The organism is Streptomyces sp. NPDC005803, assembly GCF_040630435.1.
GTDB lineage: Bacteria > Actinomycetota > Actinomycetes > Streptomycetales > Streptomycetaceae > Streptomyces.
The window spans coordinates 57014-114072 of record NZ_JBEXXO010000007.1 but is presented as its reverse complement, the minus strand read 5'-3'; the positions used below and the strand labels follow the sequence as shown (position 1 = coordinate 114072).

Here is a 57059-nt window from a genome sequence, read left to right as displayed (position 1 = left end):
GTTGGAGAGCTCGAAGTCGTCGATGTCGTAGAGCGCGCCTTCGCCGCCCTTGAAGACCAGGAAGAGTTCGGTGGCCTTCTTCGGGACACCGCGCAGGGGGACGTCGATGTCCTGGAAGGTCTCCCAGCCGCCGGTCACCGGCACCGGTGCGGAGCCGAGGATCTTCCCGGTCGCCGAGCCCGACCGCACCTCGAGGAAGCCGCCCGCGCCGCCGGAGGAGATCCGGGCGGTGAGCTTGGTGGAGTCGCCGAGGATGTAGGGCTTGAAGGAGATCCAGTCGTCGTTGTCGATGTCGCCGACGGTCTTGCCGCCCTCGGCGTTCGCCTTGTCGTACGTCTTGATGCCGGACGAGGCGTTGAAGTGCTCGGCCTGGCGGTGCCGCGGCTGGAGCTGCGACTGGTCGTGACCGCTGAGCGCGGCCTGGCCGCCACCGCCGCCGTCGGTGTACGAGGCGTCGATGACCCCGAAGATGTTGGCGTTGGGGTCGTGCCCGCCGTCCATCTCGGTCTTGATGGTGCCCGTGCAGCCGTGCGCCGAGGTGATGGGGTGGCCGTGGCTGTCGTGGCCGAGGACGAAGCGGACTTCGACCTTGGAGCAGTCGATGGCGCCGTCCTCGGGATCGGTCACGGTCACCTTGAACGGGATGTCGTCACCGAAGGTGAAGAGCTGCCCGTCGCCCGGGAGTTCCAGCTTCACCGTGGGCGCCGTGTTGCCGACCGTGACGTGCACGCTGGCCGATCCGGTGCGCCCGGAGGGGTCCTTCGCGGTGACGGTGGCCGTGTAGGTGCCGTTCTTCTTGTACGTGTACGTGGGGTTCGCGGCGGTGGAGGTTCCGCCGTCACCGAAGTCCCAGGCGTACGTGAGGGCGTCGCCGTCGCCGTCGGTGGTGCCGGCGGAGGAGAACTGCACCCTCAGCGGCGCGACGCCCGAGGTCTTGTTCGACGACGCCTCGGCGATCGGGGAGCGGCCGCCGGTGGCGTTCTCGATGCGGTAGAGCGCGGAGTTCTCGTCGCCGCCGAACCAGGAGAGGCCGTAGTCCAGGACGTACAGCGCCCCGTCGGGGCCGAAGGCCATGTCCATGATCTGGGTACCGGACCACGGGATGTCGTTGATGGACTGCACGGCGCCGTCGGCGTCCTGCTCGATGCGCTTGATCCACTGCCGGCCGAACTCGCCGGCGAAGAAGTCGCCGTCGTAGGCCTCGGGGAACTTCACGGGCGAGTCGAGAGCCGCGTCGTAGTGGTAGACCGGTCCGCCCATCGGGGACTCCGAGCCGGTGCCGAACTCCGGGACGGACGCGCCGTCGTACGGGATCCAGGCGGCCTGGGCCGGGGGCAGGTCGACGAGGCCGGTGTTGTGCGGCGAGGTGTTCTTCGGGGCCGCGCAGTCGAAGGCGGCGCCGGAGGTCTTGGTGGCGAAGTCGTAGTCGATGTAAGGATCGTTGGCGCCGGTGCAGTACGGCCAGCCGAAGTTGCCGGCCTTGGTGACCCGGGCGAACTCGACCTGTCCGGCCGGTCCGCGCTTGGGGTCGGCCGCGCCGGCGTCGGGCCCGTAGTCGCCCACGTAGACGATGCCGGTGGCCTTGTCGACGGAGAAGCGGAAGGGATTGCGGAAGCCCATCGCGTAGATCTCGGGGCGTGTCTTGTCCGTCCCCGGCGCGAAGAGGTTGCCGTCCGGCACGGTGTACGAACCGTCGTCGGCGACCTTGATCCGGAGGATCTTGCCGCGCAGGTCGTTGCTGTTGCCGGCGGAGCGGCGGGCGTCGAACGCCGGGTTGCGGTCGGGGCGCTCGTCGATGGGGGTGAAGCCGTCGGAGGCGAAGGGGTTGGTGTCGTCGCCCGTCGAGAGGTACAGGTTGCCGTCGGCGTCGAAGTCGATGTCACCGCCGACGTGGCAGCACATGCCGCGGGACGTCTGGACGTCGAGGACCTTCTTCTCGCTGCCGAGGTCGAGCGTGCCGTCCTCGTTGAGGACGAAGCGGGAGAGCCGGTTGACCCCGTCGAACGGGGCGAAGTCGGCGGCGGTGCCGGTCTCGGGGGCGTCGCCCGCCGGCGTGTCCAGCGGGGGTGCGTAGTAGAGGTAGATCGCCCGGTTCTCACTGAACTTCGGGTCGACCCCGATGCCCTGGAGGCCTTCCTCGTCGTGCGAGTAGACGGGGAGGACTCCGGAGATCCGGGTGTTGCCGGCGCTGTCGGTGATGCGCAGCTCGCCGCTGCGGGAGGTGTGCAGCACGCTGCGGTCGGGGAGCACGGCCAGCGACATGGGCTCGCCGGTCTCGGCGGCGCCCTTGGCGAGGGTCACCTGCTGGAAGTCCTCGGCGACCGGGGCCGGCGCGGGTTCCTCGTGGGCGGCGGCCGTGCCCGAGGCGGCGCTCAGGCTGAGAGTGGCGGCGGCGAGGAGGCCGCCGGTGAACAGGGCGAGGGATTTGCGGACGCGGAGCCCTGTTCGGGTCCGGGTTCCGGTCCTGCTTCGGGTTCTGTGCACGAGTGTCCTCCGGAGAGTGCCGGTGGTACGGGCGGGTGCTGCCGTGCCGTTCCGCGCGGGGACTGCCGCGCAGGTCAACCGGGGCCTGTGCGGCGCCGGTGACGAGAGTTATGTCATGTACACGCTTTGGACGGTAGACCTGTTCGTCCGGGACGGAAAGCCCTTGTGCGGCGTTGTCGTAGAACTTTTTCCCTGGTCAGGACAAAGGGGAGCGAGGGCAGGGGGGACCGGCCCGGCGGCGTACGCGGGTGCCGCCGGGCACGGTCGAGCCCCTCAGGAGGAGCGGGGTTCCGGGGGCGTCCGGAGCCCCCGGAACGCGCTCAGCCGTTACCGCCGAACGCCGCGTCGAACGACGCGCTCGGCGGGTCGAAGTCGAACCGCTTCAGCGACGTCAGCGCCTCCGGCGCCCCCGCCAGCCGGTCCATCCCCGCGTCCTCCCACTCCACCGACACCGGCCCCTCGTACCCGATGGACCGCAGCATCCGGAACACGTCCTCCCAGGGAACGTCCCCGTGCCCCGCCGAGACGAAGTCCCAGCCGCGCCGCGGATCGCCCCACGGCAGGTGGGAGCCGAGCCGGCCGTTGCGGCCGTCCAGGCGCTTGCGGGCCTCCTTGCAGTCCACGTGGTAGATCCGGTCCCGGAAGTCGTACAGGAAACCCACCGGGTCCAGGTCCTGCCAGACGAAGTGGCTCGGGTCGAAGTTCAGCCCGAACGCGGGCCGGTGGTCCACCGCCTCCAGCGCGCGGTGCGTCGTCCAGTAGTCGTACGCGATCTCGCTGGGGTGCACCTCGTGGGCGAACCGCACGCCCTCCGCGTCGAAGACGTCCAGGACCGGGTTCCAGCGCTCCGCGAAGTCCTCGTACCCCCGCTCGATCATGTGCGGCGGGACCGGCGGGAACATCGCGACCAGGTGCCAGATCGACGAGCCCGTGAAGCCGATGACCGTGTCCACGCCGAAGGCCGCAGCCGCCCGCGCGGTGTCCTTGATCTCCTCCGCGGCGCGGCGGCGCACGCCCTCGGGCTCCCCGTCGCCCCAGATCCGGGCGGGCAGGATGCCCTGGTGGCGCTCGTCGATCGGGTTGTCGCAGACGGCCTGGCCGACCAGGTGGTTGGAGATCGCCCAGCACTTCAGCCCGTACTTGTCGAGCAGTTGGTGACGGCTCTCCAGATAGCCGGGGTCGGCCAGGGCCTTGTCCACCTCGAAGTGGTCTCCCCAACACGCCAGTTCGAGGCCGTCGTAGCCGAAGTCACGGGCGTGCCGGCAGACCTCTTCCAGGGGAAGATCGGCCCACTGGCCGGTGAAGAGGGTGAAGGGACGGGGCATGCGCAGGACCTCCTAGGACTGTACGGGGGTGAGGACGGAGTTCTTCGCGGCGCTCTCCTCCACCGCCGCCAGCACCCGCTGCACCTGCAGCCCGTCGGCGAACGACGGCACGGGGGGCGTTCCCTCGGCGATCGTCCGCACCGCGTCACGGGCCTGGTGGACGAACGTGTGCTCGTAACCGAGTGCGTGCCCCGGCGGCCACCAGGCCTCCAGGTAGGGGTGTTCGGGCTCGGTGACCAGGATGCGCCGGAAACCGGCCGTGGTGGCGGACTCGGTGTGGTCGTGGAAGGACAGCTCGTTGAGGCGTTCCAGATCGAAGGCGAGCGAGCCGAGCTCGCCGTTGATCTCCAGGCGCAGCGCGTTCTTGCGCCCCGCCGCCACCCGGCTCGCCTCGAAGGAGGCCAGGGCCCCGGAGGCCAGCCGGCCGGTGAACAGCGCCGCGTCGTCCACCGTCACCGCGCCGGACTCCCCCGCGGCCGCGACCCCGCCCAGGCCCCCCGAGGGGCCGGCGGGCAGCGGCCGTTCACGGACGAAGGTCTCACTCATCGCCGAGACCGCCACCAACGGCTCCCCCGCCAGGTACTGCGCGAGGTCCACGATGTGCGCGCCCAGGTCCCCGAGCGCGCCGGAGCCCGCCTGCTCCTTCTTCAGCCGCCAGGTGAGCGGGGAGGCGGGGTCGACGAGCCAGTCCTGGAGGTAGGTGGCCCGGACGTGCCGCAGGGTGCCGAGCCGGCCCTCGGCGATGAGTGTGCGGGCGTAGGTGAGGGCGGGCACCTTGCGGTAGTTGAAGCCGGCGATCGCGACCTGCCCGCGGGCCGCGGCCCGTCGCGCCGCCTCGGCCATCGCCTCCGCCTCCGCGACCGTGTTGGCGAGCGGCTTCTCGCACAGCACGTGCTTGCCCGCCTCCAGGGCCGCGATGGCGATCTCCGCATGGCTGTCGCCGGGGGTGCAGATATCGACGAGCTGGACGTCCTCCCGGGCGATCAGCGCCCGCCAGTCGGTCTCCGCCGCCGCCCACCCGTGCCGGTCGGCGGCGGCCTCGACCGCCGTCCGGTCGCGACCGCAGACCGCGGCGAGCACCGGCCTCATCGGCAGCTCGAAGACATGGCCCGCGGTGCGCCACCCCTGTGAGTGGGCGGCGCCCATGAACGCGTACCCGACCATGCCGACCCCGAGCGTCGGTGCGCTCGCCATCGGCCGGTACGTCGGCGGCGCGGCCGCCTCCTGCTCCGTCTCTTCCCTACGGGCCATCCGGGCTTCCTCCTCGTCGGTGTTCCGGTGAGTGCGGCGGGAGGGTCAGCACCCTCCCGCGGGACGGCTCAGTTGAAGCCCGTCGGCAGGTACTGGTCGATGTTGTCCTTGGTGACCACGGCCGAGTACAGGGTGAGGTTGGTCGGGATCTCCAGCTCCGCGAGACCGGCCACCCCCTTGGCCTGGCCGAGCGCCCGGGCCAGGTCGATGGCCGAGGCCGCCATGGTCGGCGGGTAGAGGACGGTGGCCTTGAGCACGCTGTTGCCGGCCTTGATGGCGTCCATGGCGGACTTGGCCCCGGCTCCGCCGACCATCAGGAACTCGTCGCGGCCGGCCTGCTGGATGGCGCGGAGCGCGCCGACGCCCTGGTCGTCGTCGTGGTTCCACAGGGCGTCGAACTGCTTCTGCGCCTGGAGGAGCTGGGACATCTTCGCCTGGCCGGACTCGACGGTGAAGTCGGCCGCCTGACGGGCCACCAGCTCGATGTTGGAGTAGTTCTTCAGCGCGTCGGCGAAGCCCTGGCTGCGCTGCTTGGTGAGTTCCAGGTTGTCGATGCCGGCGAGCTCGACGACCTTGGCGTTCGGCTTGTCCTTGAGCTGCTCGCCGATGTACGTACCGGCGTTGAGGCCCATGCCGTAGTTGTCGCCGCCCACCCAGCAGCGGTAGGCCTGCGGCGAGGCGAAGACCCGGTCCAGGTTGATAACGGGGATGCCCGCCCGCATGGCCTCCAGGCCGACCTGGGTGAGCGCCTTGCCGTCGGCCGGGAGGATGACGAGGACGTCGACCTTCTTGTTGATGAGGGTCTTGACCTGGCCGATCTGGGCGGCGGTGTCGTTGGAGCCCTCGGTGGTCTCCAGGGTGACCTCGGAGTACTTCTTCGCCCGCGACCTGGCGTTCTCGTTGATGGCGTTGAGCCAGCCGTGGTCGGCCTGCGGTCCCGCGAAGCCGATGGTGACGGGCTTGCCCGGCTTGTCGTCCGCGGCGGGCGCGTTGCTCTGCGCGGCGGTGTTCTTCTCCTTGGGCTCGTTGCTGGTGCAGGCGGTCAGCAGGGCGCCCGCGGAGACGGCTGCGGTACCGAAGAGCAGTCCTCTGCGGCTGGTTTCTGGCATGGCTGTCAAACCCTTCATCCATTGCGGCGTGGGGATGCGGAACATGCGGGATCGAGCGGGAGGAGACGGGGGTCAGGTCTCTCCGTGGGCCGACGTCCGGCGCTGGACGAGGACGGCGGCGACGATGATCGCGCCCTTGGCGATCTGCTGGACATCGCTCTGCAGGTTGTTGAGCGCGAAGATGTTGGTGATCGTGGTGAAGACGAGGACACCCAGGACGGAGCCGACGATGGTGCCGCGGCCTCCGCTGAGCAGGGTGCCGCCGATGATCGCGGCGGCGATGGCGTCCAGCTCGTACAGATTGCCGTTGGTGTTCTGGCCGGAGCCGGACAGGATGATCAGCATGAAGGCGGCGATGCCGCAGCAGAGCCCGGACAGCAGGTAGAGGTACAGCCGCTGCCGGCGGACGTCGATGCCGGCCAGCCGTGCCGCTTCCGCGTTGCCGCCGACCGCGACCGTGCGCCGGCCGAACGTCGTACGGTTCAGCACCAGCCAGCCCACGACGGTGACCGCCGCGAACATCAGGACCAGCGGAGGTATGCCGAGGACGTACGCGTCCGGCAGGCCCAGGTCGAGGACCGAGTCGACGGTGACGATCTGGGTCTTGCCGTCGGTGATCTGGAGGGCGAGTCCGCGGGCGGAGGCGAGCATCGCCAGCGTCGCGATGAACGGCACCATCCGGCCGTACGCGATGAGCACCCCGTTGACGAGTCCGGCGCCGAGACCGACCAGGACGGCGGTGAAGAGGATTCCGGCGAAGCCGTACTCCTGGGTGGCGAGCGTCGTCGCCCAGACGGAGGCGAGGGCGACCATGGCGCCCACGGAGAGGTCGATGCCGCCGCTGGTGATGACGAAGGTCATGCCGACGGTGACGACGCCGATGACGGACGACTGGGTCAGGATGAGCTGGAGGTTCCCGGTGTCCAGGAAGGCGTCGGGTTCGGTGATCCCGCCGACGGCTATCAGTGCGGCGAGGACGCCGAGCAGAGAGAGGTTACGGACGTCCGCGCGCAGCCCGAAGGCGCGCGGGGATCCGTCCTTCTTCGGGGACGCGGGGGCGGACACGGGCGCGGCGCCCTTGTCCGGCCCGCTCTGCTGCGCCGATGAGACGGGGTGCGTCATGACGTCGGGCTCCCTTCCATCACGAGGTCGAGTACGCGGTGCTCGTCGAGCTCCCCGGCGTCCGCCGTATGGACGACGCGGCCCTCGCGCAGGACCAGCACCCGGTCGGCGAGGCCCAGGACTTCGGGCACTTCGCTGGAGACGAGCAGGACGGCGAGGCCTTCGTCGGCCAGCCGGCGGATCACGGCGTAGAGCTCGGCGCGGGCGCCGACGTCCACTCCGCGGGTCGGTTCGTCGAGCAGCAGCACCCGGCAGCCGCGCAGCAGCCAGCGGGCGAGAACCGCCTTCTGCTGGTTGCCGCCGGAGAGGGTGCGGACGGGGGTGTCCGGGTTGTCGGGGCGCAGGGAGAGTTCGCGGGTGGCGGCGCGGGCCGCTTTCCGCTCTGCCCCACGGTCGAGCCAACCGGCTTTGGAGAAGCGGGACATGGAGGAGACGGAGACGTTGCGGGTGACGGATTCGAGCATCAGCAGGGCCTGCGCCTTGCGCTCCTCGGGGGCGAGGCCGATGCCGGCGGCGACGGCGGCGCGGACGCTGCCGGACCGCAGCGGCCTGCCTGCGACCGTGACCTGTCCGGCGGTGGCCTTGCGGGCGCCGTAGATCGTCTCCAGGATCTCGGAGCGCCCCGAGCCGACGAGCCCGGCCAGGCCGACGATCTCGCCGGGGCGGAGCTCCAGGTCGACGGGGGCGAACTCGCCCTTTCTGGTGAGCCCTCGGACCGTGAGGACCGGGGCGGTTCGGCCGTCCTCGGGGGCCGCGACGGGCCTGGGCGGGAAGACGTACTCGACGTTGCGGCCGGTCATCAGGGCGACGATGTCGCGGGTCGGCGTGGACTCGGCGGGGAGTCCGACGGCGACCGCCCGGCCGTCCTTGAGCACGGTCACCCGGTCGCCGATCCGGCGGATCTCCTCCAGGCGGTGCGAGATGTAAACGACGGCGACCCCGTCGGCGGTCAGGGAGGCGACGATCCGGAAAAGGTTGTCGACCTCGTCGGGGTCGAGGGCGGCGGACGGTTCGTCCATCACGATGAGACGTACGTCGTGGGAGAGCGCCCGGGCCATCGACACGATCTGCTGCTGGGCCGCGGAGAGTTCACCGACCGCCCGGGCGGGGTCGATCTCGGGGTGGCCGAGCCGTTTCAGGAGGGCGGCGGCCGCGGTGCGGCCCTCGCGGGTGCGGACGATGAAGCCGGCACTGGTGGGCTCGTGGCCCAGGAAGACGTTCTCGGCGACCGACAGGCCCTCGACCAGGTCGAGTTCCTGGTAGATGGTGGCGATGCCGAGGCGCATCGCGCTGATCGGCGACTTGAGCACGGCGGGCACGCCGCACCAGGTGATCTCGCCGTCGTCGGGCTGGTGGGCCCCGGCGAGCACCTTGATGAGCGTGGACTTGCCGGCGCCGTTCTGGCCGAGGAGGCAGTGGACTTCGCCGGCCTGGACCTCCAGGTCCACGCCGTCGAGGGCGCGCACACCGGGGAAGGACTTGGTGATGCCGGACATGGTGAGCAGCGGTGGTTCTGGAGCCATGACGAATCCCCTCGGCGGGTGGGGTGTCCCCTGCTCGGGCGAAGGCGGGAGCAGGAGGAAGGGCCGGTGAGCGGGCAGGGCGCGGTGCTGTCCCGGGGTGTCCCCCGGACCCCGGCCTGGAGCGCGGGGCGGTTCCTTGGCCGCCGGCGGGCCTGGGGCGCGGGCCGGCGGGCCCTGGTACGGGCCGGTGGGCCCTGGTGCGGGCCGGTGGAGGTCGGACAGGTGACGGGTCGGGCGGGTACGGGGTCAGGCGGGTGAGAAGAGGTGGTCGCTGATGAGCCTGGCCGCGCCGATGACTCCGGCCGCGGGTCCGAGCTCGCCGAGCACGATGGGGAGGTTTCCGGTGGCCAGCGGCAGGGACTGCCGGTAGACCTGGGTCCGGACGCTGGCCAGCAGCGTGTGGCCCAGTCCGGTCACCCCGCCGCCGATCACCACCAGACCGGGGTTGAAGAAGCTGACGAGTCCGGCGATGACCTGTCCGACCCGGTTGCCGCCTTCGCGGATCAGGTCGAGCGAGGTGGCGTCGCCGGCGGCCGCGGCGGCCGCGACGTCGGCGGCGGTGAGTTTCCCGGACGCCTCCAGCCGGGCCGCCAGCTCCGGGGACTGGCCGGCGCGTGCCGCGTCCTCGGCGTCACGGGCCAGCGCGGCGCCGCTGAAGTGTGCTTCCAGGCAGCCCCGGTTGCCGCAGGCGCAGGGGCGGCCGTCGGGTTCGACCTGGATGTGGCCGATGTCGCCGGCGCTGCCCGTCGTCCCGCGGTGGACCTCTCCGCCGACGACGATGCCGCAGCCGATGCCGGTACCGATCTTGACGCAGAGGAAGTCGCCCACGGAGCGGGCGACGCCCGCGTGCTGCTCCCCCATCGCCATCAGGTTCACGTCGTTGTCGACCATGACGGGGCAGCCCAGTTCCTGGCTGAGCGCCTCGCGGACCGGGAAGCCGTCCCAGCCGGGCATGATCGGCGGTGCGACCGGGATGCCTTCGGGGAAGCGGACCGGTCCCGGTACGCCGATGCCCGCGCCGTCGAACCCTTCGGCGAGCCCGGAGGCCCGGAGCTTGGCCGCCATGGACAGCACCTGCTCGAAGATGGCGACGGGGCCTTCGCGTACGTCCATGGGGTGGTTGAGGTGGCCCAGGACCTCCAACTCGGCGTTGGTGACCGCCACATCGACCGATGTGGCGCCGATGTCGACGCCGAGGAAGCGCAGTGCCGGGGCGAGCCGGATGTTGTGCGAGCGACGCCCGCCGCGGGATGCGGCGAGTCCGTCGGCCACGACAAGGCCGGTCTCCAGCAGTCGGTCCACCTCGACGGCGAGCTTGGAGCGGGAGAGATCGACCTGATCCCCCAGCTGTGCCCGTGAGTTGGGCCCGCCGTCGCGCAACAGCCGGAGCAGTCGCGCCTGATGCGCATTCGCGGGTCGTGCCGTCATTCGTCTCACGCGCCCCTCCCCGCCACATCGGCCTGTCCGTCGGGCTTTGGAGGGGAACGTAGCAGCGGTTGCCGGGAGTGGGAAGAAGTTGCGCAGGAATCCACCACAACTTTCTCCATCCTGAGGACAAAGGGGGGTCGCGGGGTGGGTGACGGGACCGGCGCGACCGGCCGCGGGCACGCAGAAGCCCCCGACCACCGGCGGCCGTGAGCGGCCGGCGTTCGGGGGCGCGGTCCGCGCGGGGTCAGCCCTCTTCGCGCTGGTGGTAGGTCTGGCGGGTGTGCTCCGTGTGGGCCCGCATGATCGCCGTGGCCTGCTGCTCGTCGCGCGAGGAGATCGCGGCGATCAGGGAGCGGTGCTCGGTCCAGGAGCGCGTGCCGCGCTGCCGGGCGACCGGGGTGTAGTACCAGCGGACCCGGCGGTCCACCTGTCCGGCCAGTTCGGAGAGGACGACGTTGCCGGCCAGCTCCATCACCTTGGCGTGGAAGGCGGCGTTGGTCGCCACCGCCAGGTCCACGTCGTCGTCGGCGACGGCCTGTTCCCCCCTGGCGCAGAGCTCCTCCAGGGCGGCGATGCCCGCCGTGCCGGAGTTGGCGGCGGCCAGCCGGGCGGCCTCCGCCTCCAGGAGCGTACGGACCGAGAGCAGCTGGTCCGCCTCCTCCTCCGTGGGTTCATGGACGAACGCCCCCTGGGCGGGCCGGAGATCGACCCAGCCCTCGGTGTTGAGCCGCTGCAACGCCTCACGCACCGGCTGCCGGGACACGCCGAGGTGCCCGGCCAGCTCACTCTCCACCAGATGCTGGCCGGGGCGGAGCGCCCGGGTGGTGATGAGTTCGAGCAGCGCCTCGTAGACGCGCTCGCGCAGCGGACCGGGCCTTTCGAGCTTCGGTACGGCCCCCTGCGGCAGTCCTGTGGACAACATCGCGGTCCCCCTCCGGGCGACGAGCAATTGCTTATCGTCTACAGTCTACCGAGTGCAACGCCCCTCAGGGGCAGCGGATCACCTGTCCCGCATAACTCAGGTTCCCCCCGAAGCCGAAGAGCAGGGCCGGAGCGCCGGTGGCGACCTCGCCCCGCTCCACCAGCTTGGACAGGGCCATCGGGATCGAGGCCGCTGACGTGTTGCCGGAATCCACCACATCACGGGCGATGACCGCGTTGACCGCGCCGATCTTCCGGGCGACGGGCTCGATGATCCGCAGATTGGCCTGGTGCAGCACCACCGCGCCGAGGTCCTCGGGGGTGACCCCCGCCTTCTCGCACACCTTGCGCGCGATGGGCGGCAGCTGCGTGGTGGCCCAGCGGTAGACGGACTGCCCTTCCTGGGCGAAGCGCGGCGGCGTCCCCTCGATCCGGACCACGTCACCCATCTCCGGCACGGAACCCCACAGGACGGGCCCGATGCCGGGGCGGCCGTCCGCTCCGGAGTCCGCCACCACGACCGCGGCGCCGGCGCCGTCCCCCATCAGCACACAGCTGGAGCGGTCGGTCCAGTCGACGATGTCCCCCATCTTGTCGGCGCCGATCACGAGCGCCCGTGTGGCGGCGCCCGCCCGGACGGCGTGGTCTGCCGTGGCGAGGGCGTGGGTGAAACCGGAGCAGACCACGTTGATGTCCATCACGGCGGGCGAGGACATACCGAGGCGCGCGGCGACCCGGGCCGACATGCTCGGCGAGCGGTCGATCGCGGTGGAGGTGGCGACCAGGACCAGGTCGATGTCGGCCGGCTGCAGACCGGCGGCGGCCAGGGCCTTGGCCGCCGCGTGCGAGGCCAGTTCGTCCACCGGCTCGTCGGGGCCGCCGAGGTGCCGGGTCTTGATGCCGACACGGCTGGTGATCCACTCGTCGCTGGTGTCGACCATGGCCGCCAGATCGTGGTTGGTGAGCACCTTGGCGGGCTGATAGTGGCCGAGCGCCACGACACGTGAGCCGGTCATGTTCAGGTTCCCCTCGCTACATATGGCAGGAACCATCCAGTCTTGGTCGCTACCGCCCGGTACAGGGGCACGTGATCCCACAGGATTACCGGCCGGGGGTTGGAGGCTTGACAACAGCCTTGACCGAGTCGAACGCATACTGTAGACAATATTCTGTCTACGTGACAGCGTCTCCCGCTCCTCCCTCCCGCACGTCTCCCGCCGCTTCCCCGCTCCCGCCTCGCTCGGTCAGCTACCGAACGGAGAGCCCCGTGAAAGTCGCAGTTGTCGGTGCCGGCGCGATCGGCGCCTATGTCGGGGCCGCGCTCCACCGCGCCGGCGCCGACGTCCATCTCATCGCCCGCGGGCCCCACCTGGCGGCCATGCGCCGTGACGGCGTACGTGTCCTCAGCCCCCGCGGGGACTTCACCGCACGCCCCTCGGCCACCGGCGATCCCTCGGAGGTCGGGCCCGTCGACTTCGTCTTCCTCGGGCTCAAGGCGCACGCGTACGCGGCCTCGGGGCCGCTGGTCCACCCGCTGCTGCACGACCGCACGGCGGTCGTCGCCGCACAGAACGGCATCCCGTGGTGGTACTTCCACGGCCTCCCGGGCCCGCACGCCGGGCGCCGCATCAACAGCGTCGACCCGGCCGGGGCGGTCAGCTCCGTACTGCCGCCCGAGCGCGCCATCGGCTGCGTCGTCTACGCGGCCACGGAGATCGAGGCGCCCGGTGTCGTCCGCCATCTCGAAGGCACCCGGTTCTCCATCGGTGAGCCCGACCGGACCCTGTCACGGCGCTGCCACGCGTTCAGCGAGGCCATGGTCGCGGGCGGGCTCAAGTGCCCCGTCGAGGCGGACCTGCGCAAGGACATCTGGATCAAGCTGATCGGCAACATCTCGTTCAACCCGATCAGCGCGCTGGCCAGGGCCACCATGGGTGAGATCTGCCGTCACCCCGACACCCGCGCGCTCGTGGAGTCGATGATGCGCGAGGCCCTCGGCGTGGCGGCCGCGCTCGGCTGCCGGCCCGGGATCTCCGTGGAACGGCGTATCGCGGGCGCCGAGCGCGTCGGCGACCACAAGACCTCCACCCTCCAGGACCTGGAGAAGGGCAAGCCCCTCGAACTGGACGTGCTGCTCGCGGCCGTCGTCGAACTGGCCGCCCTGGCCGGGGCGCCCGTCCCCACCCTGCGCGCCGTCCACGCGCTCGCCGACCTCCTCGCCTCCACCTCCACGGCCGCCACGGCCTCAGCAGGGAGCGCACCATGACCGACCACCGCAAGCGGCGGGAACGCAAGCAGTACGAGCGGCTGACGCACCCGCTCGTCCGGGACGCGGACGGCGTGCTGCGACGGGCGAGCTGGGACGAGGCGCTGGACCGCGCGGCCGCCGGGTTCCGGCAGACGCGTCAGGCGTACGGCCCCGACGCCTTCGCGATGCTGTCCTGCGCACGCGCCACGAACGAGATGAACTACGTGGCGCAGAAGTTCACCCGGGTGGTGATGGGCACCAACAACGTGGACTCCTGCAACCGCACCTGCCACGCACCCAGCGTCGCCGGGCTCTCCGCGGCCTTCGGTTCGGGGGGCGGCACCTCCTCCTACGAAGAGGTCGAGCACACCGATCTGATCGTGATGTGGGGCTCCAACGCCCGGTTCGCCCACCCGATCTTCTTCCAGCACGTCCTGAAGGGCCTCCGCAACGGCGCGCGCCTGCACGCCGTCGACCCGCGCCGCACCTCGACCGCCCAGTGGGCGGAGAGCTGGCTCGGCCTGAACGTCGGCACGGACATCCCCCTCGCCCACGCCATCGGCCGCGAGATCATCCACGCCGGTCTGGTCAACGAGGCGTTCGTGGCCCGCGCGACGACGGGCTTCGAGGAGTATGCGGCGCTCGTCGAACCGTGGACGCTCTCGGCGGCCGAGCAGGTGACCGGAGTGCCGGCCGAGGCGATCCGCGCACTGGCCCACGCCTACGCCACCGCCGAACGGGCCCAGCTGTGCTGGACGCTGGGCATCACCGAGCACCACAACGGCACCGACAACGTCCGCGCGCTGATCAACCTGTCGATGCTCACCGGGCACGTCGGCCGGTACGGCTCCGGCGTCCAGCCCCTGCGCGGGCAGAACAACGTGCAGGGCGGCGGCGACATGGGCGCCATCCCCAACAAGCTGCCCGGCTTCCAGGACATCCTCGACCCGGCAGCGCGGCAGAAGTTCGAGCGGACCTGGAACACCGTCATCCAGCCCCGGTACGGCAAGACGCTCACCGAGATGTTCGCGTCCATGGAGAGCGGCGAGCTGCGCGCGGTGTACTGCGTCGGCGAGAACCCGGCCCAGTCCGAGGCCGACAGCGAGCAGGCCGTGCGGCGGTTGCGGGCCCTGGACCACCTGGTCGTCCAGGACATCTTCCTGACGAGGACCGCCGAACTCGCGGACGTCGTCCTGCCCGCCACGGCCGCCTGGGCCGAGACGGACGGCACGACGACCAACAGCGAGCGCCGGGTCCAACGCGTACGTGCGGCGCTGGTCCCGCCGGGCGAGGCACGGGAGGACATCGACATCATCTGCGCCCTGGCCGGCCGCCTCGGCCACGCCTGGAAGTTTACCGACGCCGAGACGGTCTGGAACGAGCTGCGCTCGCTCTCGCCCGACCACTTCGGGATGACGTATGACCGGCTGGAGCAGCACCAGGGCCTCCAGTGGCCCTGCCCCGACACGGAGAGGCTCCCGTCGAGCTTCCTGCACGCCCGGCTCTGGGAGACCGATCCGGTGCGCCGCGGCCCGGCGGCCCCCTTCGGGCTCGTCCGGCACGATCCTCCGGTCGACCTCACCGACGAGGTCTACCCGCTGCGCCTGACGACGGGACGCCGCCTCGACTCGTACAACACCGGTGTGCAGAGCGGCAGTTACGCTTCACCGCTGCGGCGCGGCGAGTACATCGAGCTCTGCCCGGAGGACGCGGCCTCCTACGGCGTCACCACCGGAGAACAGGTGCGGGTGTCGTCCCGGCGGGGCACCGTCACCGCGCCGGTGTGGATCGACCCCGGGCTGCGGCCGGGGCTCGCCTTCATGACGATGCACTTCCCGGACGAGGTCGACACCAATGCCCTGACGATCGAGGCGAACTGCCCGATCGCCGGTACCGCCGAGTTCAAGGCGTCCGCCGTCCGGATCGAGAAGCTGGTGCCCGCATGGACCTGAAATTCACCGACGTGCTCGCGACGGACGCCGAACGGGAGGCGGTGGACGGTCTGCTGGGACCACCCCCGTCGGGCTGGGAGGGCGGCACGACCCGCAGCGGGACGGACCTGCGGTGGGCGCGGGGCGGCGCCTCGGCCGCGAAGGACCGGCGTGATCAGCTCCTGCCCGCCCTGCACGCGGTCAACGACCGGATCGGCTGGATCAGCGAGGGCGCGCTCGGCTACATCTGCCGCCGGCTGACGGTGGCGCCGGCGGAGGCGTACGGCGTCGCGACGTTCTACGCGATGTTCTCGGTGCGCCCGCGCCCGGCGAAGGTCCTCCACGTCTGCACGGACCTGGCCTGCGCGGCCCGTGGCTCGGCCGAGGTCCGCGCGGGCCTGGCGGCGGGCCTGGGGCCCGCAGGCACGCCCGCGGAAGGCACGGTCTGGCAGGAGAGCCCCTGTCTGGGCCTGTGCGAACGGGCCCCGGCGGCGCTGCTGATCCAGGCGGGCCAGCCGCCGGTTCCCGCCCGTCCGGCGGGCGAGGACCCGGCGCCCGGGTCCGGAACCCCCGCCTCCGGCAAGGAGCGCGGAGCGGAACGGCCCCCCGCGTCCGCCCCCCACCGCACCGCCGTCATCGCCCCCGCCACCCCGGCCGCCCTCGCCGCGGCGGCCCGCTCCCCCGAGGCGTCCGCCGCCGAGCCCCCGCCCGAGGCCGCCGTCCCCCAGGCCGGCGACCCGGACCTCGTCCTCCTCAAACGCGTCGGCACCACGGACCCCGCCTCCCTCGACGACTACCGGGCGAACGGCGGCTACCAGGCGCTGCGCCGCGCCTTCGGCCTCGGCCCCGCGGGCGTCATCCGCGAAGTGCTGGACTCCGGGCTCGTCGGGCGGGGCGGCGCCGCCTTCCCCACCGGGCGCAAGTGGGAGGCCACGGCCCGGCAGCCCGACACCCCGCACTACCTCGTCTGCAACGCGGACGAGAGCGAGCCGGGCACCTTCAAGGACCGGGTGCTGATGGAGGGCGACCCGTACGCCCTGGTCGAGGCGATGACCGTGGCCGGTTACGCCATCGGCGCCCGCAAGGGGTTCGTCTATCTGCGCGGCGAGTACCCACGGGCCCACGCACGGCTGAGCCACGCCCTGACCACGGCCCGCGCCCGCGGCCTGCTCGGCCCGGACATCCTCGGCCAGGGGTACGCCTTCGACATCGAGATCCGGCGCGGCGCGGGCGCGTACATCTGCGGCGAGGAGACCGCGATCTTCAACTCGATCGAGGGGCAGCGCGGCGAACCGCGGTCCAAGCCCCCCTTCCCCGTGGAGAAGGGCCTCTTCGGCAAGCCGACGGTCGTCAACAACGTCGAGACGCTGGTCAACGTCCTGCCGGTACTGGAGCACGGCGCCGCCGCCTACGCGGCCTCCGGCACCGGCACGTCCACCGGCACCAAGCTGTTCTGCGTGTCGGGGCAGGTGACCGCGCCCGGTGTCTACGAGCTGCCGTTCGGCGCGAGCCTGCGCGAACTGCTGGAGCTCGCCGGCCCGCCCCGGGATCTGCGCGCCGTGCTGCTCGGCGGCGCGGCGGGCGGCTTCGTGCGCCCCGACGAGTTGAACATCCCGCTCACCTTCGAGGGCACACGGGCCGCCGGCGCGACGCTCGGTTCGGGCGTGGTGCTGGTCCTCGGCGGTTCGGCCGAGCTGCCCCGCGTCCTCCTGCGGATCGCCGAGTTCTTCCGTGACGAGTCGTGCGGGCAGTGCGTGCCGTGCCGGGTCGGGACCGTGCGGCAGGAGGAGGCCCTGCACCGGATCAAGGACCGTACGGGTGCCGCGGCCGCCGACGACATCGCCCTGCTGCGCGAGGTGGGGCAGGCCATGCGCGAGGCGTCGATCTGCGGCCTGGGACAGACCGCGTGGAATGCCGTCGAGTCCGCCATCGACCGTCTGGGGGTCTATACATGACCGCTGTTCCGCTGCGACCGCCGCGCCGGCTGATCGCGTTCACGCTCGACGGCCAGGAGACCCGCGTCCCCGAGGGTTCGACGCTCCTGGACGCCTGCCGGGCCGCGGGCAAGGACATCCCGACCCTGTGCCAGGGCGACACGCTCACCCCGAAGAACGCCTGCCGGGTCTGTGTCGTCGAGGTGGCGGGGGCCCGTACCCTCGCCCCGGCGTGTTCCCGCCGGGCGGAGGCGGGCATGACGGTGCTCACCGACAGCGAGCGGGCCCGGCACAGCCGCAAGGTGGTGCTGGAGCTGCTCGCCTCGTCCACCGATCTCTCGACGACGCCGCGGGCCGCCGAATGGATCAAGGAGTACGAGGCGAAACCCGGCCGCTTCGGAGCCGGCGCGGCCCGCCTCAACGAGGAGCCGAAGGTCGACAACGACCTCTACGTCCGGGACTACGACAAGTGCATCCAGTGCTACAAGTGCGTCGACGCGTGCGGCGAGCAGTGGCAGAACACGTTCGCGATCGCGGTCGCGGGCCGGGGTTTCGACGCCCGCGTCTCGACCGAGCACGGGGTTGCGCTCACCGACTCGGCGTGCGTCTACTGCGGCAACTGCATCGAGGTGTGCCCGACCGGGGCGCTCTCGTTCAAATCGGAGTTCGACATGCGGGCGGCCGGAACCTGGGACGAGTCCGCCCAGACGCGGACCACCACCGTCTGCGCGTACTGCGGCGTCGGCTGCAACGTCACGCTCCATGTGCAGGACAATGAGATCGTCAAGGTCACCTCGCCGCACGACAACCCGGTGACCCACGGCAACCTCTGCATCAAAGGCCGTTTCGGCTTCCAACACGTACAGAATCGGGTCTGACTGCCATGGGACGGGTCACCGAGCGCCGCCGCACCATCCGTATCCGGGACGGGGCCGTCTCCACCCGCCCGGACACCCTCGTCGCCGAGGAGCCCCTGGAGATCCGGCTGAACGGCAAGCCGCTCGCCATCACGATGCGCACCCCCGGCGACGACTTCGCGCTGGCGGCCGGCTTCCTGGTGAGCGAGGGCGTGATCGGTGAGGGCTCCGAGGTGCAGTCGATCGTCTACTGCGCCGGGGCGACGGCCGACGGGGTGAACACGTACAACGTGGTGGACGTGCGGCTCGCGCCGGGCGTCGTGGTCCCCGACATCACGCTGGAGCGCAACGTCTACACGACGTCCTCCTGCGGGCTGTGCGGCAAGGCCAGCCTGGACGCGGTGCGCACGACGACCCGGCACCCGGTCGCCGACGCTCCCCCGGTCCGGGTCGAACCCGGGCTGCTGGCCGCCCTCCCCGACCGGTTGCGCGCCTCGCAGCGGGTCTTCGACCGGACCGGGGGGCTGCACGCGGCGGCGCTGTTCTCCGAGACGGGCGAGCTGATCGACGTCCGGGAGGACGTCGGCCGGCACAACGCGGTCGACAAGCTGGTCGGCCGGGCCCTGACCGACGGCCGGCTGCCGCTGTCCCGGGCGATCCTGCTGGTCTCGGGACGGGCCTCGTTCGAGCTCGCCCAGAAGGCGGTGATGGCAGGCATCCCGATGCTGGCGGCCGTCTCGGCGCCGTCGTCCCTCGCGGTCGACCTGGCGGCCGAGACCGGTCTGACCCTGGTCGGCTTCCTGCGGGGGCCGTCCATGAACGTGTACGCGGGCGAGCACCGCATCGCCCTGGAGGCGACGGCACTCCAGGGCTGAGGGCCCGTGGAGTCGTCCCGTGGAGGAAGGAGCGGGCTGGGGTGCCTGCGGTCGCCGGGCGCCGGGGCGTCCTCGTAGCGGAGCTGCCAGGGCCTTCCGACGGCGCGACGAGCGTGCGCGCCCCACCCCGCGACGCCGCGGGACGACTCCGCACAGGCCCTGGGCGCCCGGCCCGCTGCACGGGTCACGGGTCCGGCCGGCGGGGAGCGCCCCCTGCGCCGGCCGGCCCCGGCCTCTCAGCCCACCACCGCGGTCTCCCGCACCACCGCTCCGTCCGGGGCCGGCTCCTGGGGGCCGCGGGCGCGCCTCTTCGCTATCACCGCGCACACCATGAGCTGCATCTGGTGGAAGAGCATCAACGGCAGCACGGCGAGGCTCGCCTGCGCCCCGAACAGGACGCTGGCCATCGGCAGTCCCGAGGCGAGGCTCTTCTTGGATCCGGCGAACTGGATGGCGATGCGGTCCTCGCGGCCGAAACCGAGCCGCTTCGCCCCGTACCAGCTCACCGAGAGCATCACGGCGAGCAGCACCGCCTCGACGGCGAGCAGCGCGCCCAGCCGCACCGGGGTGACCTGGTGCCAGATGCCCGCCACCATGCCCTCGCTGAACGCGGTGTAGACGACCAGGAGGATCGAGCCCCGGTCGACATAGCCCAGGACCTTCTTGTGCCGGGCGAGGAAGCCGCCGACCCAGCGGCGCAGCAGCTGCCCCGCGACGAACGGAAGCAGCAGCTGGACGCCGATCTTCAGCAGGGCGCCGGCGGAGAAGCCGCCGCCGCTGTTCCCGAGCAGCGCCGCCGCGAGGAGCGGGGTGAGGAAGATGCCGGCGATCGAGGAGAAGGAGCCCGCGCAGATCGCCGCGGGCACGTTGCCCCGGGCGATCGACGTGAAGGCGATCGACGACTGGATGGTCGAGGGGACGAGACACAGGAACAGGAGGCCGCTCTGCAGCGGGGGCGTCAGTACGTACGGCACCAGCCCTCCGCTCGCCAGGCCCAGCAGCGGGAAGGCGACGAACGTGCAGGCCAGGACGGTGAGGTGGAGCCGCCAGTGTCTGAGTCCTTCGAGGGCCTGCGCGGTGGACAGCCGTGCGCCGTAGAGGAAGAACAGGAACGCGACCGCCCCCGTGGAGGCACCGCCCGCCACGTCGGCCGCGGTGCAGGAGGCCGGCAGCAGAGCCGCGAGTACGACGGTGCCGATCAACGCCAGGACGTACGGGTCGATCGGCAGCCAGGACGGCAGCTGCGGGGTGCGGCGGCTCATGTGCTCCACATGTCTCTCGGTCAGGTCGTGCCCTCCCCATCCTGCTCGTGATCACCGGCATCGGGAATCCCGCATACCGCTCTGACTGTCATCACGGTTCGCGATAACGTGGTGCCATGTACGACCCCGCGCAGCTGCGCACCTTCCTCGCCGTCGCCCAGACGCTCAGTTTCACGGCGGCCGCCCGGCGCCTCGGGGTGCGCCAGTCCACGGTGAGCCAGCACGTGCGGCGGCTGGAGGACGCGACCGGGCGTCAGCTGTTCACCCGGGACACGCACCGCGTCGACCTCACCGTGGACGGCGAGGCGATGCTGGGCTTCGCGCGGACGATCCTGGAGGCCCACGAACGGGCGTCGGCGTTCTTCACCGGCACCCGGCTGCGCGGCCGGCTCCGCTTCGGGGCGTCGGAGGACTTCGTGCTGACCCGGCTGCCGGAGATCCTCCAGTCCTTCCGCCGCGACCATCCGGAGGTCGAGCTGGAGCTGACCGTGGAGCTGTCGGGGACGCTGCACCAGCGGCTGGCGGCGGGCCGTCTCGACCTGGTGCTCGCCAAACGGCGGACCGGGGACACCCACGGGGAGCTCGTCTGGCAGGACGCGCTGGTCTGGATCGGGGCGCCGAAGCTGCGGATCGATCCGGACCGGCCGGTGCCGCTGATCCTCTTCCCGCCGCCGGGCATCACCCGGGCCCGCGCGCTGGAGGTCCTGGAGGAGCAGGGCCGCTCGTGGCGGGTCGCGTGCACGAGCGGCAGTCTCAGCGGGCTGATCGCGGCCGCGCACGCGGGGCTCGGCGTGATGGCGCACAGCCGCGGTCTGGTCCCGCCCGGACTGGCCCCGGTGGCGGCCAGGGCGGGGTTGCCGGAGCTCGGCGACGTGGACTTCGTCCTGCTGCACGGCCGGCGCCGGGGAGGTGCGCAGCAGGCCGCGGAGGCGCTGGCCGCGGCGATCCTGGCGGGCGGGGACCGGCTGATCCGTCCTGGCGGCGGCATGGGTGCGATCAGTACGCGGGGCCGCGCATGACGGGGCGCCGGGAGGGGGAGTATGCAAGGGACGCGGCCGGCACCGCCAGGGCGGCCGGCCCGGCGCGGCCGGCACACGCGGTCCGATCGCCCATGTCCGTACGCGACCGCGTGATCGCGGCGTACAGATTCGGTGGAGATTCCCGCGCGAGCCACTTACCCCGTGGTCAGAAGCGCGCCCGGGCCTTGCCCATCTGGCCGGATATCACCACCCGCCCCGTGCAGACAGCACCTGGTACGTACCACTCATGGCTCTCCCGCGGCGGCGTCCGGTGGGGTAGCGTCACGGCGCTGTGCGGAGCGCCACAAGGAGCAGGTCATTGCGTGAGTTCACTGTCCCACCCATGGCGGCCGCGCCCCACGTAGGCGGGCTCGCCGATGTCGTGTTCGACTACGCCGAGGAGGATCCGCGCCGGGTCGCGCTCGGCCGGAAAGACGCGGACGGACGCTGGCGGGACGTCACTGCGGCGACGTTCCGCGACGAGGTGCTGGCGCTGGCCAAGGGACTGATCGCGCACGGCGTACGGTTCGGCGACCGGGTCGCCCTGATGTCGCGCACCCGCTACGAGTGGACCCTCTTCGACTTCGCCCTGTGGGCCGTGGGCGCGCAGTCCGTGCCGGTCTATCCGACGTCGTCCGCCGAGCAGGTCCTGTGGATGCTGCACGACGCCGAGGTGTCGGCGGTCATGGTCGAGCACGAGGACCACGCGATGACGGTCGCCTCGGTGATCGACCGGCTCCCGCAGCTGAAGCGGCTGTGGCAGCTGGACGCCGACGCGGTGGCCGAGCTGCTCGAGGCCGGGGCCCACATCGAGGACGAGGTCGTGCACCGGCACCGCCGCGCGGTGACGCCCGATTCGGTCGCGACCGTCATCTACACGTCGGGCACGACGGGGCGTCCGAAGGGCTGTGTAATCACGCACGCCAACTTCATGTTCGAGACGGAGACGATGGCCTCCCGCTGGGAGTCGGTCTTCCACTCCAAACCGGGCGACGAGGCGGCGACCCTGCTCTTCCTTCCGCTGGCCCACGTCTTCGGGCGGATGGTGGAGGTCACGGCGATCCGCGGCCGGGTGAAGCTGGGCCACCAGCCGGAGCTGTCCGCGAAGGCGCTGATGCCGGACCTGGTGTCGTTCCGTCCCACGTTCATCCTGGCGGTGCCCTACATCTTCGAGAAGGTCTTCAACGGCGCCCGGCGCAAGGCCGAGGCGGAGGGCAGGATCGGTCCGTTCGACAAGGCCGTCGACGTGGCGGTGAAGTTCGCGGAGGCAATGGAGGCGCGGGCGTTCGGCACCGGCCCGGGGCCGTCCGCCGGGCTGCGGGTACAGCACCAGTTCTTCGACAAGGTCGTGTACAAGAAGGTGCGCGAGGCGATGGGCGGCCGCATCCGGCACGCCATGTCGGGCGGCTCGGGCATGGAGCGGCAGCTCGGGCTGTTCTTCGCGGGTGCGGGCGTCACCGTGTACGAGGGGTACGGGCTGACCGAGACGACGGCCGCGGCAACCGCCAACCCCCCGGAGCGCACCCGTTACGGCACGGTGGGACAGCCGATCCCCGGCACCAGCGTCCACATCGCGGCGGACGGCGAGGTGTGGGTGTACGGCCCCAACGTGTTCGGCGGGTACCTGGGCGCACCGAAGGCCACCGACGCGGTGCTCAACGACGGCTGGCTCGCCACCGGCGACCTGGGGGCGCTCGACGAGGACGGCTATCTGACGATCACCGGGCGCAAGAAGGAGATCCTGGTGACGTCCGGCGGCAAGAGCGTCTCACCGGCCGGCCTGGAGGAGCGGGTGCGGGCGCACCCGCTGGTGGCGCAGTGCATCGTGGTCGGCAACGACCGACCGTACATCGCGGCGCTGGTCACCGTCGACCAGGAGTCCGTGGAGCACTGGCTCGCGATGCAGGGGCGGCAGGCGCTGTCCCCGGGGGAACTGGTGCGGGACCCGGATCTGGAGATGGAGATCCGGCGCGCGGTGGTGGCCGCGAACACGGCGGTCTCCCAGGCCGAGTCGATCCGTACGTTCCGCATCCTGGCCCACCAGTTCACCGAGGAGCACGGCCTGCTGACGCCGTCGCTGAAACTGAAGCGCAAGGCGATCGAGACGGCGTACGCGTCCGAGGTGGACGCCCTCTACCGCTGACGGCCTTCCGTCGACACGCTCGGCGGAGCGGCTCTGGTCCACGGGCCCGGCCGGCCGGCTTCCCTCACAGGATGCGACCGGCTTTCGTGCACGGGCGTCCGTCAACGGGAACGCTCGCGTCCGGGCGCGACCCGGCGCACGTGTCCTGCGGCGGTACGCCCGGCGAGTACGCCACGGGAGTGGCGATCCGTGAAAACGGCGCGCGGACGGGAATGTGCGGGCCGTCTTGATCGTTGTGCCAGGGAGTCCCACCACCCACAACGTTAGGATCGACCGCTCGTGAGCCAGGTCCCCTCCCTCACCCTCAACAACGGCGTCGAGATGCCGCAGCTCGGTTTCGGAGTCTGGCAGGTGCCGGACGACGAGGCCACGGCCGCGGTCGCCACGGCCATCGAGTCCGGGTACCGCAGCATCGACACCGCCGCGATCTACCAGAACGAGGCGGGCACGGGCAAGGCGATCGCGGCCTCCGGTGTCGCCCGCGAAGAGCTCTTCGTCACCACGAAGCTGTGGAACACCGAGCAGGGTTACGACGCGACGCTGCGCGCCTTCGACGCCTCCCTCGACAAGCTGGGCCTCGACTACGTCGACCTGTACCTGATCCACTGGCCGGTGCCGGCCAAGGACGCGTACGTCGACACGTACCGGGCGTTCGAGAAGATCTACGCCGACGGCCGCGCGAAGGCCATCGGTGTCTCGAACTTCCTCCCCGAGCACCTGGAGCGCCTGCTGGGCGAGACGTCCGTGGTGCCGGCCGTCAACCAGATCGAGCTGCACCCCCAGCTCCAGCAGGCCGAGTCGCGCGCCCTGCACGCCCGGCACGGCATCGCGACCGAGGCCTGGTCCCCCCTCGGCTCGGGCAAGGGGCTCCTGGAGGTCCCGGCGGTCGTCGCGGTCGCGAGGAAGCACGGCCGCACACCCGCCCAGGCGGTGCTGCGCTGGCACCTTCAGACGGGCAACGTGGTGATCCCGAAGTCCGTGACGCCGTCGCGGATCGCGGAGAACATCGACGTGTTCGGCTTCGAGCTCGACGCCGACGACCTGGCCGCGTTCGCGGCGCTGGACGAGGGCAAGCGGCTCGGCCCGAACCCGGGCGAGTTCAACGCCGGCGCCTGAGGCCCGGCGTACCGCCGCTGATCACCTGACCGCCGCCCGGCCCCGAGCCGGGCGGCGGTTTCGTCGTGCGGGCCGCCGCGCGTCCGGGGCGCCGGGGGCAGCAGCTCTCGACCACGCCCCCGACCGCTCCCCCGCCCACGCCCACGCCCACGCCCACGCTCAGGCTCAGGCGCGGCGGCCCAGGTGGACCGTGCGGGCCATCAGCAGGTAGGTGTCGGGGCGCCGGCGCAGTCCGGCCGGGTCCTCGGGGTCGAGCAGCCGGTCGAGCGTCGCGAGGTCCTCGGCGCCGAGCCGGTCGCCCAGCCCGTCGCGGCGGCGGCTGAATTCGGCGATGACGTGGTCGCGTGCCACGTCATCGAGTGGTGCGGGCAGGTCGAGCAGGAAGCTGCGGGTGCCCTGCGGGGTGAGGCCCACCGCGGTGAACAGGGCGGCCCAGTCCTCGTTCTCCCGCTGGGTGCCGGGCAGGCCCGCACGCATGTCCTCGAAGGCCTCGGCGTGCGCCGCCTCCATCCTCGCCTCCAGACCGGGCCTGCCGAATCCGAGGTCGCGCGGGAGCTGGCGCGGCTGCAGCCCGCCCTCGACGAGCGCGACGGTGCCGCCGGGGTTCAGCAGCGCGGCGAAACCGGCCAGCACGGCACGCTGGTCACCCATGTGGTGCAGCGCGTTGCCGGCCCAGACCAAGTCAGCCTGGCCCAACTCCGCGAGATCGGCCTCGACGTCGGCGTGCCGGGTGGTGACCCGGTCTCCGAGACCGAGTCGCCGCGCGCGGTCGCGGGTGCGCTCCAGCAGGGCCGGGGTGCCGTCGACCGCGACGACCTCCGCCTCGGGGAACGCCTCGGCGAGCAGGCAGGAGATCACGCCCGGGCCGCTGCCGATGTCCAGGACCCGGCGCACCTTCGGGGCGTCGGGCAGACCGGCGATCCAGCGGGCCGCCTTCGTGTACTGGTCGCTGCTGAGTTCGGCGTTCCGCTCCAGCAGCGGGCCCATGACGTCCCAGTCGAAGTCGGCGGGCTCGTGGTGCTGCCCGTGCGCGCCGCCGTGCCCGTGGTGGCCGTCGTGGTGGCCGTCGTGGTGGTGACCGTGACCGGTGTGGTTGCTCATGGGAGCAGCCTCACCACGCCCCGGCCCCCGGCGCAAACTTTGTTGCCGTTACGGCAATCCGCCGCCCTTTGCCGTAAACGGACCCCGGCCGGGCACGGACCGGGGGGGGCGGACCTGGCCGGGGTCGGACCTGGCGGGGTTGGACCTGGCGGGGTCGGACCTGGCGGGGTCGGACCTAGCGCGTCCCACGTCCGGCCGGTGCGCGGCCCCGGTGCGTCACCCGGCCGGTCGGCGGCGGAAGGCCAGGAGGCGGTATTCCGGTTCGGCGCGGGGGCGGTCGGGTCCGGGCAGTGCGGTCAGGGCCCGCGCGATCCGTTCGGCCGCCTCCCCCGGCAGGACCAGGCGCGACGCGTAATAGCCGCGCCGCACACCATGTGCGGCGCTCAGCGGGGTCCGCCCCTGCCCGTGGCCGCGGAACACGGCGCTGCCCACCACGTCGAGGCCGGACGCGGCCCCGTACTCGATGATCCGCTCCGTACCGTCGGACGGACTCGGCGACAGGTACGGGGCGAACACCTCGTCGATGTCGCTGCCGACATCGTGTGCCGCGTCCTTGTCGACCGTGGTCACGAACACGCCGCCGGGCGGCAGCACCCGCGCCGCCTGCGCCACCACCGCCCGCGCAGCGCCCTCCTCGCGCAGCAGGTGCAGCAGCCAGACGGCCGTCACCGCGTCGACCGCCGCCTCGCGCACGGGCAGCCGGCGGGCGTCGGCGAGCATCACCGCGGCGACGCGCTGCCGGGCCACGCGGGCCATGCCGTGGGCGGCGTCGGTTCCGGACACGCACAGACCGGGTCGGCCGGCGGCGATGCGCTCGGTGACCAGCCCCGTACCGCAGCCGATGTCCAGCAGCGTGCGGGCGCCGGGCGGCACCAGGCCGAGCACCGCACGGGCGGCCGCCTCCGCCCGGGGCACGCCTCCGCGCGTGGCGTCGTAGACGGCGGCCTCTTCGTCGTAGTCCAGCATCCGGCCGACTGTACGACACGGTCCACGGCCGCATGGCACAGAAGTGACACCTGTATTGCCGGTGCGTCGGGGGCGACCATAACGCGCGTGTATGGAGCCGGAGTTACGGCATCTGCAACGCGCGTGTATGGAGCCGGAGTTACGGCATCTGCGAACCGTACGTGTCATTGCCGAGACCGGAAGCCTCACCAAGGCGGCCGCCGCTCTCGGGCTCGCCCAGCCTGCTCCGAGCGCGCAGCCGCGACGGATCGAGAAGGCGCTCGGCGGTCCGTTGTTCGCCCGGGCCCACAGGGGTGCGCGGCCGACGTTCCTGGGCGAACTGGTACTGGAGGGGCCCGGATGGTGCTGCCGACCGTCGGCGAACTCCAGGAGGAGGCGGTGCGGTTCACCAACGCGTGGGGGGCCGTGGAGCGGTTCCGGCTGGGCGGCACGCACGGCCCGCTGCTGGGCGGGCTCGTCGACCGCGGTCGGGCTGTGCCGTGCGACGTTCCCGCCGACGCCGGGCGTGGTGACGCGGCCGATGACCGGATCACCGCTCAGCCGGCGCCATCTCCTGGCCGGCATCCCCGCTCCGGCCGCCACGGCGGCGGCCGGAGCGGTGAACGGACACACCCGGGTGGCGTACACCCAGGCGGTGGAGCGCAGCGACAGCTACCCGCGCCGGCTCGCCGCGCACCCCCGCTTCGGCGCCGCGTCCTGACGGCCGCCGGCGCCGGCTACCGCGCTCCGTGTCCCGGGGCGACGGCCTCGACCCTGGCTGCCAGGGCCAGGTCCTTCTCGGTGACCTTTCCACCGGCGTCGTGCGAGTTCACCGAGAGCGCGACGGTGTTGTAGCCGAGGGTGAGATCGGAGTGGTGGTTCAGCTCGTCCTGGATCCGGGCGACGTGCACGGTGAGGCTGGTGGCGGCGAAGTGGGACGGAAGCCGGTAGGTGCGGGCGATCCGGTCCCCCTCCAGCGTCCAGCCCGGCAGTTCGCTCAGCCGGTCCTCGATCTCGTCCTGGGGCAGCGGTGCGGCGGGCATGCGGTGGCTCCCTCGCTCGTTGTGGTTCGTTACCTTGAGTGATCCTGCCAGGCGATGCGCCTTTCCCGGGGCGTCGACCCGGTGGATCTCGTGAACCGGTCACCAGGGGACGGGTGGCCGGTGCGGCGGCGGATCGCCCACCGGGTCAACCTGCTCGCCAACGAGGTCGACCAACGTCTCGGATGCCAGACCGATGACCAGTACCTGGCCGCTGTCGCCGCCCAGGTCACCGGAGGCGGTATCCAGCTGTCCTCCGACATGGGCCCGTGCCACTCGTGCCGGGCGGTGCTCAGGTTGTTCCTGCAGCACTTCCCCCTGGTCAACTGCACGGTCACCTACCGCAAGACGAACGGGAGGGGCGAGCCCGTCGCGGCGCTCACGCCGGCCGGCGGCCGGCTGTGCGGTGCGTACGGGTACGAGGACGCCCCGGAGGTAAACGGCTTGTGGTGCACGGTGCTTGCCTGACGGCGCCGGGCCCGGCGGCCCGACCGCTGACGGCAGATGTCGCGCGGCTGGATCCTCCGGGTGGTGCTGGCCTCCCCACCGGGCGGAGATCAACTGCCAGGATCGACGGGGAAGCGGTGCGCCCCGGACCGCCAGGGCCTTGCCGGTCGACGCAGCCGGTGACGTTACGGTCTGGGTATGACAACTGTCGCGCCTGACACGGGGGTAGGGCCGCTGCTGCGCAGCTGGCGGGAGCGTCGTCGGATCAGCCAGCTGGAGCTGGCGCTGCGGGCCGACTCCTCGGCCCGGCACATCTCCTTCATCGAAACGGGCCGCTCCCGCCCCAGCGAGGAAATGGTCCTGCGGCTGGCCGGCCACCTGGACGTGCCCGTGCGGGAACGCAACGCCCTGCTGGTGGTCGCCGGTTACGCCCCCCGCTACACGGAGACCGCGCTCGACGACCCCGCGATGGGCGCGCTGCGTGACGGTCTGGACCGGCTGCTCCAGGGGTACGACCCGTATCCCGCGTTCGTCGTCGACGGCCTGTACACCGTGGTGGCCGCCAATCAGGGGATGACCCGGATGCTGGACGGGGTGGCGGACCATCTGCTCACCCCGCCGTTGAACGCGATGCGGCTCACCCTGCACCCGCAGGGACTGGCCCCGAGGATCGGCAACCTGCGGGAGTGGCGGGCGGACCTGCTGGCGCAGATGGAGCGTCAGATCGCCCTGGTCCGTTCGGCGGAGCTGCGCGCGCTGTACGAGGAGGTGGCTGGCTATCCCGTGCCCGCGGACCCGGACGGCGACGGCGACTGGGCCCGGCCTTCCTCCTCCGTGCCCTTCGCGCTGCCCCTGCTGATCGAGCACGACGGGCATCCGCTCTCCTTCGTCGCGTCCATCGCCACGTTCAACACCCCGATGGACGTGACGGTCGCGGAACTGGCCATCGAGACGCTGCTGCCCGCCGACGCGGCCACCGGCGCGTACCTGCGGTCGCTCATCCGCTGACGACGGGCCGGGCCCATGGGGCGTCCGCCCTGGCCAGGACGTACGTGACCAGGCACAGCGCGGCGAGGATCGCCACGGCCAGGACGAGGGGCAGGACCGGATGCCCGTGCAGTACGGCGACGGCACCGGCCAGGGCACCCGCCAGCATGGCGGCGGCCGAGAGGGTCCGCCGGCCGGCTCTGCTGCCGCCGCCCCCGGCGATCCGGCCGTCGGAGGCGATGCCGGTGATGGTCAAGGTGAGCACGGTCGTCTTGAGGTCGGGGACGGCCAGCGCGCGCGCCACCGCGTTCTGCGCGCCGAGACCCAGGGCGAGCAGCACGACGAGGGTGAAGCGCACACCTCCGTGGTACGGGCTGCCCGAGACGAGGGTGACGACGAGGGCGGCCAGGACACACCCCGTTTCGAGCAGCAGGGCGCGCAGCAGGGTGCGGCCACGATGGGTGTGGGAGTGGTGGACGATCACTCCGCCGAACAGCGCCCCCAGCACGAACCCGCCGAGGGCGACCAGCGAGGCGGCCAGGGAGAATCCGGGGGCTCCCGCGAAGGCGAAACCGGCGAACACCACATTGCCGGTCATGTTCGCCACGAAGACCCGGCCGAGTTCCAGATAGCTGACGGCGTCGACGAGTCCGGTGACGACGGTCAGGGCGAGCATCAGCGGCGGCAGCGGTCCGTGCCGGTCGTTCATGTCCGGTACGAGGGTGGTCCATGCCTCTCGCAGCACGACGGGCGTGGGCACGGGCGCGCTCCGATCACGAGGTGGGTGATCAGGATGGTGCCGACCTGCTCGGGCGGATCACCCCGGCCGATGCGCGTCGCCCCTGTTCCGCTCGAACGGCGCAGGGGCGACGGGCCGGCACGGGGTCGTTCAGGCGTGACGGCGGGGGCCTACACACGCGCTCCGTTGTCGAGCGGGTCGCGGCGGCCGGCCCCGGGCTTCCCGCGCGGGGCGCGGGCCGGTGGCGGCGGGGTCCTGCTGCCGCGTTCCAGGAGCAGGGCGGCCGGAACGGCGGTCATGACCGAGGAGTACGTCCCGACGACGATGCCGATCAGCAGGGCGAGGGCGAAGTCCGCGAGGGAGTCACCGCCCAGCACCGCCAGCGCCACGAGGATGAACAGGGCGCCCATGCCGGTGTTGACGGTTCTGGGGACGGTCTGCAGGACGGCCCGGTTCGCCACGTCCGCCAGGGGTTGTCTGCGGGCCTTCGCCCACAGTTCCCGGACCCGGTCGAAGACCACGACCGAGTCGTTGACGGAGTATCCGATGACGGTGAGGAGCGCCGCCAGGAAGATGCCGTCGACGGTACGGCCCAGCCAGGCGAAGGCTCCGACCAGGATGATCACGTCGTGGACGAGCGCCCCGACGGAGGCCACGGCGAACGTCCAGCGGAACCGGACGGCCAGGTAGCCCAGTTGGACGAGCACGGCGATGGCCAGGGCGATCAGGGCGTTGCGCCGCAGTTCGTCGCCCAGGCTGGGGCCGATGAGTTCGTCGCGGACCTTGGTGGTCTCGCCGCCCTCCTCGGCGAGGGCAGCGCGCAACGCGTGCTCACCGTGGTTGTCGAGGCCGGCGGTGCGCACCGAGATGTCACCGGCGCCCGCCGTGGTGACCTCGGCGTCGCCGAAGCCCGCACCGGCCAGCGCGGTGCGGGCACGCTCCACGTCGACGGGGCGGCTGGTGGCGTACTCGACGAGCCGGCCGCCGGTGAACTCGACGCCGAGGTTGACGCCGCGCACCAGGATGCCCGCCACCGCGACCGCGATCAGAACGGTGGAGATCAGCAGCCAGCGGCGGGGGGAGCGCATCAGCCGCGGGTCGCGGCGGGCGATCCAGGTCCGTACCCGGCCGGGGCTCGCGATGCCGTTGACGCCCCGGTAGTCGCTGACGAACCGGGAACGGGCCGCCGTCTCGGTGAGGACGCGGGCGATGACGAGCGCGGAGAACATCGACGCGAGGACGCCGATGCCGAGCGTGACGCCGAAGCCCTTGACCGGGCCGGAGCCGAGGAGGAAGAGCAGGCCCGCCGCGATCAGCGTCGTCACGTTGGAGTCGGCGACGGCGCTCCAGGCCTGCCGGAACCCCGCGGTGAGCGAGGTGTTCAGGGACCGGCGGGGGCGGAGTGCGTGTTCCTCCCTGGCCCGTTCGAAGACCAGCACGTTCGCGTCGACCGCCATCCCGACGGCCAGGACGAACCCGGCGAGTCCGGGAAGGGTGAGGGTGACGCCCAGCGCGACCAGTGCGGCGTACGAGATCACGCCGTAGGCGCCGAGGGCCACGGCGGCGAGGGCGCCGAAGAGCCGGTAGACGACGGTGATGAACAGCGCCGTGGCCGCGGCGCCGATGAGGGCGGCGCGGGCGCTGGCGTCGATGGCGGCGGCGCCGAGCGTCGGGCCGACCGTCCGCTGCTCGACGATCTCGACGGGCACGGGCAGCGCGCCGCCCTGGATCAGCAGGGCGAGCTCCCGGGCTTCGCCGGCGCTGAAGGAGCCGGTGATCTGGGTGGAGCCGGAGGGAAGACCCGTGCCGCAGGCGACGGTCGGGGAGACCTGGGGCGAGGAGATCACCTGCTCGTCCAGGACGATGGCGACGCGGCGCCGCTCGTCGTGGACGGGGTGGCAGGCCGCGTCCCCGGTCAGCCGGGTCCAGGCACGGCCGGCGTCCTTGTGGAAGTCGAGGGAGACGGTCCATCCCGCGCCCTGCTGGGCGTCGAACGCGGCGGATGCCTCCTTGACCCCCGCGCCCGTGATCGCTGCGGGGCCGAGCGCGAGGGTGCGTCCCTGTTCGTCCGGGAGCGCCCGCCCGGCACCGGTCGGGGCGCCGGGGCCCTGCACGGCGTGGAAGGTCAGCTGGGCGGTCCTGCCGATGACGTCGGCGGCCTTGCGCGGGTCCTGGACGTCCGGGAGTTCGACGATGATCCGGTCCTCACCGGAGCGGGTCAGGGCCGGCTCCGTGACGCCGAGCGAGTCGATGCGCTTGCGCAGTACCTCCAGGGTGCGGTCGGTGCTTTCCCGGTCGGCCTTCGCGGTGCCGGAGTCCTCGGCCTGCAGCACCATGCGGGTGCCGCCCTGGAGATCGAGGCCGAGTCTGGGGGACATGGTCAGCGTGATGAGCACGGAGACGAGCAGTACGGCCGCAGCCAGAACCGCCCGCACCGTGGTGGCGCGGGTCATGCGTGTTTCCTCCGAGGGGCGGCCGCGTCCGCCCCTCCCCGGTCGCCCTCAAGGGCGCAGGGCGCAGGACGTTAGGACGGCGGGAACGGCACGGCGTGATTGGGGGTCGGGACCGATGACGGGTCCCCGGGCCGGTGTACGGCGGCCCTCGGAGGTCCGCGTACGCCGGGGAGCGCGGCACGCGAACGGCCTGCGGCGGCGAAAGGCGCGGTGGGCCCGGCCCCCGGAGCGAGGCGCGGGGACGGCGCCGCGGGCGCGAGCAGGGGCAGCGAGCCGGGGCCGGGCGGCGGAAGGTGCTGCGGGGTACGGGGATGCTCCGCGCCGGCCCACGGCTGGGGTGCCGTCGCCGGACCGGGGCGGGCGGCTCCGGCGACGGTGACCGCGCCGGTGCGGCGGTGGGCACTGCGGGTGCCGCGTTCCCCCGGGGCCCGGTCGGCCGGGTGAGCGCGCACGGTGCGGTCCGTACGGAGGGAACGGTCCCCCGGGGCCCGGTCGCCCGGGTGAGCACGCACGGTGCGGTCCGTACGGAGGGAACGGTCCCCCGGGGCCCGGTCGCCCGGGTGAGCACGCACGGTGCGGAGGGAGCGGTCGGGGTAGGGAGCCGGCGGCCGGATTCCGGCCGGGCCGTCGGCACAGGGGGCGGGACCGGCCGACGAGCGGGCGGGGAGCGCGGCTGCGGCGGTGACGGGTGCGCCGCCCACCACGGCGAGAACTGCGAGGAGCAGCGCGGCGAGGAACTGCCGCGTCGCAGGCGCGCGTCCCCGGTCAGCCGCGGCGTCCGGCCGCCTCCCGGGAGGCGCGTTCCCCCGGGGCGGCCCCGGGAGGGGGGTCACCCGGATCGGCCGGGCAGGGCCGGCGCGGCCGTGGCGTGGCGGAGCACGGAGCTGAGGATCAGCCCGGCACCCCGCACGACCGTGGTCGCCGGGTCGTCCGTGAGCCGGACGGGGGCGCCGAGGCACCGCGCGATCCGTTGGGTGATGTCGGGGCGCAGGGCACCGCCTCCGGCGAGCAACGGGCCCCTGCGCAGGGCTCCGAGGAGCGCGCCGTGCCGGTCCTGGCGCCACATGCCCGTGACCATGTCCGCGACGGCCCGGACCACGGCGGTGGGCGTCTCGCCCGGCTCCAGGTCGCTGGTCCCCGTCTCGGCGAGGCGCGCGTCGCGAACCATGCCGTCGACGAGGAGGGTCGCCTCGGTCAGCTCGGCGCCGATGTCGACGACGAGGAGCGGGCCGCCGTCCTGCGGTCCGGCGCAGGCGGCTGCGGCTCTGGCACTGTCCAGCACGATGACGCTCGACGGGCCGAGCGCGGTGAGGAGGTCCCGGGCGGCGGCGCGGTGGCCGGGTCCGGCGAGGACGGGATGGCTGAGGACGATCACCGTGTCGCTGCGGTCGCCGCCCAGAGCCGTGTCGGCGATCCGGCCGAGCATCCGGCCACAGGACTCCGTGTCGACGATGCGTCCGCGCCGGACCGGGCGGCCGCCGTGCCCGTACGCGCCGGCGGGGTCGGATCCGGTGTCCGCGACGACACCCTGCCCGGGGACCCAGGCGCGCGTGCGCGAGCTGCCGAGGTCGAGCGCGAGCCCACGGGTGAGACCCCGGTGCGGCGGATCCTGCCGGTGCTGCCGGTGAACGGAGCGCGTCTGTCGCTGTCCGTCGCGCAAAGAACGCATCGCCCCTCACCCCCGGCCTGCTACCACGGCCGTGCATACACCCCTTGACCCGCTGATAGCGAGGCAGGGCCGAACCCTCACTATGCAATAGGGAGGCAAAGAAAGCCACTCCCGCATCAATTCGAAGGAACGCATGCCGCAGGGAAGAGCCCCACGGCAGGTGCGGCCGGAAACGCGCCGCCCGGCGCGGGCGGTTCCGCCCCGCCGGACGCATCCGGCGCGCGGGCCGCCCCGCCGGACAGAACCCGCACCGTTGGCGAACCCCCCGCCGCCGGACGCGCCCACGCGTCCGGCGTCCGCGCCTTCACATCTCGCGCAGCGGTCACACCTCGGACAGCAGGAACTCCGCGACCAGTTCGGCGAACTCCTCCGGGGCCGCGATCCGCACCCCCAGCTCCTCCGCCTTGGCGCGCTTGGAGCCCGCCTTCTCGCCGGCCACCAGGAGCGCGGTGCGCTTGGAGACGCTGGAGGAGGACTTCCCGCCGGCGCGCTCGATCAGCTCGTTCATCTGGTTGCGTGAGAGCTTCTCCAAAGCACCCGTCATCGCTCCGGTGACCACCACGGTCATCCCGTCCAGCGGCCGCCCGTCGACGTCCTCGCCGTCCGCCGCCGCGTGCCCCTCCTCGCCCGGCTCCGGCGGCGGGGTCGCGCCCGGTTCGTGCATGGTGACCCCCGCGGCGACCAGCTTCTCGATCAGCGGGGCCAGCTCCACCAGCTCCGCGACGACGCCGGCGGCCTTCTCCTTGCCGATGCCGTCGACCCGCTGGAGCGTCTCGACGTCAGCGGCTCTGATCCGGTCCATGTCCGCGAAGTAGCGGGCGATCCGCCGGGACATGGAGCGCCCCGTGCCCCGTACCCCGAGGGCGCAGAAGACGCGGGAGAGCGGCTGTGCGCGCGCCGCGTCGATCGCGGCCAGCAGATTGTCGGTGCTGGTCTCGCCCATCCGCTCGAGAGCGAGCAACTGCTCGCGTTCCAGGGTGAACAGATCGGCGAAGTCCGCCACCAGCCCGGCGTCGACGAGCTGGACCACCCGGGTCGTGCCGAGGCCCTCGATGTCGAGCTGGTCGCGCCCCGCCGCGTACGAGATGGAAGCCACCAGGCGGCAGTTACGGCCCCGGACGCAGCGCCAGCGCTGCTCGCTGGTGTCGATCTCCGAACCGCACTGCGGGCACGCCTCGGGGAAGACGACCGGCTGTTCGTCCCCGGTCCGCAGGTGGGCGACGGGAGCTTCGATGCGGGGAATGATGTCGCCCGCCTTGTAGGCCATCACGTGGTCGCCGATCCGCAGATCGCGGCGGGTGATGTCGGCCGGGTTGTGCAGGGTGGCGTAGCCGACGGTCGATCCGTCGATCTCGACGGGCTCCAGCACGGCGCGCGGCGCGATGATTCCGGTACGGCCCACGTTCCACTCGACGCCGAGCAGGCGGGTGACCTTCTCGACGGCCGGAAGCTTGTACGCGATGGCCCAGCGCGGAGCCCGGGTGCCGGAGCCGGCGTCGCGCTGGTCGGCTGCGAGGTCCGCCTTGATGACGATGCCGTCGATACCGAAGGTCAACGAGGCGCGCAGCGCGGCGATCTCCTCGACCCGCGCCTGGACCTCCTCGACGGTGGTGACGGTGCGCGGCGCCACCGCCGTGTCCGCCGCCGTGTGCACGCCGAGGTCCGCCACCCGTCCGAGGATCTCGCTGTGGGGCAGTTCCGCCGGCAGGGCGGTGGGCTCCCCCGCGTCGGGCAGCGGCAGGGCGCCGTACGCGAAGAACGTCATCTCCACCGTGTAGGGACGGTCCTTGGCACGCAGGGTGCCCGCCGCGCCGTTGCGCGCGTTGGCGAAGGGTGCGCCGCCGTGTTCGGTGCGGAGCGTGTTGGCCCGCTCGAACTGCTCGGCCGTCATCAGGATCTCGCCGCGTATCTCCAGCGTGACCGGCTCGGCGAGCCGGCCGGGCAGTCCGACGACGGTGCCGATCGCGTGCGATACGTCCTCGCCCGCCGTGCCGTCGCCGCGGGTGATCAGCTGCTCCAGCCGGCCGGCGCGGTAACGGGCCGCGACCGCGAGGCCGTCGAGCTTCGGCTCGACGCTCCAGGCGGCGACCGGACGGCCGATCCTGCGCTCCAGCGAGGCGGTCCAGGCGGCGAACTGCTCGGCCGAGAAGACGTTGTCCAGGGAGAGCATCGGCACCGTGTGCGGCACGTCCCCGATCGCCACGCCACCGGCCACCTTGCCGGTCGGCGACTCGGCCAGCACGTCCCGCGGGTGGTCCTGCTCGTATGCAGCGATCCCCCGCGCCAGCCGGTCGTACGCGTCGTCGTCGAGCGCGCTCTCGCCCGTGGCGTAGTACGCGGCGGCGGCCTGCGACGCCTCCTCGACGGCGGCGGCGTAGGCGGCGGTATCGGCGAGCACAACAGCTGAGTTCGTCATGCCCCTATCCTGCCGTCCACCACTGACAATGCCCGGGCGACCGACGGCGGGCGCCGCCCGGTCAAGGCTCCGGGCCGCCGGGCCGTTCCCGGCGCGGCGTCATCCCTGGGACCCGCGGCGGGCCGTACTCCCGCGCTACGCCCAGGGCGTCCGCAGCCGGTCGGCGTCGTCGGGCCGTTCGGCCCCCCGCGGCACCGGCACCTGGGGTCCCGAGGCCTCGCGCAGCCAGCACCTCAGGACCCGGTGCACGGTCTCCGCGCCGACGAGCTCGGCCGCCCGTTCCCCGCCTTCGGCGGCGGCCGCCTCCAGCGGGTCCGTCATCCCGCGCGGCCACAGGAGGAACGGCCGGGACTGCTCGCCGCCCAGGCCGCCGTGCGAGCCGATCTGCTCCTCGAAGGCGTGCACCGTCCCGGCAGCGGGGTCGTACATCGAGTTGACCATCACGTCGGCGACGTGCGGGAAGGTGTCGGTACGCCGGACCGCGTCGGCCGCGCCCGGTCCGAAGGGGGCCAGCGGGCCCTGCCCGTCCTTGAGTTCCGCCACCGGGACCCGCGCGCCGTCGCGCCCCAGCACCACCGATCCGTGGCGCTCGCTGCGGACGAGCAGGAAGCCGATGCCGGGGTGGTCGGCGAGCGTGCCGAGCAGGGCGGGGTGGCGGCGGTCGAGCTGCTCCTGCGAGGCGCGGCCCTCGATGTCGGGGAAGGAGATCAGGCCGAGGTTGCCGGAGGCGAGGACGACCGGGTCGGAGGATGTCGCCACCTGCTTCTCCTCACCCTCGGCGACCGGCCGGCGCAGCGCGATCCGGACCGCGTCGCGTGCCTCGGAGCCGCTCCGGGTGCGCTGGGCCCGGCGGGGCACCGGAAGCCCGCTGCCCGCTCGCACCAGGTCCTTGAGCGTCAGCCCGTACGCCCCGGCGAAGGTCTGCCCCGGGCTCTGTCCGTGGTCGGACAGGAGCACGACGCGGTAGCGGCGCGGGGTGTGTTCGGCGACCTTGACGATCAGGGCGAGCGAGCGGTCCAGCCTGGCGAGGACCTTCTGCGCGTCCCGGCTGCGCGGCCCGGAGTGGTGGGCCACCTCGTCGTACGCGACGAGGTCGGCGTAGACGGCGGTCCGCCCCGCGAACATGTCCCCGATGAGGGCGGCGACCACCACGTCGCGTTCGACGACGGTCGCGAAGGCCCGGATGAAGGGGTAGAGCCCGCCGCGCTTGATCCGGGGCGCCTCCTTGCGGATCCGGGCCCGCGTCGACTGTCCGATCTCGCGCCCGACCTCGGCGACGAAGGAGAGAGCGGTGCGGACCGCGTTGGCCGGGTCGGAGAAGTAGGCGAAGTATCCGGCCCTGGAGCGCCGGCCCTTGCCCCGCCGGGCGGCCATCGACAGGACGAGGGCGAGCTGTCCCGCGCCGCCGCTGAAGAGGTTGCCGCGGCTGGCGCCGTCGACGGTGAGCAGTCCGCCGTCATGGGTGCGCACGATGGCGCGGCGCTGGAGTTCGAGGGCGCTCGCCGGTCTGCTGGAGACCATGACGTCGCCGGTCTCCTTCTCGTACCAGCGGAAGGCGGGGACGTCGTGGTTGCTGCCGTGCAGGATGCCGAGCTGGCTGGCACCGGTCTGGCTGGACCAGTCGGTGCGCCAGGGGGTGAGCCGGTGGCCCTCGGTGTCGGCCAGCCAGCGGGCGACGGTCGGCATGACTCCCGTGGCGGCGGCCTGTGCGAGGACGTCGTGGCCGACCCCGTCGAGCTGGATGAAGACGGTGCCGGGTGGTGCCACGCCGTCCGCACCGCCCGTGCCGCTGCGGCGGCGGCGTCGTTCGGCCAGGCGCGAGAGCCTGCGGCGGTAGGCGTTGTCGTCGCGGACGGCGAGCGCCGTGGAGGTCGCGGAGGCGACGGCGGACATGACGGCAGCGACGACGACGGCCGTCTCCGGGGCGGCGACGCCGCGCCCGTCCGGGATGAGCCGGAGCGCGATCAGGAGCAGTGAGCCGTTGAGGAAGAAGACCAGCATGCCGAGGACGAGGGCCGGCACGATGAGCAGGGCCCGTACGAGCACCGGCCAGACGAGCGCCGAGAGCAGACCGAACGCGCCCGCGCCCCAGGCGGCCGTGAACGCGGTCTTGGTCACGCTGTCGCCGTCGTCCGACTGGAGCTGGAAGTCCGGCAGAATCCCGGCGAGCGCCAGCATGGTGAGCGTCGAAACAGCCCACACCACGATCACCCGCATCAGGGCGCTTCCGGCTGTTCGCCATCGCCCGTCACCCACGCCGCTGCCACCTCACGTCCGGGCCCCGCCGTTCCGGGCCCTGCCCCAGCCTTTCACAGCGGGATCGGCGCGTCGCGGTGCCCTCGGGGCGGCGCGGTCCGGCGCTCAGCAGCCGTCGTAGCCGGCGGTCGGCATGGAGAGCCTGCGGTGCACGCTTGCTTTCGTACGGGCGCTGTACCTCGGTTCGTCGAGATCGGCGATCTCCAGGCGTACGCCGCGCCGCTCGCACTCCGCGGCGAACTGCGGCACCGAGGCGACGGCCCGGGCGAGCACCCGGTCGGTCGGGGCGACGAAGAGTTCGACCTCGCCCCCCTCGACGTCGGCCCAGAGCGCCTGGTGGTCGGGGCGCAGCCCGTAGAAGCGCAGCTGCCGGGTGACGACGTAGCCCTGGTCGGCGGCCCAGCGGGCGCACATGGCGTGCTGGCTGCGGGTGTCCACGAGAAACGGATCGCTGTCGAGTTCCTCGAGCGGCGTGAGACTGGCGATGGCCGCCACCCGTACGTCTTCCATGGCCGTCCCCCGGTCCTAGGCGTTCCCCGACCCTACCCGCCGGATTCCCGTTCAAGAAGGCGCATGTCAGGGCAGGTGGAGGCGCGCGAGCGGCGGGCGCACGCCCCCCGGGTGGAGGGCACACCGGGGCTCACCGGCCGGGGGGACGGTCCGCCCCGTAGGCTCGTCGGCAGGTCCGAGGAACAGGAGGCGGCACGTGCCGGTGGAGATCACCTGGTGGGGACATGCCACCTGCACGATCGAGGACTCCGGGGTGCGGGTCCTGACGGACCCCCTCTTCGTACGGCGCTTCGCGCATCTGCGCCGGCGCCGCGGGGTGCTGCCCGGCCCGGCGGCCGCGGTCGCCGACGTCGTGCTGATCTCGCATCTGCACTCCGACCACCTGCATCTGCCGTCCCTGGCCCGCATCGCCCCGGGCGCCCGGCTGGTCGTCCCGCTGGGGGCGGTCCGGGCGGTGCCCGGGCTGCGGGTGCTGCGCAGGCTGCGCGGGCTGCGGATCACCGAGGTGGCGGCGGGCGACGAGGTGCGCGTCGGCGGGGTGCGGGTCAGGGCGGTCCCGGCGCTGCACGACGGGCGGCGCCTGCCGGTCGGTCCGCACCGCTGCCCCGCGCTCGGATACGTGGTGGAGGGCGAGGCGCGCACCTACTTCGCCGGGGACACCGGGCTCTTCGACGACATGGCACGAGCCGTCGGTCCGGTGGACGTGGCCCTGCTGCCGGTCGGCGGCTGGGGGCCGTATCTGGGTCACAGCCATCTCGACGCGTCACGGGCCGCCGAGGCGCTGGCCCGGCTCGCCCCCCGTGCGGCGGTGCCGGTGCACTACGGCACGTACTGGCCGATCGGGATGGACGGAGTCCGGCCCCACGAGTTCCACTCGCCGGGTGACGAGTTCGTCCGCCAGGCGGCGCTGCGCGCGCCCCAGGTGGCGGTGCACCGGCTGGAGCACGGCCAGCGTGTGCGGCCGGGAGTCACCGGGTGATAGAGGCGTTCCTCAGGCAGACGACGCAGCTGCCCCTGGAGTCGACCCAGCAGGCGGTCGGTTACCCCTCGCTGTTCCTGCTGGTGGCCCTGGGCGCCCTGGTGCCGGTGGTGCCGACGGGTGCGCTGGTGAGCTCGGCGGCCGTGGTGGCGTTCCACCAGTCGTCGCCGTTCGCCCTGCTGAACGTCTTCGCGGTGGCGTCGTGCGCGGCGTTCCTCGGCGACATCTGCCTGTACTGGCTGGGCGGGCGCGGGGTGCGGTCGAAGAACGGTTCCAAGTGGCTGCGGGCGATCCGTGACCGGGCCGCGCCGGAACGCCTCGCGCAGGCGCAGCGGAAGCTCGACGAGCATGGGGCGACGGTGCTGGTGCTGTCCCGGCTGGTGCCGGCGGGGCGGATACCGGTGATGCTGGCGTGTCTGCTGGGCCGGATGCCGCTCAGGCGGTTCGCCCGGGGTGATGTGCCGGCGTGTCTGGCCTGGGCGGCCACGTATCAGCTGATCGGGATTCTCGGCGGTTCGCTGTTCCCGCAACCGTGGCAGGGCGTGGTGGCGGCGGTGGGGCTGACGCTGCTGATCAGCGGGACGCCGGCGGCGTGGCACCGGCTGCGGGCGCGGTCGGGCAGGTGATTCCCGGGGTGCGGGTCAGCCGCTGACCGTCAGCGGTCGGCTCGTCGTGCCGAGGAGGCGGGAGCCGCCGATCGGCAGGTCCCAGAGCCGCTCGCGTGGATGGCCGGCCCGTCGCCAGGCGGTGCGCAGCCGGGTGAGAGGTTCGAGTACGGGCTCCGCGGAGAGCAGGAAGGTCGCCCAGTGCATGGGCGCCATGGCGTGGGCGCCGAGATCCTCGTACGCCTGCACGGCGTCCTCCGGGTCGGCGTGCACGTCGGCGAGCCACCAGCGCGGTTCGTACGCCCCGATCGGCAGCAGGGCGAGGTCGATGCCGGGGTGGCGGCGGCCGATCTCGGTGAACCAGTGGCCGTATCCGGTGTCCCCGGCGAAGTAGATCCGGTGCCCCCGGCCGGGTCCGGCGGTGTCCTCGATCACCCAGCCGCCCCACAGCGAACGGCAGGTGTCGGTGAGGGTGCGCTTGGACCAGTGGTGCGCGGGCACGAAGTCGAACCGGACGCCGTCCAGTTCCGCGGATTCCCACCAGTCGAGTTCGGTGACGCAGCCGAAACCGCGTCGGCGGCACCAGCGGCCCAGCCCGGCCGGGACGAACAGGGGGGTGTGCCTGGGGAGCCGGCGCAGGGTCGGTGCGTCGAGGTGGTCGTAGTGGTTGTGGCTGATGACGACGGCGTCGATCCTCGGCAGGTCTTCCCAGCGCACGCCGACGGGGGTGATCCGCGCCGGGGTGCCGAGGATGCGGCGGGACCAGACGGGGTCGGCGAGCACGGTCAGTCCGCCGGTGCGGATGATCCAGCTGGCGTGCCCGGCCCAGGTGACACAGGTGGTGCCGGCCGGGGTGGCGGGGAGCGGCGCCGGGGCGTACGGGAGCCGGTGGATGCCGCGCAGTCCCTCGGCGTTGGGCCGGATGGCGTGCTCGCGGGCCAGCCGGGACATGGCCGTCATCCCGGGCAGGGGGGCGGTGAGCCGGTCGGCGAAGCCGGCGGGCCAGGACCGCACCTCTCCGAGGGGACGCGGGGCGACCACCTCACCGCAGGACACGGGGCGCGCGTCCCGGGCGAGGGAGCGCTCCGTCTGTTCCGTCATCGAGGACTCCCGTCTCGAAGAGCGTCGGGCAGCGCGTCAGCGGAGTTCGTCGAGGGCTGCTCGGAACATGCTCAGGGCTGCCACGACGTGCGGCAATTCGAGGGGCTCCGCCGCGGTGAGGGACTCCGTCTGCTGCTGCGGGGTCGACCCGATCAGTGATCCGGTGCCCAGGCGCACCCGCAGGGCGCCCAGTTCGTCCCCGAAACGGTGGCCGCCGGGGACCGGGGCGCCCAGCCGGCCCGTCAGGTACTCCTCCAGCTCCAGCGAGTCCGTCACCCCACGGGCGGCGAGCCTGGAGCGCAGCGGGCCGAGGTCCGCGTAGAGGTGACGGCCCGCCTGCGGGGGCCTGGCCAGGGCGCCGGAGGCGAGAACCGCCCGGTGGGCCGCCGCGGCGACCCGGGCCTGGAGCGCGGCGGCCCGGCGGACCCGTTCGACGACGCCGTCCGGTTCGCGCAGCGCATGGGCGGCCGCCGCCGCGACCGGGCCCGCGACGTGGGCGCCGAGAGCGGTGAGGATGTCGAGCGTACGGGCGTGGCGCACCGCCGCCCTCTTGGTGTCCGGGAACCGGGCGACGGCGACCGGCCAGGCAGAGGGGGTCAGCGCGCCCGCCAGGTCGGAGACGACCGTCACGTCGTCGGGGCACATCTCGGCCGGGCTGAGCAGCACCGTGTCGTGCGGCCGGTGCAGGGTGTCGCGCCACGTCTCGTCGCTGACGATGTGCAGCCCTTCGGCGATGGCCGCCTCGCAGGCCTCACGCACCAGTTCCGGCGGGGCGACCGTGGCGGTGGGGTCGTCCACCACCGAGATCAGCAGGAGCCGCGGCCTGCCTCCCTCGGCACGCACCCTGCGCACGGTCTCCAGCAGCGCGTACGGATCGGGCACGCCGCCGCACTCGGCGGGGGTCGGCACGTGGTAGGCGGGTCTGCCCAGCAGGCGGGCCTGCGGGATCCAGGAGGCCGGGCAGGGGCGTGGCATCAGCACGTCGCCGCCGTGCGCGGCGATCAGGGCGAGCAGCAGCGGGGAGGTGCCGGGCGCGGCGGCGATGTGCTCGGGTCCGCCGCGCAGTCCGCGCCGGTCCCAGTAGGCGCGGGCCGCCTCGCGCAGGGCCGCCGAGCCGCCGGCCGGTTCGGGCCGGCCGTCGCGGGCGGCGGCTGCGAGGACCTCGGCCAGTTCGGGCAGGACCGGCAGTCCGGGGCCCGGCGCGGGCGGTCCGTACCGGACGGGCCCGCGGTCCTCCCGGACCCCGGGCGCGCCGCGCCCCTGACGTCCGGTCCGCTCCCGGCCCATCCGGGCCTCCTTCGCCGCCGCTCGCTCACTGGCCCCGCCGCTTCGCTCTCCGGCCCTTTATACGAGGGATCGGAGCCGCGCGCCTGCGCTGGCGCGAACCCGCCCGGGCGGCCGCGGCACGGCCTCGTCAGGGGCGCCCGGCGGTTAGGGTCCTTCCTGCGGGTCCGGCCGGGCTCGCGGGCCCTTCCGCACGAGCGAGCCCGGAGACCGTGACGGCCCCATTGACACTCGCCCCGCCGCGTTATTACGGTCACGCCAGGATTTCGAACGAGTGCCGATATATCGAACAAATCGAGGGGCAACTCCCGTGCGTATCACCGGAATCAGCACACATGTGGTCGGAACGCCCTGGCGCAACCTGACATATGTGCGGGTCCATACCGACGAGGGTCTCACCGGCGTGGGCGAGACCCGGATGCTCGGCCGTACCGATGCGCTCGTCGGCTATCTGCGCGAGGCGGAGGCCAACCACATCGCGGGTTCGGACCCCTTCGCGGTCGAGGACCTGGTACGCCGGATGAAGTACGGCGACTACGGGCGGGCCGGGGAAATCGTGATGTCCGGCATCGCGGTCGTCGAGATGGCCTGCTGGGACATCAAGGGCAAGGCGCTCGGCGTGCCGGTGTGGCAGCTGCTCGGCGGAAAGGTCACCGACCGGGTCAAGGCGTACGCCAACGGCTGGTACACCACGGAGCGGACCCCGGAGGCCTACCACAAGGCCGCGTCGGCGGTCGTCGCGCGCGGCTACCGGGCGCTCAAGATCGACCCGTTCGGGACGGGCCATTTCGAACTGGGCCAGGAGGAGACCCGGTACTCCGTGTCACTGATCGAGGCGGTCCGGGACGCCATCGGCCCGGACACCGAGCTGATGCTGGAGATGCACGGCCGCTTCAGCCCCTCGACGGCGGTGCGGATCGCCCACGAGATGGCCCCGTTCCGGCCGGCCTGGCTGGAGGAGCCGGTGCCGCCGGAGAACCTCAAGGCGCTCGCCAAGGTGGCGGGCAGGGTCGACGTGCCGATCGCGACGGGTGAGCGCATCCACGACCGCATCGAGTTCCGCGAGCTCTTCGAGTCACAGGCGGCCGACATCATCCAGCCGGACGTCGGCCACATCGGCGGCATCCTGGAGACCCGGAAGCTCGCCGCGACGGCCGAGACCCACTACACGCTGATCGCCCCGCACAACGTCGGCGGCTCGGTGCTGACGGCGGCCAGTCTCCAGGTCGCGGGCTGCACGCCCAACTTCAAGATCCTTGAGCACTTCAACGACTTCGCGGACGCCGACATCAAGGAGGTCGTCCGGGGCGCGCCGCAGGTCGACCCCGAGACCGGCTGCTTCGAACTGTCGGACGCCCCGGGTCTCGGGGTGGAGCTCGATGTGGACGCCGCCGCCGAATTCCCGCAGCAGCAGGCCCGGTTCGACCTGTGGGCCGAGGGCTGGGAGAAGAGGCAGCCCAAGTGAGTGCGGGACCCGTCCTTTCGCGGGCCGTCACCGTCGACCGGCCGGGCGAGCACCGGCTGACCACCGGACCGGTCGTGGAGCCGGGCCCGGGCGAGGTCCGGGTGCGGGTGGCGGCGGCCGGGATCTGCATGAGCGACCGCGAGCTGTACGACGGCCGTCGTGACCCGCGCTACGTGCGCTACCCGGTGGTGCCCGGTCACGAGTGGTCGGGCACCGTCGAGGCCGTGGGGGCCGGCGTCGATCCCGCCCTGACCGGCCGTCGTACGGTCGCCGAGGGGTTCCGCTCCTGCGGGCGCTGCGAGCGGTGCCGTGGCGGTGAGAACTCGCTGTGCTCCTCGGGGTACGACGAGACGGGATTCACCCGGCCGGGGGCGTTCGCCGACCATGTCGTCGTGCCCGCACGGCTGTTGCACCCGCTGGCCGACGACACGGACCTGCGCGCCGCCGCACTGCTGGAGCCCGCGGCCGTGGTCGCAGCGGCGGTGCGGGCGGGGTCGCCGGAACCGGGCCGGCGGATCGCGGTGGTGGGCGCGGGAACGCTCGGGCTGCTCGCGGTCCAACTGCTGGCCGCGGTGTCGCCCGGGGAGCTGACGGTGATCGACCCGCGGGACGAGCGGGCCCACCAGGCGCTGCTCTTCGGGGCGAGCGGGGCCCTGGCCCCCAAGGAGGCCGCGGAGGTGCACGGCCGGTACGACCTGGTGGTGGAGACGGCCGGGGCCACGACCACCGCGGCCGATGCCTGCCTGCTGGCGCGGCCCGGCGGCCGGGTCGTGCTCACGGGGATGTTCGCGCCGGGGGCCGCCGGCATCGACCCGGTGCACCTGGTACGGAGTCAGCTCACGCTGCGCAGTGTGTTCGGGGCGTCCTCCGCGTCCTGGGCGTACGCGGTGCGGGCGTTCACCGCCGGGCTGCTCGATCCGGCGGCGCTGATCACGCACGAGTTCCCGCTGGAGCGCTTCGCGGACGCCGTGGCGCTGGTCGGCGGCGGCGGTGCGGGGACGGGCAAGGTACTGATGCGTCCTTAGCCCGGCCGGCCGTCGGGGCGCTTCCGGTACGGCCCCGGTGCCTGCGCGCTCCCGGGCCCCGTGACGGTCCCGGCCCACGGGGCGCGAGGCCGGACGACCTGCCCGCTTCGTTCCGCCCGTCGCCCCTTCACCCGAACCCCGTCCGACCCACCGAACACGAAAGGTCGCCCATGACCTCCGCATCCCCCGACCCGTCCGGAGCGCGTACCGGCGTCCGCCGCCCGGGCGAGCCCGCGCTCACCGCGCTCGGGCTCGGCGCTCCCGCCGCATACCCGGCCGACGCGTCCCCGCACGCCTTTCCCGACGGCGGCACGTGGCGGACCGAGATCCCGTCCGTGGAGGGCCCCGAAGCGCTGTCCGTCGTGCTGAAGGAGAGCGCACGGCTCGACGTCCCCGTCCACCGGATCAGCCAGGGCAGCGGCGTCTGGATGCTCAGTGACACCGAGATCACCGACATGGCCGAGGGCTGCGCCGAACGGGGCATCGAGCTCTGTCTGTTCACCGGACCGCGCGGCAGCTGGGACACCGGGGCCTCGTACCGCACCGACTCGGGCGGGGCCGGACTGCGCGCCCGGGGCCACGATGCCCTGGCCGGCTGCGTCGAGGACGCCCTGCGGGCCTCCTCCCTGGGCGTGAAGTGCCTGCTGGTGGCGGACGAGGGAGTGCTCTGGACCCTGCACCGGCTGCGCGAGCAGGGCACGCTGCCCGCCGACACGACGTTCAAGGTGTCCGCCCTGGTCGGCCCGGTGAACCCCGCCTCCTTCGCCGTCTACGAACAGCTCGGCGCGGACTCCGTCAACATCCCGTCCGACCTGACGCTCGCTCACTTCACGGAGATCCGGCGGGCGTCGGCCGCTCCGATGGACCTGTACATCGAGGCCCCGGACGACCTCGGCGGGTATGTGCGGATGTACGAGGCGGCGGAGCTGATCCGGCGGGGCGCCCCGCTCTATCTCAAGTTCGGCCTGTCCAAAGCGCCCGGCATCTACCCCTACGGCGCCCATCTGCGCGACGTCGCCCTGGACACGGCGCGCGAGCGGGTCCGGCGTGGCCGGCTGGTCCTGGACCTGCTGGCCCGGCACGGCGCCGACGGCGGCATGTCACCGCTGGGCTCCCGGCTGCCGGGCACCCTTCGGCGCTTCCCGGCACGGTGATCCACCACCGGGCGGGTGGATGCACGGGCCCGCTCGGCCCGCTGGCCCTGCGAGCAACCGGGCCGCCCCGGACCGGGCGGCCTCTCAGCCCGCGAAGGCCGTCCCGGGCATGCCCCGGCCGGCGTCCGGGAGGACCAGCAGCGACCCCGAGAGCGGGTGGGGTGCGGCGAGACCGGTGCGGGCGGTGGAGATGTAGAGGTCGCGCAGGGCGCGGCCGCCGAAGGCGCAGGCCGTGGGCCGTCGCACCGGCAGAGCGACGACCCGGTCCAGCCTGCCGTCGGGGGTGTAGCGGCGCACCGCGCCGCCGTCCCACAGGGCGACCCAGACGGCGCCCTCGGCATCGACCGTCAGGCCGTCGGGGTAGCCCGCACCCTCCTCCACGGTCACGAACGGGCGGCGCCCGGTGACGCGTTCGCCGTCGACGTCGACGTCGACGTCGAAGACATCGATCCGGCGGGTGGGCGTGTCGGTGTAGTACATCAGCCGGCCGTCGGGGCTCCATCCGGTGCCGTTGCTGCAGGCCACCAGCGGGAGCACCCGGGTGGCCGTGCCGTCGGGGGCGACCCGGGTGAGGCTGCCGCCGGCCTCCGATTCGTCGTAGCGCATGGTGCCCGCCCACAGCGCTCCGTCGGGTGCCACGGCGGCGTCGTTCCCGCGCCGTCCCGGCTCGGCGTCGTGGACGAGCCAGCGGAACGCGCCGTCCGCGTCGTAGAGCCCGACGCCGTCGCGGAGATTGACGACGAGGCCGCCGCCGGCGCGTGGCTTGGCCGCGCCGACGTGCTGCTCGGTGGCCATGACGGTCCGCCGGCCGTCGGCCGGGTCGTAGGTGTGGACCCGGGCGGAGAGGATGTCGACCCAGATCAGCCGCTCGGCGACCGGGTCCCAGGTCGGTCCCTCCCCGAGGGCGGCGTGCTCGCGTACGGCGACCTCCAGGCGCGGGCGACTCACCTCTCCCTCCGGTGGTACCCGAGGCGGCCGGAGAGCGCGTCGGCGCCCTCGACCGCGAGGGCGGCCAGTTCCCCCTCGCGCTCCTCGCTCCAGCGGATCATGGGGACCGAGACGGAGAGGGCGGCGACGACCCGGCCGGACCGGTCCCGTACGGGCGCGGCGACGCAGCTCACATCGGGGTTGGACTCCCGGTGCTCCACCGCGATGCCCCGTTCCCGCACGGCGGCGAGGGCCGCCCGCAGCTCCTCTTCCCCGGTGATGCTGTCGGGCGTCATCCCGGTCAGTTCGACTCCGTCGAGGCGGGCGTCGAGCTCCCGCTCGGGCAGGGCCGCGAGCAGCATCTTGCCGACCGACGTGCAGTGGGCGGGCAGCTTGCGGCCGGCCGCCGACACCATCCGCACCGCGTGGGTGGAGTCCACCTTGGCGATGTAGATGACGTCGGTCCCCTCCAGGATCGCCACGTGGACGGTCTCCCCGCAGGTCTCCGCGACCTGCCGGGCCACCTGCTGGCCCTCGGCGGCGAGATCGAGCTGCTCGGCGTAGCGGCTGCCGAGCTGGTAGGTCCGGACGCCGAGTCGGTAGCGGCCGGGCTGGTCGGGGACCGCGACCAGGTACGACCGGGCGGCGAGCGTGGTCAGCAGCTCATGGACGGTGGTGCGCGGGAGCTGGAGCTTGCGGGTCACCTCGGGCGCGGAGAGCGTACCGTCACCGTGGAGGAAGAGTTCGAGTACGTCCAGCGCCCGGGTCACCGCGGGGACGAGTCGCCCCATGGTCGTGCACCACCCTCTCGTGTTCGACATTCCGGCCATTGACCGGCATCACGAACACAGGCTAAGCGTCGGGCACTTGCCGGGGCAATGACGAAGTGAGGCGCGACACCCGAAATCCGGACAGATGTGAACGCATTCACCCCGATATCAGGCGGAATGACAGGCCGGCGGCCCCGCTCCGAGCCCTCCCCGCGGGCAGCCGCACCCGCGCTCCGGCGCGCCTGCCGGTTCAGCGGGTTCCGGCAGGGTATTCGCTGTTCCATGTCCTCACCGAACATCCCCTCACGGACGCCGAGACCCACCGGACTGCGGAACGTTCTGCAGCGGAGCGATCTGGCCGTGTTCCAGAACCTGGCCGAGCGGCACTGGCCGGCCGCCGAGCCCGTCCTGCCGCGGCTGAGCCGCAGCGCCAATCACGGGCTGCTGTGGTTCGGGGCCGCCGCGGGCATCGCCGCTTTCGGCGGCAGCGCCCGGGCACGGCGGGCCGCGCTGCGCGGGATCGCGTCGCTGGCGGTGGCGTCGGCCGCGATCAACACGGTCGGCAAGGGGGCGGTCCGCCGGCAGCGGCCGATACTGGACGCCGTACCGGTGATACGGCGGCTGAAGCGTCAGCCGATCACCACCTCCTTCCCGTCGGGGCACGCCGCCTCGGCCGCCGCCTTCGCCACCGGCGTGGCGCTCGAGTCCAAGGGCTGGGGAGCGGTCGTCGCGCCCGTCGCCCTGTCGGTGGCCGCCTCCCGCGTCTACACCGGCGTCCATTACCCGAGCGACGTGCTGGCCGGCGCGGCGCTCGGGGTGGGGGCGGCGTTCGCCCTGCGCGGGATCGTGCCGACCCGGGGGCAGTTGCCCGCACCGGGCCGGCCGCCGGCCGAGGCGCCCGCCCTGCCGGACGGCCAGGATCTGGTCGTCGTCGTCAACCAGGAGTCGGGCACGGCGACGGCCACGGCCGCCCTGGTCCGGGATGCCCTGCCGCAGGCGGACGTGGTGGAGTGCCCCCCGTCCGCACTCGCGGACGAACTGGAGAAGGCGGCCGGCCGCGGCCGGGCCCTGGGGGTGTGCGGGGGCGACGGCACGGTCAACCAGGCGGCGGCGGTGGCAGCCGTCCACGGCGTGCCGCTCGCGGTGTTCCCCGGCGGGACGCTGAACCACTTCGCGTACGACCTGGGCATAGAGACCGTCCCCGACGTCTGCGCCGCACTCCGTGCGGGAAGCGCGGTCCGGGTGGACCTGGGCCGCTTCCGGCCCGGCCCGGACGGGCCGGGGGGCGCGCACGGCTACTTCCTCAACGCGTTCAGCCTGGGCGTCTACCCCGAGCTGGTACGGACCCGCGAGCGCTGGGCCCCACGGATCGGCGGCTGGCCCGCCGGTGTTCTCGCGGCCCTCGAAGCACTGCGCGGGCAGCGCCCGCTGGAGGCCGAACTGCAGGGACGCAGAAGGCCCTTGTGGCTGCTGTTCGTCGGCAACGGGCTGTTCCAGCGCGTCGGCCCGGCACCCGGCCGACGGCACAACCTCGCGGACGGACTGCTGGACGTACGCGTCGTGCACGGAGGCCGCACCCCGGGCCTGCGACTGCTGGCGGCCGCCATCGCCGGACCCCTGACCCGCTCCCCCATCCACGCGGCGGAACGGCGTCAGCGCATCCGCATCTCCGGCCTGAAACCCGGCACCCCGTACGCGTACGACGGTGAAGTAGCCCACAGCCAGGGTGACTTGCTGATCGACAAACTGCCGGAGGCACTGACGGTCTACTGCCCCAGGCCGGTGTGAGACCAGCCCGAACCGGGCGAACCCAGGGCGGCCGACGCCGGATCGGCCGCCCTTTCGCATGCACCCGCCCCGCGCCGACCGCTGTCCACATTGCAAGATGGCCATCTCATTATTCGGCGGCCGGGCTTACGGTGGCGGTACCCGATCAGCGCTGGGCGGCTCGCACGTCAGGGGGCCGCGTTCGAGAGAGGATGCACGGTCATGCCGAAGGAGACCGCTGTCTACACCCATGGCCACCACGAGTCGGTGCTGCGCTCGCACCGCTGGCGTACCGCCGACAACTCCGCGGCCTATCTCATCGGTGAACTCCGCCCCGGAATGAGCCTGCTGGACATCGGGTGCGGGCCCGGCACCATCACCGCGGACCTGGCCGCGCTGGTGGCCCCGGGCCGGGTGACGGCCGTCGACACCACCGAGGAGATCTTGGGCCAGGCAGCCGACACCGCGTCCGAACGAGGCCTGGACACCATCGAGTTCGCCGTCGCCGATGTGCACTCCCTGGACTTCCCCGACGACTCGTTCGACGTGGTCCACGCCCACCAGGTGCTCCAGCACGTCGGCGACCCGGTGCAGGCGCTGCGCGAGATGCGACGGGTCTGCCGTCCCGGCGGAATCGTCGCGGCCCGCGACAGCGACTACGCGGCCATGAGCTGGTTCCCCGAGCCGCCGGTCATGGACGACTGGCTGCGGTTGTACCGCGAGGTGGCGCGGGCCAACGGCGGCGAGCCGGACGCGGGGCGCCGGCTGCTCTCCTGGGCGCGCGCGGCGGGCTTCACCGACATCACCCCGACGGCCGCCTCCTGGTGTTTCGCCACCCCGGAGAGCCGGGACTGGTGGAGCGGCCTGTGGGCGGACCGCACCGTCGGCTCGGTCTACGCGAAGCTGGCGGTCGACGGCGGGCACGCGACGGCCGAAGAGCTCACCGCGATCGCCGGGGCCTGGCGCACGTGGGGCACGCAGGACGACGGCTGGTTCATGGTCCCGCACGGCGAGATCCTCTGCCGGGTCTGACCGCACCGCCCCGGGGGCGGCCGGGACCACCGGCCCCCGGGGCCCGCCCCGTGCCGAATCGATCACACGCCGCTGACCGGCCAACTACCCTGTTCCGCATGGAAATCCTGGGAACCACGCTGCGTATCTGCGTCGACGACCTGGAGGCCGCGGTGGCCTTCTACGAGGACCTCACGGCGAGTTCGGCGCTCCGCTTCGAGCGTGGCGGGGTCTCCGTCGCCGCGATCAGCTGCTTCCTGCTGATGAGCGGCCCCGAATCGGAGCTGGAGATCCTGCGCAAGGTGACCGCGACGATCGCCGTGAAGGACGTCGACGAGGCCCACGCCTCCCTGACCCGGGTGGGCGCCCGCGTCATCGCGGGCCCGGTTCCCACCCCGGTCGGCCGTAACCTGATCGCGGTGCACCCGGACGGCTCGGTCTTCGAGTACGTCGACCGCAACCGGGCCGTCTGACCCCACGCCCCTTCCCTGCTCACCGCGGAGGGCGAGGCGGGCGCGCGGGCCATGGGCCGCACGAGGGCGGCCCCGGGAGGACACCACCCGGGGCCGCGCCACCCGCTCACCCGCGGGGGCCGGCGGCCCCCGCTCCTGCCCCGATCAACCCCGCGGACGCATGCGGTAGTTGTACGCGTCCGGCAGCGGTTCGTCGGTGAGCTCGGCCCACACCTCGTCCAGGTCCTCCGCGCCCTCGCGCAGATCGGCGACCTCGAAACCCTCGTCGAACAACGCGCGGGCAGCCGCCCGGTCGCCCTCCGCGAGGAGGAGGCGCGCCTCCAGCAGCCGGAACCGCCCCCGGGAGCGAATGCCCGCGAGCAGGCCGTCCCAGACCGTGCGGGCCGCGGCGGTACGGCCCGCCGCCAGCAGGGCCTCGATCGCCTCCCGGCCGAGAGCCGCCGTGGCCGCCGTCCAGGCCTCGCCCTCGTCGCGGCGCTCCGCACACAGGTCGTCGAACGCCTCCGCGTAGTGGTCGGCCGCCCGTTCGCACTGGCCGCTCTCCTGGGCGGCGAAGGCGAGGCAGCGCAGCAGCGGCCAGCGAGACGGGGCGAGGGCCAGTCCGCGCTCCCAGCTGCGGACCGCCTGGGCGCGGTCGTCGGCCTGCCACTGGGCGACGCCGAGGTGGTACTCGGTGAGCGGTTCGGCGGCGGCCGTCTCCAGCATGTCGCGCCAGTGCGGGGAGACGAGGGTGGGGCCGGGCGGGGTGACGTGACGGGGCTGGGGGAAGGAGCCTTGGTCCAGCAACTCCACCCAGGGAGCCTGCTGTTCACCGAGCGTGGACTCGGGGAACGGGGTGCCGGGCAGCTTGTACCCGGCGCGCCGTACTTCGAGGGCCCCCCAGCCCGAGCCGGTGGCCAGCAGCTCACCCGGTTCCGTGTCGGCGCTGCGGCGCCACGCCTCGTACGCGGCATCCACATCGGCCCGCGGCAGCACCGCGGCGAGCCGCTGCTCGGTCTCGGCCCGGGCCGCACCCCAGTCCTCGCCGTGCACCGTGGCGGGGTCCGCGGCCAGCGGCCCGTACGACTCCAGCCAGCTGAACTCGCCGCCGGGCTCCAGCGGCACGTGCTCCAGCTGGGTGCGGGCGAGTCCGGCCTGGATCTCGGCGTAGCCGGCCGTGCCGGGCTCGGTGAGCCATTCCTGCCAGCGACGGCCGCCCGGCCCGCTGCCCCAGAGGAAGAGCTTGCGGCCGCGCAGCAGGTCGGTGGAGGTCTGGACGAGCCCGTGGCCGTGCTCGTCGAGGGAGGCGATCCAGCGGCGGGCGCCGTCGGGCACCTCGTAGAAGTAGTCGGCGGGGAAGTCGCTGCGCAACGGGTACGTGCGGTCGGTCCCACCGGTCACGGGGACGGGCACCCGGGTCAGGGTCCGTTCGTAGCCGAAGTGCCAGGCCTCGTCGGCCGGTGCCAGCACCCGGGTGCGCGCGCCTTCCGGGACAGCGATGTTGGACCACCAGTAGACGGGGGCGGGGTGTTCGTGCGGATTGCGTATCCGTACGCCGACGTGGAGGAAGTCGGAGTCCTCCGGCAGCCACAGATCGACCTGGAACGGCAGGTCGCGCAGCCGCTCCCACTCCCAGAGCCGGAGCATCTCCCCGCCGTCGGGCGCGGGGACGCGGGCGGCGTGGACCGGGGCGCAGGACAGGGTGGTGTGGCCCGTCGCGCCGATGTTCCACTCGATGCCGCCGGAGAACCAGGCGCCGTTCAGCGCGAAGTCGGCGGGCTGCAGCACGGGGTTGGTGTAGACGAGGTCGCGGCCGGTCGGCTTGTGGAAGAGGGAGTGCACACGTCCGCCGAGTCCCGGCAGGACGGTGGCCCGCAGCCGGTCGTTCTCGATGACGATCGCGTCGAGGTCCGTGGGGGTGCGTTCGCGGCCGTAGCCGTCGAGGATCCGCACGGGAAGGACGGTGGCCAGGGGCGCGTGACCGATCTGACGGGCCATGTCGCGGGGCAGTTCCGCCCGGTCCCGGTCGTCGACGACGTGCATCTCGTCGAGGGGCCGCAGCGCGGGCAGCGGATTCTCCGGCCCGGTCGCCGCCGCGGGCAGGGTCAGTACGGTCCGTCGTACGGTGGTGGCCAAGGCAACCTCGCTCCCTCGCGCGGGCCGCCGCAGGTCCGGGCGCCCCCCGATGACCATGGAACACGCTGGGCGCCCCCCGGACCAGGGGATCGGCCGTCAGACTTCGGCAAAAGCCGCGACCACCGCCAGGTGGGGCCGCGGTTCCTCCGGCCCGGCGAGGTCGTCCCGCCCCCGGCCGCCGGCGATCACCGGGCACGGTGCCGGGGGCCGGAGGACCGAGCCCCCCGGGGGGCGAGCACGGCAATAATGCGCGTGCGTCCCGGCCTCCGCGCCGTAGGCTTGGCCCTCCATGGTCTCGCGGAAGCGGACTGCGACAGGAACGGCGGGACACGATGAGCACGCAGCACACGTACCGAGTGATCGTGCGCGGCACGTGGGAGGCGCTCACGGACCAGGCGCGCGAGCGGCTGCTGGCAGAGGTGGAGCAGCACGGTCTGGCGGCGATGCAGTTCAGCGAGGAGGGCTCGCTGACCTACGACCGCGTGCTCAAGCACTTCAGCTTCCGGTACGTGGTCGTGTCGGACGCCGCGGACGGCGAGGAGATGGCCTCCGCGATCGCCGAGGACCGGGCGGAGACAGCGCTGCGGAACGCCGGGTACGGGCACGGCGAACTGCGGTCGACCGCGACGGACATGGACACCATGAAGATCAACTTCAAGGGGCGGCGGTCGGCGGCCTCGGCCTGACCCTGATCAGCGCCCATGGGCCCGTCGCAGCCGGCGGCATCGACCCGCCCTGCGGACAGGACCGTCGGAGAGGACGCGGTGTCCACGACGGTGTTCGCCCGCCGCAGACGAGTGGCAGTGACCAGCTACTCGGCCGGTGAGCGGGTGAGCCTCGAAGAATCCACATCGCACCGGCCCGCACCAGCACCTTCCCAGGAGGCGCCAGTCGCAGGAGGCTTCCGGAGCGCGCCGCGAGCGCTCACTTCCAGCTCCGTGGCGACGGTCTCCGGCGGGGGCACTCAGAGGAGTGCAACAGTCCCGGGCCCCGACGCCCGGTGGGGATCAATGGCTCGAACGGCGGCGGTGGCGACGGACCACCAAGCCGAAGGCCAGGACCAGCAGTACCAGCCAGATGAAGACCTCCGGACGCAGCAGACCGGCAAGCGGGTGCGGACACAACTCCGGGCCTCGGCCGCCCCCTGGTTCCGAGTCGCGTGACAGGATCCGTCCATGAGCGACGACCTGGAAGTGAGTGCTCTGGCGATCAATGTGACGATCCCGCAGGATCTCCGCTGGACGGACACCCGACGCGGTGAAGCGTTCACTCTCACCACACTCAACATCCGCCTTCTCCCGGACGGCCGACTCGCCGCGAAGGCCTACGGCCGGCCGGCCGGCGGTGGCCGGGGCGCCTACGTCTCGTTCCCGGTGCCCGACCAGCCGGAGCTGGCGGCCCTGATCGCCGCCGCCGCCGGCCGGGCCGGGGCTCTGTGGGCGGCTCACCGGGGTCTCGGCTGAGCGCGGCCGGCCGGCTGTGGGGACCCGGCTCCGCGCCGTGTGAGGCGGAGCGGTCACGGCGTCAGCACGATCCGGCCGAACACATCGCCCGCGTCCATCTTGCGATGGGCCAGCACGGCTTCGTCCAGCGGCAGCAGCTCGTGCACCACCGCTTCGATCTCGCCGCGGCCGGCCGCGGCGAACAGCTCGCTGCGCGCGGCACCCAGCTCGGCCGGGGGGACGGTCGCCGCGCTGAACGCGGCGAAGGACAGTGACTTCTGGAACGCTGTCATGATCTTCGCTCCGAAGTCCGCGGGCGGTTGACCCGCGACGGCGCCCACGGCCACCATGCGGCCGTTCGGGTTGAGCCTGTCCAGGAACGACGCCGTGTCCGGACCGGCCACCACGTCGATGATCACGTCGTAGCCCGTGGGTGCGTGCGCTCCCCCGTCGCCGGAGCGGTTCAGCACATGACGCGCGCCGAGACGGCGCAGCCGCTCGCCCCGCTCGGCCGACGATGTCGTGACTGCTACGGCGGCGGCGCCGGCGCGGGCCGCGAGCTGCACCGCCATGATGCCGATACTGCCGGCCGCGCCACGCACCAACACCGTCTCTCCAGGAGCGAAACGGGCGTGGCGCAGCCCGAAGTGCGCCACCGCGCCGGCGCTGCCCAGCGTCACCGCGGCGGCGGCGGACAGGCCGGCGGGCAGCGGAAGGACCTGCTCGACCGGTACGACGGTCTGTTCGACGTAGCCTCCGCCGGTGCCGGTGAAGGCCCACACCCGCCGGCCGGCCCACGAGGCGTCGACGCCGTCCCCTACTGCGGTCACGGTGCCCGCCACCTCGCCCCCCGGGACGTGGCCCACCCGGAAGCCGTAGGCGGCCAGAGCCCCGCTGCGGATCATGGTGTCGACACCACCGACGCCCACCGCCTCGGTGGTGATCAGCACCTGCCCGGCAGCGGGCGCCGGTTCCGGCAGGTCGACGACCACCAGTCCCTCCGGGGCTCCGTACGTCTGAATCGCGATCGCCTTCACAGTCGTCTCCACGTTCCCGGACCGCTCGATCGCGGCCGTGTTCCACGCCCTGCCACCGACCGCCGCCCCGGCAGGGCGCAAGAAGGGTTCCTGGCCGCAGCGGGACGTGGTCCCCGTACTACGTGGGCCGGTGGGCTCGGCGCATGTCCGTCCCGGGACGTTAACGGACGCCCCCGTCCGCTTAGGTAAAGTGAGAGTGGTGACCGACCATGTGCCTCACAAGCTGCGCTCCGACGCGAGGGACAACCGCGACCGCATCCTCGACGCGGCCCGAGAGCTCTTCTCCGCCGACGGCCTGGACGTGCCGATGCGGGAGATCGCGCGACGCGCCGGGGTGGGGCCTGCCACCTTGTACCGTCGTTTCCCGACCAAGCAGGGGCTGGTCGCCGAAGCCTTCGCCGAGCAACTGCGCGCATGCCGCGCCATCGTCGACGAGGGGTGCGCGGATCCCGATCCGTGGCGTGGTCTGTGCCGGGTGATCGAGAAGATCTGTGAGCTGCACGCACGCGACCGGGGCTTCACCCAGGCCTTCCTGTCGACTGTCCCGGGGGCGCCGGACGTCGCGGGACGCGAGTACACGGTCAGAGCGGTAGCCGGGCTGGCGGACCGGGCCAAGGAAGCGGGGCGGCTGCGGTCCGACTTCGTCCTGGACGACCTGATCCTCGTGCTCATGGCCAACAAGGGAATCCACGCCGCGTCGAGCACCACCCAGGTCATGGCTTCCCGGCGTTTCGCGGGACTGGTGATCCAGGCCTTCGAAGCCTGCCCTCGGCACGCCCCACTCCCGCCGGCG

46 protein-coding genes and 1 pseudogene (2 of these 47 running past the window's edge) are annotated in these 57059 nt (G+C 72.9%); 22 read left to right on the top strand and 25 right to left on the bottom strand.

The window, feature by feature from the left end; translation table 11 throughout:
• From ABZ454_RS12495 to ABZ454_RS12455, 9 genes are all read right to left on the bottom strand, one after another.
• On the bottom strand, positions 1–2484 hold the 5' portion of the coding sequence (locus ABZ454_RS12495; RefSeq protein ID WP_359537602.1) for a ThuA domain-containing protein. Its footprint begins 1245 nt before the window's first position; only the first 2484 of its 3729 coding nucleotides appear in the window; it begins with the start codon at positions 2482–2484; the stop codon falls past the left edge of the window.
• Between the two features lie 320 nt (positions 2485–2804).
• The gene (locus tag ABZ454_RS12490) at positions 2805–3809 is read right to left on the bottom strand and encodes a sugar phosphate isomerase/epimerase family protein (RefSeq protein WP_359537600.1); all 1005 of its coding nucleotides are present in this window, start codon (positions 3807–3809) and stop codon (positions 2805–2807) included.
• 12 nt (positions 3810–3821) lie between these two features.
• Positions 3822–5060: a Gfo/Idh/MocA family oxidoreductase gene (locus ABZ454_RS12485; protein WP_356322255.1), complete on the bottom strand. Its 1239-nt coding sequence runs from the start codon at positions 5058–5060 to the stop codon at positions 3822–3824.
• Positions 5061–5128: 68 nt separating this feature from the next.
• Positions 5129–6169 carry a substrate-binding domain-containing protein gene (locus ABZ454_RS12480; protein WP_356322256.1) on the bottom strand — a complete coding sequence of 347 codons (1041 nt, stop codon included), beginning with the start codon at positions 6167–6169 and terminating at the stop codon, positions 5129–5131.
• Positions 6170–6241: 72 nt separating this feature from the next.
• Positions 6242–7291: an ABC transporter permease gene (locus ABZ454_RS12475; RefSeq protein ID WP_359537597.1), complete on the bottom strand. Its 1050-nt coding sequence runs from the start codon at positions 7289–7291 to the stop codon at positions 6242–6244.
• A complete protein-coding gene (locus ABZ454_RS12470; RefSeq protein WP_359537596.1) occupies positions 7288–8814 on the bottom strand; it encodes a sugar ABC transporter ATP-binding protein in 1527 nt (508 codons plus the stop codon). Before ABZ454_RS12470 ends, ABZ454_RS12475 begins: the two co-directional genes overlap by 4 nt.
• Positions 8815–9060: 246 nt before the next feature.
• On the bottom strand, positions 9061–10242 hold the full coding sequence (locus ABZ454_RS12465; RefSeq protein WP_356322259.1) for an ROK family transcriptional regulator: 1182 nt from the start codon (positions 10240–10242) through the stop codon (positions 9061–9063).
• Positions 10243–10486: 244 nt separating this feature from the next.
• Positions 10487–11164, bottom strand: a complete 678-nt coding sequence (locus tag ABZ454_RS12460; protein ID WP_356322260.1) for a GntR family transcriptional regulator — start codon at positions 11162–11164, stop codon at positions 10487–10489.
• 64 nt (positions 11165–11228) lie between these two features.
• Complete coding sequence (locus ABZ454_RS12455) at positions 11229–12179, bottom strand: beta-ketoacyl-ACP synthase III (RefSeq protein ID WP_356322261.1); 951 nt, start codon at positions 12177–12179, stop codon at positions 11229–11231.
• A 251-nt stretch (positions 12180–12430) separates the two neighbouring features.
• Here ABZ454_RS12455 and ABZ454_RS12450 point away from each other — a divergent pair, with 251 nt between their 5' ends.
• Genes ABZ454_RS12450 through fdhD form a run of 5 tightly spaced genes read left to right on the top strand, consistent with a single transcriptional unit; the run spans position 12431 to position 19008 of the window.
• Positions 12431–13429 (top strand): 2-dehydropantoate 2-reductase, encoded by a 999-nt coding sequence (locus ABZ454_RS12450; protein WP_356322262.1) that lies wholly within the window; start codon positions 12431–12433, stop codon positions 13427–13429.
• Complete coding sequence (locus ABZ454_RS12445; protein ID WP_359537593.1) at positions 13426–15363, top strand: molybdopterin-dependent oxidoreductase; 1938 nt, start codon at positions 13426–13428, stop codon at positions 15361–15363. The genes ABZ454_RS12450 and ABZ454_RS12445 overlap by 4 nt, the downstream gene beginning before the upstream one ends.
• Positions 15354–17297 carry an NAD(P)H-dependent oxidoreductase subunit E gene (locus tag ABZ454_RS12440; RefSeq protein WP_359537591.1) on the top strand — a complete coding sequence of 648 codons (1944 nt, stop codon included), beginning with the start codon at positions 15354–15356 and terminating at the stop codon, positions 17295–17297. Before ABZ454_RS12445 ends, ABZ454_RS12440 begins: the two co-directional genes overlap by 10 nt.
• Positions 17294–18154: a 2Fe-2S iron-sulfur cluster-binding protein gene (locus ABZ454_RS12435; RefSeq protein WP_356322265.1), complete on the top strand. Its 861-nt coding sequence runs from the start codon at positions 17294–17296 to the stop codon at positions 18152–18154. Before ABZ454_RS12440 ends, ABZ454_RS12435 begins: the two co-directional genes overlap by 4 nt.
• A gap of 5 nt (positions 18155–18159) precedes the next feature.
• Positions 18160–19008: a formate dehydrogenase accessory sulfurtransferase FdhD gene (fdhD, locus tag ABZ454_RS12430; RefSeq protein WP_359537589.1), complete on the top strand. Its 849-nt coding sequence runs from the start codon at positions 18160–18162 to the stop codon at positions 19006–19008.
• Between the two features lie 236 nt (positions 19009–19244).
• Here the strand turns inward: fdhD and ABZ454_RS12425 are convergent, their stop codons facing one another.
• Positions 19245–20270, bottom strand: a complete 1026-nt coding sequence (locus ABZ454_RS12425) for a bile acid:sodium symporter family protein (RefSeq protein WP_359537587.1) — start codon at positions 20268–20270, stop codon at positions 19245–19247.
• Between the two features lie 116 nt (positions 20271–20386).
• Here ABZ454_RS12425 and ABZ454_RS12420 point away from each other — a divergent pair, with 116 nt between their 5' ends.
• The 3 genes from ABZ454_RS12420 to ABZ454_RS12410 all read left to right on the top strand — a co-directional run bounded on the left by ABZ454_RS12420 (position 20387) and on the right by ABZ454_RS12410 (position 24548).
• Positions 20387–21289: a LysR substrate-binding domain-containing protein gene (locus ABZ454_RS12420; protein WP_359537585.1), complete on the top strand. Its 903-nt coding sequence runs from the start codon at positions 20387–20389 to the stop codon at positions 21287–21289.
• A 343-nt stretch (positions 21290–21632) separates the two neighbouring features.
• Entirely contained in the window at positions 21633–23432 is a 1800-nt protein-coding gene (locus tag ABZ454_RS12415) for an AMP-binding protein (RefSeq protein WP_356322276.1), read from the top strand.
• Positions 23433–23711: 279 nt separating this feature from the next.
• Positions 23712–24548: an aldo/keto reductase gene (locus ABZ454_RS12410; protein WP_356322269.1), complete on the top strand. Its 837-nt coding sequence runs from the start codon at positions 23712–23714 to the stop codon at positions 24546–24548.
• 165 nt (positions 24549–24713) lie between these two features.
• Here ABZ454_RS12410 and ABZ454_RS12405 read toward each other — a convergent pair whose 3' ends face one another.
• Together ABZ454_RS12405 and ABZ454_RS12400 are read right to left on the bottom strand one after the other, a co-directional pair.
• Complete coding sequence (locus tag ABZ454_RS12405; protein WP_359537583.1) at positions 24714–25649, bottom strand: class I SAM-dependent methyltransferase; 936 nt, start codon at positions 25647–25649, stop codon at positions 24714–24716.
• Between the two features lie 216 nt (positions 25650–25865).
• Positions 25866–26615 carry a methyltransferase domain-containing protein gene (locus ABZ454_RS12400; protein ID WP_359537581.1) on the bottom strand — a complete coding sequence of 250 codons (750 nt, stop codon included), beginning with the start codon at positions 26613–26615 and terminating at the stop codon, positions 25866–25868.
• 127 nt (positions 26616–26742) lie between these two features.
• On the opposite strand from ABZ454_RS12400, the pseudogene ABZ454_RS12395 reads away from it, so the two are divergent.
• A pseudogene (locus tag ABZ454_RS12395) lies at positions 26743–27315 on the top strand (LysR family transcriptional regulator).
• Positions 27316–27331: 16 nt separating this feature from the next.
• On the opposite strand, the gene ABZ454_RS12390 reads toward ABZ454_RS12395, so the two are convergent.
• Positions 27332–27637, bottom strand: a complete 306-nt coding sequence (locus tag ABZ454_RS12390; protein ID WP_356322272.1) for a 4a-hydroxytetrahydrobiopterin dehydratase — start codon at positions 27635–27637, stop codon at positions 27332–27334.
• A 54-nt stretch (positions 27638–27691) separates the two neighbouring features.
• Between ABZ454_RS12390 and ABZ454_RS12385 the strand changes: the two genes are divergently transcribed.
• Entirely contained in the window at positions 27692–28102 is a 411-nt protein-coding gene (locus ABZ454_RS12385) for a hypothetical protein (RefSeq protein ID WP_359537579.1), read from the top strand.
• 177 nt (positions 28103–28279) lie between these two features.
• Positions 28280–29089, top strand: coding sequence for a helix-turn-helix transcriptional regulator (locus tag ABZ454_RS12380; RefSeq protein WP_356322273.1), 810 nt, complete (start codon positions 28280–28282; stop codon positions 29087–29089).
• On the opposite strand, the gene ABZ454_RS12375 is transcribed toward ABZ454_RS12380, so the two are convergent.
• The 6 genes from ABZ454_RS12375 to ABZ454_RS12350 all read right to left on the bottom strand — a co-directional run bounded on the left by ABZ454_RS12375 (position 29079) and on the right by ABZ454_RS12350 (position 39111).
• On the bottom strand, positions 29079–29777 hold the full coding sequence (locus ABZ454_RS12375) for a YoaK family protein (protein ID WP_356322277.1): 699 nt from the start codon (positions 29775–29777) through the stop codon (positions 29079–29081). The genes ABZ454_RS12380 and ABZ454_RS12375 overlap by 11 nt on opposite strands.
• 200 nt (positions 29778–29977) lie before the next feature.
• Positions 29978–32260 (bottom strand): protein translocase subunit SecD, encoded by a 2283-nt coding sequence (gene secD / locus ABZ454_RS12370; RefSeq protein WP_359537577.1) that lies wholly within the window; start codon positions 32258–32260, stop codon positions 29978–29980.
• A gap of 829 nt (positions 32261–33089) precedes the next feature.
• A complete protein-coding gene (locus ABZ454_RS12365; RefSeq protein WP_356322275.1) occupies positions 33090–33929 on the bottom strand; it encodes a rod shape-determining protein in 840 nt (279 codons plus the stop codon).
• A 322-nt stretch (positions 33930–34251) separates the two neighbouring features.
• Positions 34252–36345, bottom strand: a complete 2094-nt coding sequence (ligA, locus tag ABZ454_RS12360) for an NAD-dependent DNA ligase LigA (RefSeq protein ID WP_359537574.1) — start codon at positions 36343–36345, stop codon at positions 34252–34254.
• A gap of 135 nt (positions 36346–36480) precedes the next feature.
• Positions 36481–38601, bottom strand: a complete 2121-nt coding sequence (locus ABZ454_RS12355) for a phage holin family protein (protein WP_359537572.1) — start codon at positions 38599–38601, stop codon at positions 36481–36483.
• A 105-nt stretch (positions 38602–38706) separates the two neighbouring features.
• The gene (locus ABZ454_RS12350; RefSeq protein ID WP_356323283.1) at positions 38707–39111 is read right to left on the bottom strand and encodes a hypothetical protein; all 405 of its coding nucleotides are present in this window, start codon (positions 39109–39111) and stop codon (positions 38707–38709) included.
• Between the two features lie 196 nt (positions 39112–39307).
• Here ABZ454_RS12350 and ABZ454_RS12345 point away from each other — a divergent pair, with 196 nt between their 5' ends.
• Positions 39308–40090, top strand: coding sequence for an MBL fold metallo-hydrolase (locus ABZ454_RS12345; protein ID WP_356323285.1), 783 nt, complete (start codon positions 39308–39310; stop codon positions 40088–40090).
• Positions 40087–40716, top strand: coding sequence for a VTT domain-containing protein (locus ABZ454_RS12340; RefSeq protein WP_359537569.1), 630 nt, complete (start codon positions 40087–40089; stop codon positions 40714–40716). The genes ABZ454_RS12345 and ABZ454_RS12340 overlap by 4 nt, the downstream gene beginning before the upstream one ends.
• A gap of 15 nt (positions 40717–40731) precedes the next feature.
• On the opposite strand, the gene ABZ454_RS12335 is transcribed toward ABZ454_RS12340, so the two are convergent.
• Positions 40732–41796 (bottom strand): MBL fold metallo-hydrolase, encoded by a 1065-nt coding sequence (locus ABZ454_RS12335; RefSeq protein WP_359537568.1) that lies wholly within the window; start codon positions 41794–41796, stop codon positions 40732–40734.
• Positions 41797–41832: 36 nt separating this feature from the next.
• Positions 41833–43083, bottom strand: coding sequence for an aminotransferase class I/II-fold pyridoxal phosphate-dependent enzyme (locus tag ABZ454_RS12330; RefSeq protein WP_359537567.1), 1251 nt, complete (start codon positions 43081–43083; stop codon positions 41833–41835).
• A gap of 307 nt (positions 43084–43390) precedes the next feature.
• On the opposite strand from ABZ454_RS12330, the gene ABZ454_RS12325 reads away from it, so the two are divergent.
• The 3 genes from ABZ454_RS12325 (at position 43391) to ABZ454_RS12315 (ending at position 46724) form a co-directional block, all read left to right on the top strand.
• Positions 43391–44545 carry a mandelate racemase/muconate lactonizing enzyme family protein gene (locus ABZ454_RS12325; RefSeq protein WP_356323294.1) on the top strand — a complete coding sequence of 385 codons (1155 nt, stop codon included), beginning with the start codon at positions 43391–43393 and terminating at the stop codon, positions 44543–44545.
• Positions 44542–45570 (top strand): alcohol dehydrogenase catalytic domain-containing protein, encoded by a 1029-nt coding sequence (locus tag ABZ454_RS12320; protein ID WP_356323296.1) that lies wholly within the window; start codon positions 44542–44544, stop codon positions 45568–45570. Before ABZ454_RS12325 ends, ABZ454_RS12320 begins: the two co-directional genes overlap by 4 nt.
• 170 nt (positions 45571–45740) lie before the next feature.
• Positions 45741–46724: a hypothetical protein gene (locus tag ABZ454_RS12315; protein ID WP_359537564.1), complete on the top strand. Its 984-nt coding sequence runs from the start codon at positions 45741–45743 to the stop codon at positions 46722–46724.
• 84 nt (positions 46725–46808) lie between these two features.
• Here the strand turns inward: ABZ454_RS12315 and ABZ454_RS12310 are convergent, their stop codons facing one another.
• Positions 46809–47672 (bottom strand): SMP-30/gluconolactonase/LRE family protein, encoded by an 864-nt coding sequence (locus ABZ454_RS12310; RefSeq protein WP_359537562.1) that lies wholly within the window; start codon positions 47670–47672, stop codon positions 46809–46811.
• Positions 47669–48442, bottom strand: coding sequence for an IclR family transcriptional regulator (locus tag ABZ454_RS12305; protein ID WP_356323302.1), 774 nt, complete (start codon positions 48440–48442; stop codon positions 47669–47671). Before ABZ454_RS12305 ends, ABZ454_RS12310 begins: the two co-directional genes overlap by 4 nt.
• Positions 48443–48703: 261 nt before the next feature.
• On the opposite strand from ABZ454_RS12305, the gene ABZ454_RS12300 reads away from it, so the two are divergent.
• The 3 genes from ABZ454_RS12300 (at position 48704) to ABZ454_RS12290 (ending at position 51672) form a co-directional block, all read left to right on the top strand.
• The gene (locus ABZ454_RS12300; protein WP_356323304.1) at positions 48704–50209 is read left to right on the top strand and encodes a phosphatase PAP2 family protein; all 1506 of its coding nucleotides are present in this window, start codon (positions 48704–48706) and stop codon (positions 50207–50209) included.
• 201 nt (positions 50210–50410) lie between these two features.
• Positions 50411–51220, top strand: a complete 810-nt coding sequence (locus ABZ454_RS12295) for a methyltransferase domain-containing protein (protein ID WP_359537560.1) — start codon at positions 50411–50413, stop codon at positions 51218–51220.
• 98 nt (positions 51221–51318) lie between these two features.
• Positions 51319–51672, top strand: coding sequence for a VOC family protein (locus tag ABZ454_RS12290; protein ID WP_356323308.1), 354 nt, complete (start codon positions 51319–51321; stop codon positions 51670–51672).
• A gap of 144 nt (positions 51673–51816) precedes the next feature.
• Here the strand turns inward: ABZ454_RS12290 and ABZ454_RS12285 are convergent, their stop codons facing one another.
• The gene (locus tag ABZ454_RS12285) at positions 51817–53787 is read right to left on the bottom strand and encodes a DUF5107 domain-containing protein (protein ID WP_359537559.1); all 1971 of its coding nucleotides are present in this window, start codon (positions 53785–53787) and stop codon (positions 51817–51819) included.
• Between the two features lie 332 nt (positions 53788–54119).
• Here ABZ454_RS12285 and ABZ454_RS12280 point away from each other — a divergent pair, with 332 nt between their 5' ends.
• Both ABZ454_RS12280 and ABZ454_RS12275 read left to right on the top strand, forming a co-directional pair.
• On the top strand, positions 54120–54473 hold the full coding sequence (locus ABZ454_RS12280; RefSeq protein WP_356323312.1) for a DUF6204 family protein: 354 nt from the start codon (positions 54120–54122) through the stop codon (positions 54471–54473).
• Between the two features lie 489 nt (positions 54474–54962).
• Positions 54963–55250 carry a hypothetical protein gene (locus ABZ454_RS12275; protein WP_359537556.1) on the top strand — a complete coding sequence of 96 codons (288 nt, stop codon included), beginning with the start codon at positions 54963–54965 and terminating at the stop codon, positions 55248–55250.
• A 53-nt stretch (positions 55251–55303) separates the two neighbouring features.
• On the opposite strand, the gene ABZ454_RS12270 is transcribed toward ABZ454_RS12275, so the two are convergent.
• Positions 55304–56266: a zinc-binding dehydrogenase gene (locus ABZ454_RS12270; protein ID WP_359537810.1), complete on the bottom strand. Its 963-nt coding sequence runs from the start codon at positions 56264–56266 to the stop codon at positions 55304–55306.
• Between the two features lie 199 nt (positions 56267–56465).
• Here ABZ454_RS12270 and ABZ454_RS12265 point away from each other — a divergent pair, with 199 nt between their 5' ends.
• Positions 56466–57059, top strand: partial view of a helix-turn-helix domain-containing protein gene (locus ABZ454_RS12265; protein ID WP_359537555.1) — the 5' portion only. 42 nt of this gene lie beyond the right edge of the window; the window shows 594 of its 636 coding nt (coding positions 1–594); the start codon lies at positions 56466–56468; its stop codon lies beyond the right edge, outside the window.

What these genes read in the sequence shown, in the direction of transcription:
- ABZ454_RS12480 (WP_356322256.1), bottom strand. Translation starts at nt 6,169, where the DNA reads ATGCCAGAAACCAGCCGCAGAGGACTGCTCTTCGGTACCGCAGCCGTC.
- ABZ454_RS12420 (WP_359537585.1), top strand. Translation starts at nt 20,387, where the DNA reads ATGTACGACCCCGCGCAGCTGCGCACCTTCCTCGCCGTCGCCCAGACG.
- fdhD (WP_359537589.1), top strand. Translation starts at nt 18,160, where the DNA reads ATGGGACGGGTCACCGAGCGCCGCCGCACCATCCGTATCCGGGACGGG.
- secD (WP_359537577.1), bottom strand. Translation starts at nt 32,260, where the DNA reads ATGACCCGCGCCACCACGGTGCGGGCGGTTCTGGCTGCGGCCGTACTG.
- ABZ454_RS12280 (WP_356323312.1), top strand. Translation starts at nt 54,120, where the DNA reads ATGAGCACGCAGCACACGTACCGAGTGATCGTGCGCGGCACGTGGGAG.
- ABZ454_RS12275 (WP_359537556.1), top strand. Translation starts at nt 54,963, where the DNA reads ATGAGCGACGACCTGGAAGTGAGTGCTCTGGCGATCAATGTGACGATC.
- ABZ454_RS12400 (WP_359537581.1), bottom strand. Translation starts at nt 26,615, where the DNA reads ATGCTGGACTACGACGAAGAGGCCGCCGTCTACGACGCCACGCGCGGA.
- ABZ454_RS12315 (WP_359537564.1), top strand. Translation starts at nt 45,741, where the DNA reads ATGACCTCCGCATCCCCCGACCCGTCCGGAGCGCGTACCGGCGTCCGC.
- ABZ454_RS12435 (WP_356322265.1), top strand. Translation starts at nt 17,294, where the DNA reads ATGACCGCTGTTCCGCTGCGACCGCCGCGCCGGCTGATCGCGTTCACG.
- ABZ454_RS12455 (WP_356322261.1), bottom strand. Translation starts at nt 12,179, where the DNA reads ATGACCGGCTCACGTGTCGTGGCGCTCGGCCACTATCAGCCCGCCAAG.
- ABZ454_RS12300 (WP_356323304.1), top strand. Translation starts at nt 48,704, where the DNA reads ATGTCCTCACCGAACATCCCCTCACGGACGCCGAGACCCACCGGACTG.
- ABZ454_RS12330 (WP_359537567.1), bottom strand. Translation starts at nt 43,083, where the DNA reads ATGGGCCGGGAGCGGACCGGACGTCAGGGGCGCGGCGCGCCCGGGGTC.
- ABZ454_RS12385 (WP_359537579.1), top strand. Translation starts at nt 27,692, where the DNA reads ATGCGCCTTTCCCGGGGCGTCGACCCGGTGGATCTCGTGAACCGGTCA.
- ABZ454_RS12375 (WP_356322277.1), bottom strand. Translation starts at nt 29,777, where the DNA reads ATGAACGACCGGCACGGACCGCTGCCGCCGCTGATGCTCGCCCTGACC.
- ABZ454_RS12380 (WP_356322273.1), top strand. Translation starts at nt 28,280, where the DNA reads ATGACAACTGTCGCGCCTGACACGGGGGTAGGGCCGCTGCTGCGCAGC.
- ABZ454_RS12365 (WP_356322275.1), bottom strand. Translation starts at nt 33,929, where the DNA reads ATGCGTTCTTTGCGCGACGGACAGCGACAGACGCGCTCCGTTCACCGG.
- ABZ454_RS12415 (WP_356322276.1), top strand. Translation starts at nt 21,633, where the DNA reads ATGGCGGCCGCGCCCCACGTAGGCGGGCTCGCCGATGTCGTGTTCGAC.
- ABZ454_RS12460 (WP_356322260.1), bottom strand. Translation starts at nt 11,164, where the DNA reads ATGTTGTCCACAGGACTGCCGCAGGGGGCCGTACCGAAGCTCGAAAGG.
- ABZ454_RS12440 (WP_359537591.1), top strand. Translation starts at nt 15,354, where the DNA reads ATGGACCTGAAATTCACCGACGTGCTCGCGACGGACGCCGAACGGGAG.
- ABZ454_RS12465 (WP_356322259.1), bottom strand. Translation starts at nt 10,242, where the DNA reads ATGACGGCACGACCCGCGAATGCGCATCAGGCGCGACTGCTCCGGCTG.
- ABZ454_RS12305 (WP_356323302.1), bottom strand. Translation starts at nt 48,442, where the DNA reads ATGGGGCGACTCGTCCCCGCGGTGACCCGGGCGCTGGACGTACTCGAA.
- ABZ454_RS12490 (WP_359537600.1), bottom strand. Translation starts at nt 3,809, where the DNA reads ATGCCCCGTCCCTTCACCCTCTTCACCGGCCAGTGGGCCGATCTTCCC.
- ABZ454_RS12335 (WP_359537568.1), bottom strand. Translation starts at nt 41,796, where the DNA reads ATGACGGAACAGACGGAGCGCTCCCTCGCCCGGGACGCGCGCCCCGTG.
- ABZ454_RS12475 (WP_359537597.1), bottom strand. Translation starts at nt 7,291, where the DNA reads ATGACGCACCCCGTCTCATCGGCGCAGCAGAGCGGGCCGGACAAGGGC.
- ABZ454_RS12470 (WP_359537596.1), bottom strand. Translation starts at nt 8,814, where the DNA reads ATGGCTCCAGAACCACCGCTGCTCACCATGTCCGGCATCACCAAGTCC.
- ABZ454_RS12390 (WP_356322272.1), bottom strand. Translation starts at nt 27,637, where the DNA reads ATGCCCGCCGCACCGCTGCCCCAGGACGAGATCGAGGACCGGCTGAGC.
- ligA (WP_359537574.1), bottom strand. Translation starts at nt 36,345, where the DNA reads ATGACGAACTCAGCTGTTGTGCTCGCCGATACCGCCGCCTACGCCGCC.
- ABZ454_RS12405 (WP_359537583.1), bottom strand. Translation starts at nt 25,649, where the DNA reads ATGAGCAACCACACCGGTCACGGTCACCACCACGACGGCCACCACGAC.
- ABZ454_RS12485 (WP_356322255.1), bottom strand. Translation starts at nt 5,060, where the DNA reads ATGGCCCGTAGGGAAGAGACGGAGCAGGAGGCGGCCGCGCCGCCGACG.
- ABZ454_RS12445 (WP_359537593.1), top strand. Translation starts at nt 13,426, where the DNA reads ATGACCGACCACCGCAAGCGGCGGGAACGCAAGCAGTACGAGCGGCTG.
- ABZ454_RS12425 (WP_359537587.1), bottom strand. Translation starts at nt 20,270, where the DNA reads ATGAGCCGCCGCACCCCGCAGCTGCCGTCCTGGCTGCCGATCGACCCG.
- ABZ454_RS12350 (WP_356323283.1), bottom strand. Translation starts at nt 39,111, where the DNA reads ATGGAAGACGTACGGGTGGCGGCCATCGCCAGTCTCACGCCGCTCGAG.
- ABZ454_RS12290 (WP_356323308.1), top strand. Translation starts at nt 51,319, where the DNA reads ATGGAAATCCTGGGAACCACGCTGCGTATCTGCGTCGACGACCTGGAG.
- ABZ454_RS12295 (WP_359537560.1), top strand. Translation starts at nt 50,411, where the DNA reads ATGCCGAAGGAGACCGCTGTCTACACCCATGGCCACCACGAGTCGGTG.